Here is a 55,520-nt window from a genome sequence, read left to right on the forward strand (position 1 = left end):
CTTGGGATACATGCGCTGCAGTTCGCGCGCCTGGCACCAGTGCGTTGTGGCGCGGCGGCCATCGAGCAAGCCCGCCTGGGCCAGCAGGAAGGCGCCGGTGCAGATGCTGGCGGTGCGCCGGGACAGCGCGCTGGCGGCGCGCAGGAAATCGACAAAGCCGGGCGGGGACACGATAGCCTCCATCGCGCCCGCGACCATCACGGTATCGAAACTGTGGCCGCCGAAGGGCCGCGTCACGACCGGCACGCCGGAGGAACTATGCACCGTCCCGCCCTGTTCGGACAGCAGTTCGACTTCATAGCAGGCGCCGCCCTTGAGTTCATTGGCCACCTCGAACACCGTGATGGCGGCCAGATCCAGCACCTGGAAGCGAGGGAACAGCAGCAGGCCTATGGTGCGTTTCATGATGTCCCAAAGTGAGGTAAATATGGCATACGGGACTCAATTTAGGCGCCTACACTGTTTCTGTCAACCCAACCTATGAAAGAGCACATCATGAATACGAACATCGCATTGATCACCGGCGCCTCCACCGGCATAGGGGCGCGCTACGCCCAGCGGCTGGCCGAACGCGGCTACGACCTGGTGCTGGTGGCACGCAACCGCGAGCGCCTGCAGGCTGTCGCGGACAAGGTCGCCGCCGGCACGGGCCGACGCGTCGAAATCCTGCCCGCCGACCTGACGCGGGAAGAAGACCTGGCCAAGGTGCAGCAGCGGCTGGCCAGCGACGCCGCCATCACCATGCTGGTGAATAATGCGGGCCTGGGCGCCACCGCGCCGCTGGTGGACTCGAAGCAGGAAGACCTGGATCGCATGATCTTCCTCAACGTGAACGCGCTGACGCGCTTGACCCGCGCCGTGGCGCCGGGCTTCGCCGCGCGCGGCCATGGCACCATCATCAACATTGCGTCCATCGTGGCGGTGGCGCCGGAAGTCCTGAACGGCACTTACGGCGGCAGCAAGGCCTATGTGCTGGCGTTCACGCAATCGCTGCAGCATGAATTGGGCGCGAAGGGTGTGCGCGTGCAGGCGGTTCTGCCCGGCGCCATCGAGACGGAATTCTGGGACCACGCCGGCGTGCCGGTGGCGCACCTCCCCAGCGAGATCGTGATGAGCGTGGACGACCTGGTGGACGCGGCGCTGGCGGGCCTGGACCTGGGCGAAGTGATCACGATTCCTTCGCTGCCCGAGCGCGCCGACTGGGACAAGTTCGAAGCCGCGCGCCTGGCGATGGGACCGAACCTGTCGCGCACCAGGCCGGCCGCGCGCTATACCGCCTGATCACCGCTGCAGAAGCGCCTTCACGGCGGCCAGATACCGTTCGCTGACTGAAACGGTGTCTCCGCAGCGCAGCGCTGCCTGGTAGCTGCCGTCGCCGTTCGCCGCCAGGCTGGCGATCTGGGTGGCGCGTACGATGGCGCTACGGTGCACGCGCACGTAGCAGGCCGGGTCCAGGTGCTGCTGCAGGCGGCTTAGCGTCACACGGTGCAGCACGCGGCGCGTGGCCAGCCGCAGTTCGACGTAGTTGCCCGCCGCCTCCATCCAGAGAACGTCCTCGAGCTGCACAGATTCGATGCGGCCCACCGAACGCACGCTGAGCTGCCGCCAGTAGTCCGGCTGCGGCAGCGCGTAGGCGCGCAACGCGGCGCCGTAGCCGGCCCGCTGGCGCTGCGCCAGCATGGCTCGTGCGCGCTCCAGCGTCTGCGCAAAACGCTGGTCGTCGAAGGGCTTGAGCAGATAGTCCAGCGCGTGTACTTCGAAGGCTTCCACCGCATGGGCGTCGTAGGCGGTGACGAAAATGATGAGCGGAGGTTCCTCCCGCTGCGCCAGCTCGCGCGCCAGCGCCAGCCCGGATTCCTGCGGCATCTGGATATCAAGGAACACCACCGCTATCCCATGCCCGTCCGGCGCAGCCAGGGCGGCGCGCGCCGCAGCGGCACTGGCGCATTCAACCGCCACCTCCCACGCCGCATGCTCGGCCAGCGCGTAGCGCAGGTTGATGCGGCCCGGTTCCTCGTCGTCGACGATCAGTGCGCGGATGGCCGTCATGCGGCGTGCTCCATCGGCATGCGCACTTCGGCCACGAAGCGGCCGCCGTCCTGGCGCGTACGCAAGGTGGCGGCGTTGCCCGCGGCCATCTGCAGGCGCGCCCGCGTGCTGGCCAGGCCCAGGCCGAGACCGGGATTCGGCGATGTGCAGGCCTCCCCCGATGACGATACCAGCGCCGGCAGCGGATTGCTGATGCGTATCACGAGTTGCCCGTCCTCGCAGGAGAGCCGCAGATGGATGTCGCTGGAGCCGTCGTGGCAATCGAGGTCGTGGCGCAGCGCGTTCTCAACCAGCGGCTGCAGCAGCAGCGGCGGGCAGTCCGCACCCAGCACCGCGCCGTGGTCGCCCTCCACGCTGAACCGCAGCCGGTCGCCATAGCGCAGCCCCTGCAGCGCCAGATAGTCGCGCACGAACTGCAACTCGTCCGCCATGCTGACCCAGTCGCGCGTGCTGGCGGAGAGCGCATAGCGCAGCAGGTCGCTCAAGCGGCTGATGCCCGACAGCGCCACGCGCTTGTCGTCCGAGCGCACCAGCGCGCTGATGGCGTTCAGGGCGTTGAAGAGGAAATGCGGCTCGAGCTGGCTGCGCAGCGCCAGCAAGCGCTGCTGCTCCAGTTCCAGGCGCAGGGTCAGGTTGTCGGTCTGCGCCTGGCGCCAAGCCTGCTCGCGCGTGCGGCCTTGATGCCAGGTGCGCACCGCCACGACCGCGATGTAGGTGAAGGTAGTCCACGCCATCTCCATGAACCAGTCGAATTTATGCATGCGGTGCAGTTCCTGCCATGCGGCCTGCAACGACCGCTCGGCGCCCGCGCGAACGGCAAAGACCCCGGCCACATAGATCAACTCCAGCGGCAGGAACAACAGCAGCACCGCCATGTACACGGCGGCGATGCGGCGCGCATGGCCCAGCAGCGCCGGACGGTGGGACAGCAGCAAATACACGCCGGAGCTGAACAGCATCATCAGCGCATGCGTACTCCACCAGTTCCAGAGGGGAACGGCGTAGGGCCGGTCCATGCCCTGGCGCAGGCCGTCGCTATAGGTGCCGAGCGCGCCGACCGCGCACATGGCGGTCCACAGCGCGATGTTGATGGCCAATATTCTGGCGGCGTGGAGATAGGGGTTCATTGCCGCAAAGTATACAGGCAGGCCTGTACGCGGCAGCAGCATCAATGGCAGAATTCGTCCCGCGCATGGGCTGCTTCGTCACAAGGCGGCAGCGCGGCGGCAGCGGCACCACTACACTCGCGGCCTTCGATCACGCACTTTACCGCCGTACATGAAAAATCCGCATTGCTTGCACCTGTTTGCCTTGGCGGGCGCCCTTCACGCCAGTGCCGCCGCCGCCGATGGCGTCGTGCGCGTTGAAGTGGCAGGCCCCGGCTCGGAGACGCTGCGCCGCAATGACACGGCCGGTAAGCTCGTCGTGGGCCGCGACGAACTGCTGCAGTATGGCGACAGCACCTTGTCCGGCGTGCTGAAACGCCTGCCCGGTCTGTCCCTGTCCGGCAGCGAAGTGCGCATGCGCGGCCTGGGCGCCGGCTACACGCAGATCCTGATCAACGGCGATCCAGCGCCGCCGGGCTTCGGCATTGACACGCTGGCGCCGGAGCTGATCGAGCGCATCGAGATCATGCGCGCGGCGTCGGCAGAGTTCAGCGCGCAGGCGGTGGCGGGCAGCATCAACATCGTGCTGCGCAAGGGCACCAGCCGCTTGCTGCGCGACCTGAAGCTGCAGATCGAACATGACCAGCGCTGGAACCCCAGCGCCACGCTGCAGCTGGCCGACCGCGACGGCGGCTATTCGTACTCGGTGGCCGGCACGCTGTCGCGCACCGGCTACTTCAGCGAGCCGCTGGTGGCCGAAACGGTCACCGGTGCGGCGGACGCGGTCCAGGCACGACGCGTGTTCCATGAACGCTACAGCGCCGACTTCAAGAAGGCCAGCCTGGCGCCGCGGCTTAACTGGACACTGGACAACGGCGACACCGTGTCCTGGCAAAGCCTCATCGACATCACGCGCTCCACCAACGCGGGCGACGCGCGCGAGAGCACGCTGCAAGGGGGCGCCACGCGCTCGCCGAACACCGACTGGCACGCCGGCGTCCACAACGGCGCGCTGCGCAGCGACATCAGCTGGGCGCGCAAAATGGGCGCAGACGGCAAGCTCACCGTCAAAGCAGGTGTCAACGCCAACCGGCGCGGGATCGACTACCGCTTCCATGGCGCGGACGCGAGCCGCGTACCGTGGCTGGTGCGCGCCGTGACCTCCAGCGCCAGCGACAACAGCGCCACCAGCAGCGGCAAATACCTGACACCCTTGTGGCAAGGCCACAATTTCGGCGCGGGCTGGGACGGCAGCACTACGCGGCGCCGCGAAACCCGGCTGCAGCGCGACACCACGCCGCAGGGCGCGCCGCTGTACACGCTGGATCAGGACTATACGGCCGACGTCAAACGCCTGGCCTGGTACGCGCAGGACGAATGGGAGATCGCGCCTGGCCTGCAGGCTTATCTCGGTCTGCGCCGGGAAGGCCTGGACACCGGCACCGTGGGCCGCAACATGGCCGGTGTGCACAGCCGTTCCAGCGTGTGGAGCCCGGTGCTGCAGACGCTGTGGAAGCTGCCCGGACGCGGACACGACCAGTTGCGCCTCGCCCTGTCGCGCACCTACAAGGCGCCGTTGACGCGCAACCTGGTGCCGCGCCGCTACACCATCAACAACGGCAACGGCCCCACCAATCCTGATGTCGAAGGCAATCCGAAGCTGCGGCCCGAACTGGCCTGGGGCGTGGACGCCGGTTACGAGAAGTACTTCGCCAAGAGCGGCGCGGCGAGCGTGTCCGCCTATGCGCGCCGGATCAACGACGTCACGGTGCAGCGCCTGTTCCAGGACGGCGCCACCTGGGTCAGCAGCCTGGCCAACGGCGGCACGGCCACCGCGCACGGCATCGAGTTCGACGCCAAACTGCCGCTGGCCGCGCTGTACGCGGCCGCACCGGCCATCGACCTGCGCGCCAACGCGAGCCGCAACTGGTCGCGCCTGGACAGCGTGCCGGGTCCGCACAACCGTCTCGCCGAGCAAACGCCGCTGACCGCCAACCTCGGCCTGGACTACCGCGCCTCGGCCGCGTGGAGCACCGGCTTCAATTTCAGCTACCTGCGCGCCGGCCCGGCGCGCCTCACCGCCACGCTGAGCAGCGACAGCAGCGCCACGCGCACGCTGGACATGTACGCGCTGTGGCAAACCGGCAGGAAAAGCCAGTTGCGCCTGTCCGTCGCCAACGCGCTGCACCAGGACCGCAGCAGCACCCAGTACTACGCCGACGCCCTCGGCGGCACGGCGCGCGGCACCGTCACACCCGGCACCACGGGCGTCCGCCTGCAGTACGAGCGGCCGCTCTAGCGGACGGGAAGCCTCCGAATACCGCCAGATCCCGCCAGATTCAGGCACGGCGACGGCCGCCCCATCCATGCGGTAGAATCATGGATAGACCATCAGGAGCCCCCATGCAGAACCGCCTTGTTTCCCTGCCGCCGCTGGACGCGCTGCGCGGCTTCGTCGCGGCGGCGCGGCGCATGAGCATCACAGCCGCGGCGGACGATTTGTGCTTGACGCAATCGGCCGTCAGCCGCCAGATCCAGGCGCTGGAGGAGCGGCTGGGCGTGCCCCTGTTCATACGCAGCAACCGCAGCATCGTGCTGACGGAGGCAGGCGAGCAACTGTTCCAGCTGGCGTCGCCCTGGATGGAGCGGTTGCTGGACCTGGCGGAGTCGCTGCGGCAGGACGGGCGGCTGCGCCCTGTGACGGTGTCGGCCAGCATAGGCGTGGCGTCGCTATGGCTGTTGCCCAAACTGGGCGCGTTCCAGGCCGCGCATCCGCACATCGACGTGCGCCTGGCGACCAGCAACCGGGTGATGGACCTGGAGCGCGACGGCATCGACCTGGCCATCCGCTACAGCCCCGCCACGCCGGCGACCGAAGGCGGCTTGCGGCTGTTCGACGAAGCGGTGGCGCCGGTTGCCAGCCCGGCGGTGGCGGCCGGCGCTTTCGGCCCGCCCGGCCCGCTGGCGGACCCGCTGCTGGAGCATGTGCTGCTCGATTTCGACGACCGTGGCCGGCCCTGGCTGCACTGGGACTACTGGCTGAAGGCGCAGGGCCTGGAGCAGCGCAAGCCGAAGGGCTATCTGCACTTCAACCAGTATGACCAGGTGATCCAGGCCGCCGTCGAGGGCCACGGCGTGGCGCTCGGGCGCCTGGCACTGCTGCAGCCTATGCTGAAGGACGGCCGCCTGGTGGCGCGCATGGACCAGCGCCTGCAGGTGGAGGACAACGGCTACTGGCTGATGCAGGCCCCCGGCGCGGCGCGCGCGGAAGTGGCAATATTCCGCGACTGGCTGCTGGCGCAGGCGGCGCTGACTGCACAGGCGCTGACCACGCTGGAGCCGGCCTGACAGGAGCTGACGTAACGGAAGGGTAGCGCGAAATATCGTTCCCGCCCCCATGCCTCGCAAGCTCGGAGGCGTAGCATGAGTTCCATGCCAGCGCGGCGGTCCGCCGATGCCGAACGACAAATTGGTGGCAATTCGAGGCACCCGGAAGCTGACCTGGCAGGAGCTAACGTCATGAAAGCCGGCGCAGCCAGGCGGTAAAGCCGGAGGAACGGCGCCACCCCGCGGCAAGGCCCCGGTCCGGGACGGACGCCAGGCCAGCCCGGACAAGCCAGCCGCGCAGGCCAGGCGGAATGATGCCCGCCTTCTTGCCGGCCCGGATCCCGCCGGCCCGCACGCGGACGCTGGCGCCGGCACCGCTCACTTCAAACGACACCGGCTCGTTGCGCCCCACGCTGGACAGGTACTGGCACTGCGACGCGGACAGCTCCGCGCTGTCGCCGGCCGCCAGCAGGCGGTCCCTGCTGTCGCGCTGGTTGGTGATCCACAGCACGCCCGCCAGGCAGCGTATCCGCAGCGCGTCGCCCGGCGCCAGCGTGGCGCCTTCCCGGGGCTGTAAAGTGATTTGCATGGCATTCTCCTTCGCTTCATGGTGCCTGCATTGTGGCCCGGCGGCGCATCCGCGACAAACGCTATCGCGGCATGCCATCCATGCGCACAGCGCATGCGTCGCATGCCGATTTACCGTTCGCGCGCGCGCCGGCCTGCTGGCTATCCTTGCTGTATCGGACAAGGAGAAGGCGATGAAATTCCTGAAAACACCTTTAGCGGCGGTGCTGTGCGGCGGCATCATCATGGGGCTGGCGCTGGGCATGCGCCACGTGCAGGGCCTGTTCATGCTGCCGATGACGTCGGCGCGCGGCTGGGGCCGCGAAGAGTTCGCGCTGGCCATCGCGCTGCAAAACCTGGTCTGGGGCGTCGCCCAGCCTTTCACCGGCATGATCGCCGACCGCTACGGCTCGCGCCGCGTGCTGGCCGGCGCCTGCCTGCTGTACGCGGCCGGCCTCTACCTGATGGCCCATGCGGCCACCAGCGTGGAGCTGGCGCTGACCGGGGGCTTGCTGATCGGCATGGCGCTGTCCGGCACCGCCTTCGGCACCGTGTATGGCGCGCTCAGCCGCATCGTGTCGCCGCAACGGCGCAGCTGGGCGCTGGGCCTGGCGGGCGCGGTCGGCGGCGTCGGCCAGTTCGCCATGGTGCCCGCGGCGCAAGGATTGATCGGCAGCCTGGGCTGGATGGCGGCGCTGGCCGTCATTGCCGCCGCGCTGGCGCTGGCCACGCCGCTGGCAGTGACCATGGACGACAGCGCCGCCGCCAGCGCCCCGCGCGCCGGCCAGTCGATGCGGCAGGCCATCCGCGAGGCCTTGTCGCACAGGGGTTTCTGGCTGCTGAACCTGGGCTTCTTCGCCTGCGGTTTCCAGCTGGCCTTCATCGCCGGCCACTTCCCGGCCTTTCTGCTGGACCGGGGCTTTTCCGCCAACACCGGCGTGATGGCGTTGGCCATCGTGGCGCTGGCCAACGTGGCCGGCACCTATTTGTGCGGCAAGCTGGGCGGCGTCTACCGGCGCAAGCGCCTGCTGGCCTATCTGTACTGCGTGCGTTCGGCGGCCATGCTGCTGTTCATCGCCATGCCAATCAGCACGGCCAGCATCTACCTGTTTTCTTTCGCGATGGGGCTGACCTGGCTGGGCACTGTGCCGCTGACCAGCGGCCTGGTGTCGCAGCTGTTCGGCGTGCAGTACATCTCCACGCTGTTCGGGCTGGTGTTCGTCGGCCACCAGCTGGGCGGCTTCCTCGGCGTGTGGCTGGGCGGCGCGGTGTTCGACGCCACCCATTCCTACGGCCTGGTGTGGGGCGCCTCGGTCGCCCTCGGCCTGGCGGCGGCCGCCCTGCACTGGCCGATCGACGACCGCGCAGTGGCCGGGCTGCAGCCAGCATGAGGCCGCTCGCCAACCTCGTGCTGTGGGGCGTGCTGGCCGCCATTTGCGGCTGGGCCTGGCTGGCCATGCTGCGGCCGGAGCAGGTGCTGGGCCTGGCCAGCCTGCTAGCGCTGTGCTGACGCCTCCATGGCCGGCGGATAGCAGACCTTGAACTGCCCGCAGCCGCTGCAGCCCGGCGGCTTCAGGCGCGGATTGCCTTGCAGCGCACCCAGCTCCAGGAACAGAAAGCGTTTCCACTTCACGTCGGTGGTGTTGCGCTGGTACAGGGGCTGGAAATACAGGCGGATCAGCGCGGTCAGCTCATGCCGCCCGGCCAGGCCCAGGTCCTGCCACAGGAAGCGCGTGCCGAGCGCGGCGGCCGCAATGGCGCGCGCCAGCCAATCGGCGTGGCGCGGATCGGCTTCGGGCGTGCGGCGCTCGGCCAGCATCGCCGCCACGTCGCTGAACAGGCGCGGCACTGTGCCGACGATGGCGGCGTACTTCGATTCCGGGATCGGCGCCTGCGCGTCGCCGCGCGGGTGGCAAGTGGAAAGCAGCGCCAGCAGCTCGGGTTGCGGCAGGCCCAGGGTGCGGGCGAAAGGCGGCAACGCGCCTTGGCGGGCATGCTGCAAGGCGCCCGTCACGGCTTTAACCAGCAGTTCGTAACCGGAGCGCAAGGGCGCCAGTTCGGCCGCCGGCCATAGGGGAAAAGCGTGCATCGTTTGTGTCTCCTCAGGTATGCGCTTTGGCATTATTGTTTTGATATGATTATTAATTCTACAGCTGTATTGCCCATAGCGGCAGAGCCATATCAACTATCAAAGCAACATACTGTTCGCCCTAAGCCAGACACAGTTCCCAATAAGCGACATCGACCCAGCGGCCGAACTTCATGCCGACCTGCTTGAAGTGGGCGACCTTCTCGAAGCCCATCGCCTCGTGCAGCGCGACGCTGGCCTCGTTGGGCTGGGCGATACCGCCTATCACCATGTGCAGGCCGCGCGCGCGCAGTTCGTCGAGCAGGGCGCGGTACAGGCGCGAGCCTATGCCCATGCGCGGGTGGCCATGCGACACGTAGACGCTGCTTTCCACGGAAAAACGGTAGGCGCTGCGCACCCGCCACGGCGTGGCGTAGGCATAGCCCAGAACGGCGCCGTCCTGCTCGAACACCAGCCACGGCAGCGTGGCCGTGACGCCGGCGATGCGGCCTGCCATGTCGGCGGCGGCGACCGGCTGCTCTTCGAAGGAGATGGTGGTGGTGGCGATGTAGTGGTTGTAGATGGCGGCAATGGCGCCGGCGTCGTCGGCAGTGGCGGGTCTGATCATGGTTACATAGCCTGTCGGAAAACTTTACAGTTGAGAGATGTTTAATACTGAAAAATATACCAATTCATGCTAAGTGTTTGATATTTCTACCATGGAACAAAAGTTGCTTACATTAGGAAACTTTTATTTACCAAGAGACATACATGAAACTGGGCAACAAAATCGCACTGGCAACCGCCGCCTTCGTGACCTGCGCCGCCGCGCACGCCAGCACCCTGAGCTACGCCTTCAACGGCCCGGCCTTCACCGACTACAGCGGTGCCTTCACGGCCACCGACCGCATCACCGGCCTGGTATCGTTCGACTCCAGCCTGCTGGCCGCCAACGGCACCGGCTCCTTCACGACCAGCTCGAGCGGCATCAATCCGCTGGTCACCTGGTCCTTCCAGGACGGCCACAACACGTTCAACAACGTGGTGACGACCAACAACTTCACCATCTCGATGAGCTTCAACGCCTACAATCCGACCGGCTGGAACATCGACGCCACCCACGGCTTCACCAGCCAGGACATCTGGATCAACAGCGGCGGCGCCTATATGTCCATCTTCCAGGGCTTCGCCGCGAGCAGCGACACCCCGTTCACCGCCGCCAACATCAGCCGCGTACCGGAACCGGGCAGCCTGGCGCTGGCCGGCATCGGCCTGCTGGGCCTGATGGCCGCGCGCCGCAAGAAGCAAGCGAATCAATAAGCGTCAGATCTTCCCGAGCTGGCGGTCGATGGCCTTGACCGCCCGCTCGTTGCGCTCGCTGTAGCGGTCGGTCAGGTAGTCCGTGCGGCCGCGCAGCAGCAGCGTCATCTTGAACAACTCCTCCATCACGTCCACCACCCGCTCGTAGTAAGCGGAGGGGCGCATGCGGCCCGCGTCGTCGAACTCCTTGTAGGCCATCGGCACCGAAGACTGGTTGGGGATGGTGAACATGCGCATCCAGCGCCCCAGCAGGCGCAAGGTGTTGACCACGTTGAACGACTGCGAACCGCCGCATACCTGCATCACCGCCAGGGTGCGTCCCTGGCTCGGCCGCAGCGCGCCCTGTTCCAGCGGTATCCAGTCGATCTGGTTCTTCATCACGGCCGTCACGGCGCCATGGCGCTCCGGGCTGCACCAGACTTGCCCCTCGGACCACAAGCTCAGTTCGCGCAGCTCGACCACCTTGGGATGGGTTTCCGGCACGCTGCCCGCCATCGGCAACTCCATCGGATCGAAGATTTTCACCTCGGCGCCGAAATGCTCGAGGATGCGGGCCGCCTCGTACACCAGGAAACGGCTGAAGGAACGCTCGCGCAGCGAACCGTACAGCAGCAGGATGCGCGGCGGATGGGCCAGGCTGCCCACCGGCGCCAGCTTGGCAACGGTGGGGATATCGAGCAGCTCGGGCTTGATGTTGGGCAGGTCGGGAATGGACAAGGGAGTCTCCTAGCAGCAAATCGGCAAGGGCGGGGGCGGGCTGGGTACGCACGGGACGCCGCCGCAGCAGTTGTCGGCGAGGAAGGCCAGCAGGCCGTTCATGGTGGAAAAGTTGGCGCTGTAGATCAGGTAGCGCCCGTCCTGCCGCGCCGCGATCAGCCCGGCGTGCGACAGCTCCTTCAGGTGGAAGGACAGCGAGGAGGGCGCGATGTCGAGGTGTTCGGCGATCTTGCTGGCCGCCATGCCGTCCGGCCCGACCTGCACCAGCAGCCGGAACGCCGCCAGCCGGGATTCCTGCGCCAGCGCCGCCAGGGCGGCCAATACGTCTTTGGTTTCCATATTATTCCATTCAATACTTCAACGATTATCGAACTTTACTACAAGCCGGCCAAAATTGCTTACACTAGGCGGCATGAACAGACGCCAACTTCTCGCTTTCGCCGCCGCGCTCGGCATTGCCCCCTACTCGCAAGCCGGGGTCGCCGCGCGCATGCGCATCGTGACGGCCCATTTGCCGCCCTTCGTGCTGGATGTGCGGGAAAAAGGCGGGACCGGCAAGCCGGGCGCACTGATGGAGCTGGTCAACGAGCTGTGCAAGCGCGTGCAGCTGTCGCCGAAGACGGAATTCGTACCCTGGCGGCGCGCTATCTTCCTGGCCACCAGCATGCCGGCGACGGCGATTTTCCCGCTGACGCGCCTGCCTGCCCGGGAAGCGCAGTTCCGCTGGCTGGCACCGCTGTTCGACGAGCACTACATTTTCCTCGCGCCGCGCAAGGGGCGCTTCGACATGCGCCATCCGGAACAGCTGAAGGCCAGCCGCATCGCCATCCTGCGCGGCGCCGGCCAGGCCGCCATGCTGCATGAACTGGGCTACCGGAACGTGGTCGAGTCGGCCTCCATCGACGAGGTGCACCGCTTCCTGCTCGCCGGCATCGCCGACGCCTCCTTCGGCGAACGCAATATCGTGCGCGCCTCGCTGCGCATGCGGGGCGAGCAGCAGGATTTCGATGTCAGCGAACCGGTGCGCAGCACCACCGCCTGGCTGGCCGGCTCGCTCGACTTCGGCGAGGATGACGCCGAACTGTTCCAGCGCGCCATGGCCGCCATGCAAGCCGACGGCAGCAGCCGCCGCATCCTGGCCCAATACGGGCTGGATTAACCCAGGACACCATGAAACCCGACCTCCTCGTCTTCGCGCAAAGCCCCTCCCCCTCCGTCATGCAGCAGCTCGACGCGCACTTCCAGTGCCACCACCTGTGGTCCATACCAAAAGCCGAGCAGGATGCGTACATCGACAGCGTGGCCGCCAAAGTGCGCGCAGTGCTGACCACCGGCATGATGGGCTTCAGCGCGGCCATGGCCGGCCGTCTGCCGAAGCTGGAAATCGTCAGCCTGAACAGCGTCGGCCACGACCAGGTCGATTTCGCCGCGCTGCGTGCGCGCGGCATCCCGGTGACCAACACCCCGGGCGTACTGACCGACGACGTGGCCGACCTGGCAGTGCTGCTGCTGATGTCGGCCGCGCGCCGCCTGCCGGCCATGGACCGCTACGTGCGCGACGGCAGCTGGGGCGCGCGCAAGCCCCTGGCGCCCTCGCGCAGCCTGCGCGGAAAAGTGGCCGGGATCTTCGGCTACGGCCGCATCGGCCAGGCCATCGCAGCCCGGCTGGCGGCGCTGGGCATGGAAACCAAGTATTTCCAGCCGCGCGCCGTGCCAGGGGTCGATACGCCCCGCACCGAATCGCTGCTGGCGCTGGCGCACGAAAGCGACTACCTGGTGCTGTGCGCCCCGGCCACGCCCGCCACCAGGCACGCGGTCGATGCCGCCGTTATGACCGCGCTCGGGCCGCAGGGCACGCTGGTCAACATCGCGCGCGGCTCGCTGGTGGACGAAGCGGAACTGGCCGACGCGCTGCTGCACGGCCGCCTGGGCGCAGCCGCGCTGGACGTGTTCGAGAACGAGCCGGAGGTGCCGGCCGCGCTGCGCGCGCTCGACAACGTGGTGCTGACGCCCCACATCGCCAGCCTGACGGTGGAGACCCGGCACGCCATGGGCCAGTTGGCGGTGGACAACTTGCTGGCGCATTTTTCCGGGCTATCATTGTTGACGCCATGCTAACAATGGATGCGCGCTGCCGCACAGACCGCTAGTTATCCGGCGCGTACTCTTCTTCGTAACAGCGGAGGCAATGGCTTCCCTGAACCGGAGAGAACATCATGAACAAGATCATCAAAACGACACTCGCCGCCTGCATCATGACAGTCGGCGGGCAAGCGATGGCGCAAATCACACTGTATCAAGGCGAAGGCTGGCGCGGCCGCGCGGTCACCATTTCCCAGTCCACGGACGACATGCGCCGTGCCGGCTTCAACGACCGCGCCTCCTCGGTCGTGGTCGAAAAAGGCCGCTGGGAGGTGTGCGACGACGCCGGCTTCCGCGGCCAGTGCCGTATCCTGAAGCGCGGCAGCTACGAATCGCTGGCCGGCATGGGGATGGACAACAGCATCTCCTCGGTGCGCGCCGTGCCGCGCAACCGGCAGTACCGAGAGGAATACGAAGCGCCGCCTCCGCTGCCGCAAGCGAGCTATGAATACCGCCAGCGTCCGCAGGAACGCCTGTACGAGGCGCGCGTGACCGGCGTGCGGGCAGTCGTGGGCCCACCCGAGGAACGCTGCTGGGTTGAGCGTCAGCAAGTTGCGCAGCAGAGCAGCGGCATCAACGCCGGCGGCGCGCTGGCGGGCGCCCTGCTGGGCGGCGTGCTCGGCCACCAGGTCGGCGGCGGCTCGGGGCGCGACATCGCCACGGTCGGCGGCGCGCTGGCGGGCGGGGCGGTGGGCGCCAACGTCGGACGCAACAACAACGCGAATACCTACGGCCAGGACGTGCGCCGCTGCGAAAATACCCCCAGCACCAAGCCGCAATACTGGGACGTGACGTACGAATATCACGGCACCGAGCACCGCACCCAGCTGGCCAGCGAACCCGGCCGGACTATCCAGGTGAACCGCGACGGCGTGCCGCGCATGTAATCGGGGCGGGCAAGCAGGTTCACGCCACCGGCGGCAAGCGTTCGAGCAGCTTGTCCAGCGTGACCGGGTACTCGCGTACGCGTATGCCGGTGGCGTTGTAGACCGCGTTTGCGACGGCGGCGGCCACGCCGCAGATCCCCAGCTCCGCCACGCCCTTGGCTTTCATCGGCGACGACATGGGATCGGTCTCGTCCAGGAAAATCACATCCTGGTGCGGGATGTCGGCGTGCACGGGCACTTCGTAGCCGGCCAGGTCGTGGTTGACGAAGTAGCCCAGGCGCGTATCCACCGCCAGTTCCTCCATCAGCGCCGCCCCCACGCCCATGGTCATCGCGCCGATGACCTGGCTGCGCGCCGTCTTGGGGTTGAGGATGCGCCCCGCCGCGCACACCGCCAGCATGCGCCGCACGCGCGTCTCGCCCGTCGCGGCGTCGACCGCGACTTCCACGAAATGCGCGCCGAAGGTCGATTGCTGGAAGCGCTTGTCCAGGTCGCCGTATTCGATCTTGTCCTCGGCCACCAGGCCGCCTTCACCGGCGGCCTCGGCCAGCGGCATGGCGCGCGCGCCGGAGCGCACCTGGCCGTCCGCGAAGACGGCGTCGGCCGCGTTGAAGCCGGCCTTTTGCGCGACCGCCCCGCGCAGCTTCATGCAGGCCGCGTACACGCCCGCCGTCGCGTTGTTGCCGCCCCACTGGCCGCCCGAGCCGCATGACTGCGGAAAGCTGGAATCGCCCAGCCGCACCACCACCTTGTCGAGCGGCACGCCCATCATCTCGGCCGCGGTCTGGGCGATGATGGTGTAGCTGCCGGTGCCGATGTCGGTCATGTCGGTTTCGACGGTGACGACGCCGCGCCGGTCCAGGCGCACGCGGGCCGCCGACTTCATCAGCAGGTTGTCGCGGAAGGCGGCGGCCACGCCCATGCCCACCAGCCAGCCGCCGTCGCGCACGCGGCCCGGCTGCGCGCTGCGCTTGTCCCAGCCGAAGCGCCTGGCGCCGACCCGGAAACACTCGGCCAGCTGGCGCTGCGAGAACGGCGGATGCGGATCCGGCTTCTCCTTGGGCGCCTTGGACTGTGGATCGTTCGAGGCCGGTTTGCCGGGGAAGTCCGGCACCACCTGCGTGTCGTTGAGGATGCGGAATGCGACCGGATCCATGCCCAGCTTCTCGGCCATCTCGTCCATCGCGATTTCCAGCGCCGCCAGGCCGGGCGCCTCGTTCGGCGCGCGCATCGCGTTTCCTTCCGGCAGGTCCAGCACGGCGACCCGGTTCGACGTCATGCGGTGCGCGCCGGCGTACAGCGCGCGGGTCTGGATCGCGCCCGCTTCCGGGCCGCCGTCGGGCAGGTTGCCGGACCAGCTCTCGTGGCCGATGGCGTTGATCCTGCCATCCCTGGCCGCGCCGATGCGGACACGCTGCAAGGTCGCGGCGCGGTGCGTCGTGTTGTTGGGGATCAGCGCGCGCTGCAGCGCCACCTTGACCGGGCGGCGCGCGGCGCGGGCGCCCAGCGCGGCCATCAGCGCGTCCGAACGCAGGAACAGCTTGGAGCCGAAGCCGCCGCCGATATAGGGCGACAGGCTGCGGATCTTGTCCTTGGGTATGCCCAAGGTTCTGGCCATCTCGTCCACGCTCCAGCCTATCATCTGGTTCGAAGTCCAGAAAGTGAGGCGGTCGCCGTCCCAGGCGGCAATGGTGGCGTGCGGCTCCATCATCGAGTGCGACTCGTTGGCCGTGTGATAGCTGGCGTCGAGCTGTACCGGGGAGGCTGCAAAGGCGCCGGCGAAATTGCCGACCGCCGTCTCGGGCGGGGCGCCGTTGCTTTCCGCCGGCCTGGCCTGGTTCTTGACGGCAGCCAGGTCGTAGCTGCCCTTGGCGCGCGCGTATTCGACGCGCACCAGCTGGGCCGCCGCGCGCGCCTGCTCGAAGGTCTCGGCCACCACCACCGCGATGGCCTGGTGGTAGTGCGCGATCTGCGGTCCGCCCAGCAGCGGCGCGGTGTTCATCTTGCCCTTGCCCAGCTTGCCCGCGTTCTGCGCGGTGACGATGGCGATCACGCCGGGCGCCGCCCTGGCTGCGGCCAGGTCCATGGAGACGATGCGCCCCTTGGCGATGGCCGCGCCGACGACGTAGCCATAAGCCTGGTTGGCCACCACGTCGTGCCGGTCATGCGCGTAGGGCGCGGTGCCGGTGGTTTTCAGCGGACCGTCGATGCGGTCCACCGGCTTGCCGACAACCTTGAGCTGGTCGATGGGATTGGTGGTGGCGGGCGTGTCGAATTTCATGGCTCTCAACCTTTCGCTTCGGACAGAACGGAGGCGAGCGTGCGCTCCACCAGCGGCACTTTGAAGGCGTTGCCGGGCGTGGTGCGCGCGCCCGCCAGCAGCGCGGCGGCGGCCGGCCTGGCTCCGCGCGGCAGTTCGTGCTCGGCCGCCTCCAGCCGCCACGGTTTGTGCGCCACGCCGCCCAGGGCCACGCGGCCGCTGCCGTCGCGCTGCACGATGGCGGCCACCGAGACCAGCGCGAAGGCGTACGAGGCGCGGTCTCGCACCTTGCGGTAGAGGTGCACCCCGCCGGCGGGCTTGGGCAGCGTCACGGCGACGATGAGCTCACCCGGTTCCAGCGCGTTTTCGATGTGCGGCGTGTTGCCCGGCAGCTTGTGGAAATCGGCGATCGGGATGACGCGCGCGGCGCCGCCGGGGCGCACGGTCTCGACCGCCGCGTCGAGCACGCGCATGGCCACCGCCATGTCGCTCGGATGGGTGGCGATGCAGGCCTCGCTGGCGCCGACGATGGCATGGTGGCGGGTGACGCCGCCTATGGCCGAGCAGCCGCTGCCGGGACGGCGCTTGTTGCAGGGCTGGTTGGTGTCGTAGAAGTAGGGGCAGCGCGTGCGCTGCAAGAGGTTGCCCGCCGTGGTCGCCGCGTTGCGCAGTTGGCCCGAGGCGCCCGCCAGCAAGGCGCGCGACAGCACGGCGTAGTCGCGCCGCACGCGCGCATCGGCCGCGAGGTCGGTGTTGCGCACCAGCGCGCCGATGCGCAGGCCGCCGTCGGCGGTGGGTTCGATCTTGGCTAGCGCCAGGCCGTTGACGTCGATCAGGTGGGGCGGCGTCTCGATCTGCAGCTTCATCAGATCCAGCAGATTGGTGCCGCCGGCGATGAAACGGGCGCCCGGAGTGCGCGCGGCTGCCGATGCCGCTTCGGCGGGCGAGTGCGCCCTTTCGTAAGTAAACGGCTTCATCGCTGCACTCCCGCGACTTCGGCTATCGCTTCCTGGATGTTGGAGTAGGCGCCGCAGCGGCACAGGTTGCCGCTCATGCGCTCGCGGAATTCGGCATTGCCGGCTTCGGGTTTCCGGTTCAGGTCGGCGGTGACGTGGCTGGGGATGCCTGCCCTCACTTCTTCCAGCATGGCCACGGCAGAACAGATCTGGCCGGGCGTACAGAAGCCGCACTGGAAACCGTCGTGCTTGACGAAGGCGGCCTGCATGGGATGCAGGTTCTTCGGCGTGCCGAGGCCTTCGATGGTGGTGATGTCGTGGCCTTCCTGCATCACGGCCAGGGTCAGGCAGGAGAGGATGCGGCGGCCGTCGACGATGACGGTGCAAGCGCCGCACTGGCCCTGGTCGCAGCCCTTCTTGCTGCCCGTCAGGTGCAGCCGCTCGCGCAGCGCATCGAGCAAAGTGGTGCGCGGGTCCAGCATCAGCTGATGGTCGGTGCCGTTGACGCGCAGCAGCACATTGACGGTGGCGGGCTGCGTTGCCTGGGCCGGGGCGGCGGAAGTTGCGGCGCCGGCCTCAGTGGCTGGCCGGGTTGCGACCACGGCGCTGCTGGCTGCGGCTGCAGATACCTTGAGCAACTGCCGTCTGGTGAGATCGAATTCGGTCATCGTCGGCCTCCTCGGATAGAGGGAGCCAGCGTAGCCAGTTCTCCGCCTGAGCGGCGCAGCCTTGCCTGCCAGCAGGGAAACGCCGATACGAGCGGATCAGAAGCAGTGTTCCGGCGACGGGAAGGAGCGCTCTTTCACCGCCTTGATGTAGGCTTGAATCGCGCCTTCGATGCTAGCCTCTCCCTCCATGAAATTGCGCACGAAGCGGGCCTTCTTGCCGGGAAATACGTTCAGCATGTCGTGCATGACGAGCACTTGCCCCGAGCAATCCGGGCCCGCGCCTATGCCGATGGTCGGAATGGCCAGCAGGTCTGTGACTTCCTTTCCCAGCGCTGCGGGGATGGCTTCCAGCAGCATCAGCGATGCGCCCGCCTCCTGCAGCGCCAGCGCGTCCGCTTTCAAGCGTTCCGCGCTTTCCACGGTTTTCCCCTGCACCTTGAAGCCGCCCAGTTGGTGCACGGACTGCGGCGTCAAGCCAAGGTGGGCGAATACCGGTATGCCGCGCTCGGCGAGGAAGCGCACCGTGCCGGCCAGCCAGCTGCCGCCCTCCAGTTTGACCATCTGCGCGCCCGCCTGCATCAGCGTCACCGCGTTCTCGAAGGCCGACTGCGGCGTCGCATAGGTGCCGAAAGGCATGTCCGCCGCCAGCAGCGCAGTCCGGTTGCCGCGCGCGACGCACGCCGTGTGATAGGCGATGTCGGCCAACGTCACCGGCAATGTCGTGCCCAGTCCTTGCACCACATTGCCGAGCGAATCGCCCACTAAAATAACGTCAAGGCCGCAGTGGTTCATCAGTAATGAAAAGCTGGCGTCGTAGCACGTCAGCACGGCGATTTTTTCGCCCGCATCGCACATGCTCAGCAGAGACGGACCGGTGACGGTCTTATGGCGCGCAGTTGCCGCGCCTTGTTGCAGATATCCCGACATACCACTCCCAGGTTCTAGCCCTTTTCGGACTTTCCGTGCATGACCATAATCGTTTGTTGCATCAGCGCGCACAGCGTTTCCCGTCCGTCTTGCACGGCGAGCACTTCCGCCTGGGTGACGATCAACGTACGGCCGGGCCGGATGACGCGACCGCGCGCCAGCAAGTGCTCGCCGCCAGCCGGGGCAAGCAAGTTCATCTTGTACTCCACCGTCAGCACCGATGCGCTTGCCGGCACCATAGTCATCGCGGCATAGCCGGCAGCGGAGTCGGCAATCATCCCGACCACGCCACCGTGCACGAAGCCGTGTTGCTGTTCGACTCCAGACCAGTGCGGCAAATGGATGGCAACGTGGCCGTGTTCAACTGTGGACAAAGTTGCCTTGATCAGGTCCATCGCGCTCTGGAGAGCGAAACTGGCCCGGACGCGCTCGGCGAAATCGGGGTCGGGAGTATGGGACATGAGTGCTCCTTATGCCTGTGCGGCTTTACGTTTCAATATTGCCAGGGAGACCGGGACGCTGACCAGCACGATGCCGCCCAGCACCAGCCCGGCACCGACCATGAAGCTGAGCGCGATACGCTCGTTCAACAGCCACGCACCCAGCAGCACGCCAAACAGCGGCGTCATGAAGGAGAATATGCCCAGGCGCGATGCCAGGTAGCGGCGCAGCAAATGGAACCACGCGAGAAAACTGGCGAACGACACGATGAGCGTCTGAAACACGAGGTTGCCAAGCGCCAGCGGCGTCGGATTGAAGGACAGCTGGTCCAGCAGCGTGGCCGCGACCAGCAACAGCACGCAGCCGGCAGTCAATTGATACAGCAAGGTCTGCGCCGCTGGCGCGGTGGACAAGCTGGAGCAGCGGATCACCAGCGTGGTGGCGCCCCAGGCGGCCCCGGCGGCAAGGCCGAGAAAATCGCCCAGCAGCGCGCTGGTGCTACCCGTCCCGCGCAACGAGGCGCCAGGGATGAAGGCGATGCCGATACCGGTGAAAGCCAGGGCCACGCCCAGCCACTGTACCGGCCCCAGCCGCTCGCTTGGCAGCTTCATGTGCAAGCCGAGCGCAGCGAACAGGGGCCCCGTGTAGAGGAACACCACGGCGTGGGCGGAACTGGTCAAGCGCAGTCCGGCGCCGAGCAGCACGTATTCCAGCGCAAACAGACCGCCGGCGGCCAGCCCGGGCCGCCAGGCTGCTGCGGCATGCGCCATGTTTTCCTTGCGCACGAAAAGCAACAGGCCGACCAGCATGGCCGCCACGCCCGAGCGCAGCGCGATCTGGAGGATGGGGGCGACATCTTGCGCAGTGGCCTTGAGCCCGACTTGCTGCATGCTCCACACCAGGCACAGCACCGTCATGACGGCCGCCGCTTGCCCATCCATTGCTTTACGCGTGTCCACGGTTCCATCCTTCATCGCCGCTAGTGATGAGTGATTATGGACTCGTCAGATTTTGTTGATATAGTGAGAAACAGACAGTGTATTTCTTTATCCAGCCATCATGCAGACCAAAGCCAAGCATTTGCTGACCGCACCGTTCACCAGCAAGCTACCGGCGCAACTGTATTTCCGCAGCGCCGAGATGCCAGCGGACGCAAGCTATCCCTGGCACAGCCATTCCTGGGGTGAGTTCGTGTATTCCTTCCGAGGCGTGGTGGAGGTGCTCGTGGCGGACCGCCACTACCTGGTGCCGCCGCAATACGGGATCTGGCTGCCGCCCAATATCGCCCACGTGGGCCAGAACCGGCATGCCGCGTGCCACAGTTCGCTTTACGTCACCGAAGCGCTGTGCGGCACCTTGCCTGCCGGACCCAGTGCGCTGGCGGTCACGCCGCTGGTGCGGGCAATGCTGGAACATCTGCGCCAGCAGCCGCCCGGGCTGCCTCAGGCGGCGCATGAAGAACGCCTGCTGCACGTGCTGCTGGACCAGCTTGGCGGCGCGAAGCGAGTAGGGAGTTACTTGCCCGCTTCCGAAGATCCTGTGCTGTCGAAAGTGCTGGACCTGCTCGATGCGAACCCCGGCGACAGCCGCACGCTGCCGGAACTGGCCCGCGCCGCAAACACGACGGAACGAACGCTGATGCGGCGCTGCCAGCGCGACCTGGGCATGACGTTCGCGGAGTGGCGGCAACGGCTGCGCGCCGTGAAAGCCATGGCCATGCTGGAACAGGGAATCACGGTGGAGACCATCGCTTTCGATCTGGGCTACGCCAGCTCGTCTGCCTTCATCACGATGTTCCGCCGCTTGACCGGGGAAACGCCGGACGAATATCGCAAACGCAGCACTATGGTACTAAATTAGCAGATAGCACGGAAATAGCATTAAAGTAGTATTTACTATAATCTCTTCAAGTATTAAAGTAGTGGAATACATATTTATACTATTTTAATGCCATGAAAACGCATTCGGAAATCTCCGCAGCTCTGCGTACAGCGATGAACCGACGCGGCATGTCCCAAGCCGTATTGCGGGAAGAGGCAGGAATCGCCCAACGCACTTTGACAAATGTCCTGAGTGGGCAGGAAGACTTTAAGGTAAGCACTCTTTTTGCCTTAGCTGATCGGCTAGGTCTGGAATTGCTGTTGGTGCCTAAGGACGCCGTCAAGGCAGTCTCTTCATCGCAGGTGACCGCTCCAGTGGTACAGACCAAAATCGGCCAACTCATTGCCAAAATGAAGGCATCTGAATGAACATCAAAGCCCTCGGCATCCATGTCGGCAAGGTACGGGCAGGCGTGCTGTTCCAATACTCGCCCACCGACGAGATGAACCGCGAAGACAGGCCGGTCGTCACGCGCTTCGTCGCGGACGAGGCATACGCGGGAGACACTCGGGCGCCGATAGTCTCCATATCCTACCTGGCAGCGACACCAGCTGAGCAAGGTATTTTGTGGCGCGACGTAACGGCCACTACGTTCAATGGCCGCTACTCGAACAAGAACGGATGGCTACTGCCCGCATTCTTCCAAAATCTGTTGCCTGAAGGCGTATTCCGGGACCACGTCGCGGCTGCACGCGCGTGCAGCCCCACCGATCACTTCGAGATGCTGGCAGCCTGCGGCAAAGACCTGCCTGGCAATATCTATGCGCTGCCCGTGACGCTCTCGCACGATGAACTGGCTCGGTACGTCACCCAGCACCAGGATGCACTTGAGATGACTGTCACCGCAGACCCAATGGAAGAGGGGGTCTCGCTTTCAGGTGTCCAGCCAAAAATCGGCGTCATCGAAGAACAGGGACGGTACGTCGGCCGCACCAAGGATCACGACACCCACATTATTGCCAAACTTCCCGTTGTGGGAAGTCCAAAGCTCCCGGAGCTTGAACACCTGTCCTTAAGCCTGGCAGCAGCAGCTGGCGTCAATGTATGTGCAACCTATCTGGAGCCGCTGGCCAAGCTGGCGGTTCAACATGGTTACGATCTGGGCGATGACGACGCCGGCAGCAACTTCCTCGCCGTGGTGCGCTATGACCGTGCCCGTGGATCGCGTGTCCACTGCGAGGACTTCGCGCAAATTCTCGGCGAAATGCCCGAGGACAAGTATGGAGGCCTGATGCGCGGCACCGCTCCGCAGACCTATCTCAACATCGCCTCGGTGCTGATGGGATTTGAATCGCTAGGGGAAGCGGCGGTGCACGAACTGCTGCGCCGCCTGGCCGTCAATGAATTGCTCGGCAACCCGGATATGCATTTGAAGAACATCGGCTTGCGCTACCCCGACGGACGAACACCCGAGCTCCCGCCAGCGTACGATATCGTCGCCTACTCAGCGTTCAACCAGAATACGGGCCATGCCCTGCAGATAATCCCACCCGGGATGGCGCCACACGCTGGCAAGAAAGCTGAGCCAGGCAAACCGAAGCCAAAGCAAGCGCTTTCGCCAGCGTTGATCCGCACCTTTTGCGCCGCGCTGCAAATCCCCGAGAAACCGGCGGCGAAAGCCATTTCGGATTGCGTCAGACGGGCGTACGAGACTTGGCCGGCCATGATAGCCGCCTCCTGGATCACGCAGCAGCAAAAGCAGCGTCTCCTTCAGCATTTCAAGGCGCATCCTCTCGTCGCGTCCTTGGCGAAACGGGCACGGAACAAGTAACGGCGCTCGCCGGCCAGTTATCCTTAAGCCACGATCTGCGCCGCGAAGTCGCGGTAGCTGCGCAGCGGGCGGCCCAGCAGCGCGGTGAGGCGCTCGATATCGCCGGCGTCGGGCACCATGCCCTCGGTGAGGAAACGCTCGCACATCAAACGCATGTCGAAGGCCATCCAGCCCGGCGCGAACTGCCGCAGGTTCTTCTCGAACCCGGCGGTGTCGTCGCCTGGATAGGCGATCGGCCGCCCCAGCACTTCCGTCCAGATTGCGGCGACATCCGCGCCGGTCAGCGTGTCTGGGCCGACGAGGTTGATACGGTCGAGTGGAAGCGGGGTCGCAGCCTGTTCGCGGCGGATGAGTTCGATGGCCGCGACTTCGGCGAGGTCGCGCGTATCGACCATCGCGAGGCCCTTGCTGCCGATCGGCATGGGATAGATGCCGTATCCGGTCACCACGTCCTTGACCGTGACGTCGTTATCCATAAAGTAGGCGGGACGCAGGATGGTGGCGTTGAGCCCCATCTGCTCGATCATCCGCTCAACGCCGTATTTGCCCGCAAAGTGCGGCACGTTCACATAGCGGTCGCTGTGCATCACGGACAGGTAGACGATGCGCTCGATGCCGGCCTCGCGGGCAATGTTCAGCGCGATCAGCGCTTGCGTGTATTCGTCGGGCACGACGCCGTTGAGCAGGAACAGCGTGGAGACGCCGGAGAAGGCGCTGCGCAGCGAATCGACGTCGAGCATGTCACCCTGGACAACGCCGACGCCCGCCGGGAAATCGGCCTTCGATGGATCGCGCACGAGAGCGCGCACATCGGCGCCGCGTTTGACGAGTTGTTCAACGACCTGGCGGCCGACTGTGCCGGTAGATCCGGTAACGAGTATGGTCATGATGAAGTTCCTTGAGGTTTAGCTTGCGAGGACTTAACAATAAGGTGTTTCATAGTGAAATCAAAGACGCTAAAATATGGACATACCGTATCAAAATTGAGACGCCATGGATCTGAATGCCCTCGAAGACTTTCAACTGGTAGCCGCCCACGGCGGTTTTGGAAAGGCCAGCCGCGCCAGCGGCCGGTCCAAGGCGACCCTGTCGCGGCGCGTCGCCGATCTCGAAGAAGCGCTGGGCATCCGGCTTATCGAGCGGGGTAGCCAGCGCATGGAGTTGACTGAAGCCGGCCAGCTGTTGTTGAGCAGGACGGAAGGGCCGATGCACGAGGTTGCCGAAGCGGTAGCGGCGGCGCGGGACAGCCTGGCGACGCCGCGAGGCCGTCTGCGTGTCGCGGCACCGATATTGTTTTCGCAGGTGGCGCTCGGGCGGATTGCCGCGCAGTTTTTGAAGAACTATCCGGAAGTGCAGATCGAAGCCGTGGCGGAGGACCGTTTCGTCGATCTCGTGGACGAGCGTTTTGACGTCACCATCCGTATCAACCCCGATAAGGACAGCGCACTGGTCGGCAGATGTTTTGCCAAAGACAGGCTGGTGCTGGCCGCCGCGCCATCCGTTCAGATGCCGGCCGGACGCGGCGACAAGCCTTTCCGGGTGCCCGCAGTCGTCACGTCTGCCTACCGCGACGGAGATGTCTGGACCGTCCGCGACGGCCAGTTCACCATCGCGCCACAGCCCGTACTACGCCTGTCTTCGCTGCTGATGGTGCGCGATGCCATCGCCGCCGGCGCAGGGGCGGCAATGCTGCCGCAATCCATCATCGGGAGTCTGCTGGAAAAGGGCGAACTGGTGTCGTGGGGCATCGCAGGCGACGAAGTCGAGATGTGGGTCCTGCACACGTCTCGGCGTCTGCAGAGCCCCAAGGTCCGCGCCTTCGTGGAATTCATGTGCCAGCAGTATCCTGGGGGATCTTTCACCATCCCGGGCCAATAACATGAGCCGATAACACGAGCCGGCGGCATTCCGCAATTACTGCCGTGCAGACCGCCTGTCCTTGAAGAAGGCCCATGCTTCTTCGGCTGTTTCGACATCGGCGTTCTGGGCGCCGGGGAATTTCGCAAACAGGCCGGGGTAGTGCTTCGTCATGCTGGGTTCGGCATGGCCGCCTTGATCTATCCGGATAAGGCTGACTTGTAGCCCGAGCGGGTCGGCGCCCCAGGTGTAACGGGTTGCGCGCGTAGTGCCGCTGGCCTGGCGGCGCGGTATATCGGTGACGACCGGTTCCATGGCCAGCCCGGCCAGTTCGCGCCAGACGGCGACCGATTCCTCCACGCTCGTCATCGGGGCGGCGAGCGAAGAAAAAACGGGAAACTGGTACAGCCACTTGCGGCCGGAATAAGGGATGAAAGGATCGGCGGTGCCGGCGATGAACAGGGCGGGCAGCGCGGTCTTGGGCGCGCCGCAATTGCTGCTGACAGGCATGGCCGCCAGCACGGCCGAGAACGCAGCCAAGCGGGGCGCGATTTCGGTGGCGACGCGGTAGGCCATCATGCCGCCCTTGGATACGCCCATCAGGTAGACCCGCGCCGGATCGACATCGTCGTCGGCAATTGCCTGGTCGATGAGGGCGCCGATGAAGGCCGTGTCGTCGGTCTTGGGGTTGGCGGTCACCCCGGCGTAGCTGTCGTTCCAGGCGCGCTCTCCGCGACGCTTGCTGCCGTCGGGCGCGATGACCACCAGTTGCTCACGCTCGGCGATCTCCAGCCACACCGACAAGGGCGAGGGCGGAAAAGCCAGCCCGAGCACCTGCGCGGCCGACGAGCCTGCGCCGTGCAGGATGATGACCAGGGGGCGCTTGCGGTTTGATATGCCATCTGGTGCATCGCTCGGTAGCGCCTTCAAATACTGGCGCTTTCCTTCCGGACGGGGAAGCGTACACGGCACGATGCGCGCCTTTGCGGCAGTGCTGCTGTCACTCCCCCTGAAAAAGTGGCCACAGCGAGCCAAGATAATTGAATACAAGAACGCGAAGCCCTTCCTTTAGCGAAAACGTTGTGCCAGTTCGGCAATGACTCGGTCCAGCGGAGTCGTTCCTGCCCATTTTACCGTGCCCGGATCGCTTTTGATGTCGATATGCAAGCAATTGAGGCCATGGGTCATTTCAGTGAAACCGGCAAGTGCAGCCTTCGAGAATTGCGCATCCACCAGCGCTTTGGGCCAGTCCGCTTCCGGTATGACTGCCGCATCGACTGGTTTCTCGAGCGTGGCTGAAACGATGGCGGCGACATCGTTCGGGGCGTAGTCTTTTGGACCCGAAAGAGTGACGATGCGGGAGCCCGTCCAGCCTTCCGGCCGACCTTATTCGCTCTAGCTGTTCGCTGACAATAAAGTCTGAGACATTCAGCTCTATAGAAATGCCAATACGATTTGGGGAGCGATGTGTGAGACAAATCGAAATTCAAACAACCGCTGATCCACTGCCTTGCAGCAAAGTCTGAGACAGACCTACTTTGTGCGGAATTCGCTCCCAAGTATGCGGTGATGAAGACGATGGGACTCGAATAGCGCCCTATGACGTCCTCGTTCTCGCAGCAAAGGTCGAAGACGTTCAGATGGGGAAAACAGCGGAGCGGTTATCAAACCATGTCGACTGTTCATGATTCGAAACTAAGGCTACAAGGATGCCCTGCTTCCTGCACTAATACGGCGGCAATGTCTTTGTCAGGTTTGCCGCTAACCATCAAAAACGCCGGTGAGGTTATGATAATGAGCATGTCTACGCTTCCTAATTTGTTTTGCCTGAGTGCACACCTTGCTGATATTTTGCAACTAATGGCTGCTAACTAGTTCAGAGACGGCGGGTGTAGCCAGCACATATCAGCATTTTTGAGATAGACCTCCTCATTCTCCTGGCGCTGCGTACAGCCACACCCAGAAGTAATTTTGTTGCCAAAAAATACTTGCTAGCTTCGCTGTTCCAGGTAGAGCAACGCTTCTTTTGCCAAATTTTGCTTAGCGAGACCGTATTCGATCGAATACGAAAACTTGACAACATGTATTCGATCGAATACAATTGTTGTAAGCGTTGAGCAGGATCGCGAGGCAAATCTTAATAACAATTGAAGGATGGCAATGAAAATTGTGAAAGATCACAAGTTCATCGAGTTCTTCGAAGGAATCAAGGATGAGAAGACGAAAGGTGTGATCGCAGCACGGATTGCACGACTTTCGTTGGGAGCATTTGGAAATTCCGAATCAGTCGGCGAGGGTGTGCAGGAGCTGAAAATCGATTTTGGACCAGGATGGCGGGTGTATTACATCAAGGTTGCGGAAACGATGATCGTCCTTCTCGGCGGCGGATCGAAGAACGGGCAGCAGAAAGATATTGACGCTGCCAAAGATCGAGTTAGAACACTCAAGAAGAAGTAAAAGCAGTGGCCGGGGTGGGAACCCCGGCTACTTATACGCCCAAGTGGGCATTAGCAGCAGAACAGGTCAACTATAAGAGCCTTGCTTGCTATAAAATTATGTTAGGTAAAAACGAGGTAATCATGAGCACAGCAAACGAAATCATCGCAACGGATAGCGAGTTTGATCTTGATGCGATTAATTCTCTGCCCGAGTTTGATGCGGCAGACTATATTAAGACCGAAGAGACATTCCTAGCTTTCGTTAATGACTTTTTTGCTGAGGGTGATCCTGCAATGATTGCAGAGGCTCTTGGCATTGCAGCTAGAGCTAAAGGAATGACAGAAATTGCAAATAGAACGGGAATAAATAGAGAGTCTTTATATAAAGCTCTACGTGGAAATAGTCAGCCACGACTAGACACAATAATGAAAGTTCTAAATGCTTTTGGGTTAAAGCTAGTAGCCCAGCCAATCTTAGAAAGAACAGATAATCAACTAAATTTATAGTTCTCTTTGTTATATTTGTTTCGAACTGCTCAACGTATACTTGGATTTGGTGTGATTGCCTAATCTAAGTTATGTTTATATTTGGCCCCCATTTTCATGGGGGCTTTTTTTACTAATTTTGGTGCCTAATTGTGAGTTGTTGGCATCTTCTGTTAGTACGGCGAACAAAAATACAGTGATTCGCAACTCTTCTTTATGCTCGCATTCCCTGTGAAATTTACCGGAAATTTTGGAAAAAATGGCCAGTGTTTAAGCGGCCCCTGGGTGAGGTCTCCTGTGCCTGCAATAGAAAGAGACAACTAGCGTGTCACTCTGCGCTCTGCACATTAGAAAGTTCCCATTCTGTCTAGCAATCCCACCTATGGGCTACCTTTTCTTAGAGCGAAAAAAAGAGCCACAAGCCTAAGCATGTAACTCTTTGATTTCGTTGCATATTCTTGGTGGATCGGGGCGGAATCGGCCCGCTGACACAAGGATTTTCAATCCTCAATTCTAAAAACTCGTGCTTTACACGACCTTTGTCCCTAACTTTATTGCCATGTCTCAGAGCTTAATGTCATGTCTCAGACATTATTGGCAGAGAACAACACGGGCGCGTCGTTGATTTAAGCCTTACTCGACCGTCACCGACTTGGCCAGGTTGCGCGGCTTGTCGACGTCGGTGCCGCGCGCCAGGGCGGAGTGGTAGGCCAGCAGCTGCAGCGAGACCACGTGCAGTATCGGCGACAGCTGGCCGTAGTGCTCGGGCATGCGGATCACGTGCACGCCGTCGCCGGAGGTGATGCGCGAATCGACGTCGGCGAACACGAACAGCTGGCCGCCGCGCGCGCGCACTTCCTGCATGTTCGATTTCAGCTTTTCAATCAGCGTGTCGTTCGGCGCGATCGTGACGACCGGCATTTCCTCGGTCACCAGCGCCAGCGGGCCGTGCTTCAGCTCGCCCGCCGGATAGGCTTCGGCGTGGATGTAGGAAATCTCCTTGAGCTTGAGCGCGCCTTCCAGCGCGATCGGGTAGTGCATGCCACGGCCCAGGAACAGGGCGTTTTCCTTGCGCGCGAATTCGTCCGCCCAGGCCATGATTTGCGGCTCCAGCGCCAGCACGGCGGTGATGGCCGACGGCAGGTGGCGCATCGCTTTCAGGTGGGTGCTTTCTTCCTCTTCCGTCAGGCGGCCGTTCACTTGCGCCAGGGTCAGGGTCAGCAGGAACAGCGCGGCCAGCTGGGTGGTGAAAGCCTTGGTCGAGGCCACGCCCACTTCCACGCCGGCGCGGGTGATGTAGGCCAGTTTGCACTCGCGCACCATGGCGCTGGTGGAGACGTTGCAGATGGTTAAAGTGTGCTCCATGCCCAGCGCGCGCGCGTGCTTCAGCGCGGCCAGGGTGTCGGCCGTCTCGCCGCTCTGCGAGATGGTGACGACCAGCGTTTTCGGATGGGGCACGGAGTCGCGGTAGCGGTATTCGCTGGCGATCTCGACGTTGACCGGCACCTTGGCGATCGATTCGATCCAGTACTTGGCGGTCAGGCCGGCGTAGTAGCTGGTGCCGCAAGCCAGGATCAGCACGCGGTCGATGTCCTTGAACACCTTGTAGGCGCCGTCGCCGAACAGCTCGGGCATGACGCCGGTGATGCCTTCCAGCGTGTCGCCGATGACGCGCGGCTGCTCGAAGATTTCCTTTTGCATGTAGTGGCGGTAGGGGCCCAGCTCGGCCGCGCCGGTGTGCGCGTGCACGGTCTTCACTTCGCGCTCGACCGGCTTGCCGTTGACGTCGGCGATCCAGACGCGGCCCAGTTGCAGGTCGACCACGTCGCCTTCTTCCAGGTAGATGATCTGGTCGCTGGTGCCGGCCAGCGCCATGGCGTCGGAGGCAACGAAGTTCTCGCCCTGGCCGATGCCGACGATGAGCGGCGAACCCTGGCGCGCGGCGACCACGCGGTGCGGCTCTTCGCGCGAGAATACGGCGATGGCGTAGGCGCCGTGCAGGCGCTTGACGGCGTGTTGCACGGTGTCGAACAGGTCGCCGTTGTACATGTGCTCGACCAGGTGGGCGATCACTTCGGTGTCGGTCTGGCTCTGGAACACGTAGCCGAGCGCGGTCAGTTCGGCGCGCAGTTCGTCGTGGTTTTCGATGATGCCGTTGTGGACAAGCGCGATGCGCGCATTGTCCGAGCTGGGCGAGAAGTGCGGGTGGGCATTGTGCGAGGCGGGCGCGCCGTGCGTGGCCCAGCGGGTGTGGGCGATGCCGGTAAAGCCGCGCAGGCCGGTTTCTTCGACCTGCTTTTCCAGGTCGGCCACGCGCGAGGTGCTGCGCGAGCGCTGCAATTGGCCATCCACGTGCAGGGCGACACCACAGGAGTCGTAGCCGCGGTATTCCAGGCGCTTCAGGCCTTCGAGCAGGATGGGGGTGATGTTACGCTGCGCTACCGCGCCGACGATGCCGCACATGAAAGCCTCTTTGCTGAGTGAATGGTTGAGAATTCATACTAGAGCAGAGGTGTTGAAATATGCTTTCTAATTTCAATCGTGCATGAAATATTCTTTCACTCGCGTATGATGATGAAATATTATTTCATACGAACGAAAACTCTTTATGAATATTCCACAAATCGAACTGGACGAGGTGGACAGGCGCATCCTCAACATCCTGCAAAACAACGCCGCCCTGAACAATGCCGAGCTGGCGCAGGCGGTGCACGTCTCGCCGCCGACCTGCTTGCGGCGGGTGAAGCGCTTGTCGGAAAGCGGCATCATCGCGCGGCAGGTCGCCATCGTATCACCGGAGATGGTGGGCGCGCGTTTGACTGCCATCGTGGAGATCACGCTGGATGTGCAGGCGGCGGAGCGCATGGAGGAGTTCGAGGCGCACGTGGCGGGCGACGAGGCGGTGCTGCAGTGCTACCGGGTGTCGCCGGGGCCGGACTTCGTGCTGGTGGTGCAGGTGGCCGACATGCCCGCCTACAACACCCTGGCGCACCGCCTGTTCGCCACCAGGACCAATGTGCGCAATGTGAAAACCTATTTCTCCACCCTGCGCAGCAAATTCGAGACCCGCATCGCGGTGTAGCCCGGCGTCGCCATCCAGCGAGTTATACCGGGTTTTCCTCAGCTTGTTCACTTCTTATACCCGGCCTTATACCCGGGTTATCCGGGACTTTTCCAGCACAAATACACAGGCTTATACACAGCCGTCCGCCGCGCCAGTCCGGCCGGGGCGGACAGGCTTTGCCTGGGCCTGCTTATTCCCGGCCAACTCACAGCTTTCCCACAACGTTATGCACAGGCCGGTAAACTTGTCCTCGGTTATCCCCGACTTATCCCGACCTTGTTCAGGCGGATACTCACAAAGTTATGCACATTTTTTAGCACTACTGTTTGTATACACAGTGCTCCGGTTGCGGGGTGATGCGTGGCTGCTATCTCTTTGAATACACTAGGTTTATTCGAAACTTATCCGGTCGTTGCCCAAAGCTTGTCAGACGGTTTTCCTCAGGCTTGCCCACACTTTTATCCACAGGCTGCGGACATAAAAAAACGGCGCCTCGCGGCGCCGTCGTAGAAAGATGAGGCAGTTTACTTCTTGACCTTGACCGGGCGTTTCCAGCCAGGAACCGTCATCTGCTTGGGCCGCGAAATGGTCAGCTGCTCGGGCGGCGCGTCCTTGGTCAGCGTGGTGCCCGCGCCTATCGTGGCGCCACGGCCGACGGTCACCGGGGCCACCAGCTGGCTGTCGCTGCCGATGAAGGCGTCGTCCTCGATCACGGTGCGGAACTTGTTGGCGCCGTCGTAATTGCAGGTGATGACGCCGGCACCGACGTTCACGCGCGAACCGATGGTGGCGTCGCCCACATAGGCCAGATGGTTGGCCTTGCTGTGCGCGGCGATCTGGCTGTTCTTGATTTCCACGAAGTTGCCGATGTGGACGTCTTCGGCCAGGTCGGTGCCCGGGCGCAGGCGCGCGTACGGGCCGATGATGGACTTGGCGCCCACCACGGCGTCTTCGATGTGGCAGAAGGGCTTGATCTGCGCGCCGGCGGCAATGCGGGCGTTGACCAGTACGCTATGCGCACCCACGGTCACGCCGTCGGCCAGCTCGACCCTGCCTTCGAACACGCAGCCAACGTCGATGGTGACGTCGCGCCCGCAGACCAGCTCGCCGCGCACGTCGATGCGGGACGGGTCCATCAAGGTCACGCCGCGCTCCAGCAGCGCCTTGGCGATGTTGAGCTGGTGGATGCGTTCGAGCTGGGCCAGCTGCACCTTGGAGTTGACGCCGGCCACTTCCCATTCGCCCGAAGGCTGGGCCGAGACCACCGGCACGCCGTCCGCCACGGCCTGGGCCACGATGTCGGTCAGGTAGTACTCGCCCTGGGCGTTATTGTTCTGCAAGGCGGCCAGCCACTTCTTCAGGTGCACGGTCGGCGCGACGATGATGCCGCTGTTGATTTCCTTGATGGCGCGCTCGTCGGCGCTGGCGTCCTTCTCCTCGACGATGCGCACGATCTGCTCGTCCTCGCGCACGATGCGGCCCAGGCCGAAGGGATCGTCCTGCACCACGGTGAGGATGCCCAGCTTGTCTTGTCCGGCCGCGTCCACCAGGCGCTGCAGCGAGGCCGCCGTGGTCAGCGGCACGTCGCCGTACAGGATCAGAGTGGGGTAAGCCTCGTCCAGCGCTGGCAGCGCCTGCATGACCGCGTGGCCGGTGCCCAGCTGCGGTTCCTGCAGCGCGGCGGAGATATCGGTGCCCGGCACCTTCTTCTCCAGCTCTAATTGTTCCAGCACAGCAGCGCCGCCGTGGCCGTAAATAACGCATAATCGGGCCGGGGACAGGCCGCGCGCCGTATCGATGACGTGCGACAACAAGGGTTGGCCGGCCAGCGGGTGCAGCACTTTGGGCAGAGCGGACTGCATGCGTTTGCCCATGCCGGCGGCGAGGATGACTACATTCATAGGGCTACTCTAAAGAGTTGAAATTATGGAAAAGTTTAACATGCAGGGCACGCGCTTCCGGGGCGCACGCTACATTTTCCTGATCGCTTTGCTGGCGCTGCTGGGCGCCTGCAGTTCCCTAAGACTGGCCTACAACAACGGCGACACCTTGCTGTTCTGGTGGCTGGACGCCTACGTCGACCTGGACTCGGCGCAAAAGCCCGGTGTGAAGTCCGATATCGGCGATTTTTTCCGCTGGCACCGCAAAACCCAGCTGCAAGACTATGCGCAAGTGCTGAGGCACGCACAGCAGCAATTGCAGGCCAACCCGACCTTGGCCGACCTGCAGGCCGACTACAAGGACATCCGCGCCCGCACCGAGGCGGCCATGCTGAAAGGCGCGCCCGACATCGCCGAGCTGGCGCTGGCGCTCAAGCCGGAGCAGCTGGCGCAGATGGAGAAGAAATTCGCCAAGAACAATAGCGAGTTCCGCAAAAAGAACATGAAGGGCGGGCGCGACGAGCAGCTCAAGTTCCGCTACAAGAAATCGATGGACCAGTTCGAACTGTGGTTCGGCAATTTCAGCCGCGAGCAGGAGGAGATCATCCGCAAGGCGTCCGACGCGCGGCCGCTGGACAATGAACTGTGGCTGGACGAGCGCATCCGGCGCCAGAAGGGCATCCTCGCCGTGGCGCGCAAGATCCAGCAGGAGAGGCCGGCGCCGGCGGCTGCCGAGGCCATGGTGCGCCAGCTGATCGAGGACAACTTCGACCGCACCGAGAAGCCGTCCGACCGCAAGGCCTTCTTCGACGCCTACCAGACCGGCACCATGGAACTGGTGCTGACGGTAATCCGCATCGCCACGCCGGAGCAGAAGGCGCACGCGCACAAGCGCATGCAAGGCTGGATCGAGGATTTGAACGCGCTGGCGGCGCAGGCGCATTAGGCCGGGTGACGCCCATGTTATAGTGCCGCCATGCAAAAGAAAGCCTCCAACAAACCCGCCAGAGTGCCCGTCCACGGGCCTAAACACAGCAACCAGGTCCGCATTATCGGCGGCGCCTGGAAGCGTACGCCGCTGCCCGTGCTCGAAGCGCTGGGCCTGCGTCCGACGCCGGACCGCGTGCGCGAAACCGCCTTCAACTGGATCAGCCACCTGCGCGACGGCGAATGGGCCGGCACCCATGTGCTCGACCTGTTCGCCGGCAGCGGCGCGCTCGGTTTCGAGGCGGCCAGCCGCGGCGCCGAGCGCGTCGTCATGGCCGACAGCAACACCGCCGTGGTGCGCCAGCTGGACGCCGTCAAAGCCAAGCTGAACGCCGCCAATGTGCAGCTGCTGCGCAGCGACGCGCTGGCCACCGCGCAGTCGCTGGCCGTGCGCGGCCAGACGTTCGACCTGATCTTCCTCGATCCCCCCTATCAGCAGGAATTCCTGGAGCGCGCTTTGCCGCTATGCAGCAAACTGCTCAAGGAAAACGGCCTGGTGTACGCCGAATCCGGCCTGCCGCTGACCTTCGAAGAAGGCGAGTCGCCGGAGTGGATGGCGGGCTGGGAAGTGGTCCGGGCCGACAAGGCCGGGATGGTGTTCTATCATCTGCTGCAGTACCGGGGCTAGGCAGGGACCAGGCGGAGGCCGGGCTAAGACCAGCAAAAGCGAGACGGCCGGGAAGCCCCGGTTTTAAGGCCCGCCTGCTTTTCAGGCATAATGCGACATCTAAATGGTGCATCGCAAGGGAGCCGCAATGGTTGTAGCTGTTTATCCGGGAACGTTCGATCCGCTCACGCGCGGGCATGAAGATTTGGTGCGCCGCGCGTCCGGCCTGTTCGACACGCTGGTGGTCGGCGTCGCCGACAGCCAGAACAAGCATCCCTTCTTCTCGCTCGAAGAGCGCCTGGAGATCGCCAACGAGGTGCTGGGCCACTATCCGAACGTGAAAGTGCAGAGCTTCTCCGGTCTGCTGAAAGACTTCGTGCGCCAGCACGACGCGCGCGTCATCGTGCGCGGCCTGCGCGCCGTGTCCGATTTCGAATACGAGTTCCAGATGGCGGGCATGAACCGCTACCTGCTGCCGGACGTCGAAACGCTGTTCCTGACCCCGTCCGACCAGTACCAGTTCATTTCCGGCACCATCGTGCGCGAAATCGCCGTGCTGGGCGGCGACGTCTCCAAGTTCGTCTTCCCGTCCGTCGACCGCTGGCTGCAAAAGAAGATCGCAGCGATGAAGAGCGCGAAGGCCGAAGGTTAAGGACACATCATGGCTTTACTGATTACCGACGAGTGCATCAACTGCGACGTGTGCGAGCCCGAGTGCCCGAACGACGCCATCTACATGGGGACCGAGATCTACGAGATCGACCCCAACAAATGCACCGAGTGCGTCGGCCACTTCGACGAGCCGCAGTGCGTGCAGATCTGCCCGGTCGAATGCATCCCCTTCAATCCGGCCTGGCGTGAAACCCAGGAAGAGTTGATGGCGAAGTACCACCGCCTGACCGACGGCAAGACGGACAAGAAGGCCGAGTAAGGCGAGAAGTCATCATTCCCTGGTGCCGGTGGTATATTCACCGCATACAACACCTAGGAGACAGCATGACTTCACCGCGCCAACATCGCTGCCGCACCCGCCGCCGCACCCTCCTGAAAAGCGCCGCCGCAGCCGTGCTGCTGGCGCTGGCCGGCTTGCCGGTCATTCCAGCCTGTGCCGCCGAAGTGGCCGGTATCAAATTCGACGAGGCCATCACCGTCAACGGCGCGCCGCTCAAGCTGAACGGCGCCGGCGTGCGGACCAAAGTCATCTTCAAGGTCTATGCGCTGGGCCTGTACCTGACCGAGAAGAAATCCACCGTGGCCGACATCCTCGCCGCCGAGACGCCGAGCCGTATCCGGATCGTGTCGCTGCGCGAACTGACATCGGAAGAGTTCGGCCGTGCCTTCATGGCCGGCCTGAATGACAATACCGACCAGGCAGAACGCAACAAGATCGTTCAGCAAACCAGGCAATTCGGTGAAATGTTCGCCGCTATCCCCGCCTTCAAAAAAGGCGACGTGCTGACGGTGGACTGGATGCCCGGTTCGGGCACGCAAGTGATGATGAACGGCAAGAACGTGGGCGGCGTGCTGCCGGACCATGCCTTCTTCAATGCGATCTTGCGGATCTGGCTGGGCGACAAGCCCGTGGACAGCGGGCTGAAACCTCAGCTGCTGGGTGAAAAATAAAGATGTTGCGGCGCGGCAGAGAACCTGCCGCGCGGTACCGGCCAGCGTGCGGCCGTAACCCGGTTACAGCGGCCCGCTCAGGCGCGGGCGGCCATGGCGCGCAATTCGGCGGCGTGGCTGGGCGCGCCGTCCATCGCATTGAGCATGCGGTTCAGCATCATGGCATCCTTCATCAGGCGGCGCTGCAGGCGTTGCTCCTTGTTCAGCTTGGGACGCACGACCAGCAGCAACGCACGGGCGATACCGCGCAGCAGCGGCTTGAACAGCAGCAGCAGGGACAAGGCCAGGACGGCGCCCAGCAGGATTTGAATGGCATCCATAATCGAAAGATCGAGGGTCAGGGCTTGTACAGCAGAAATGAAGGTGGACATTGAAGTTGAGGTGCAATTACAATCAAGTGTCACTATAGTGCGCTGCAACATATAAATCCAATTTCGTTTCCCGATATCATCTATACGGAACGTGAATAAGAGTCAAAACCATAACGCCGGGCAACCATGAGCTTTCTGACGCTGGACTTGAACCTGCTGCGAGTTTTCGACGCGGTGATGACCGAGCAAAACCTGACCCGCGCCGCCGGCCATCTGGCCATGACGCAGCCGGCCGTATCGAACGCCATCAAGCGCCTGCGCGAGAGCCTGGGCGACGAATTGCTGATCCGCACGGCCTACGGCGTGAAGCCGACCCCGCGCGCCGAGGCGCTGTGGCCGTCGGTGCGGGGCGCGCTGGCCAGCCTGGAGGCGGCAGTCACGCCGGAGACCTTCGACGTCTCCAAGGCGCACGCCACCTTCCGCCTGGCCATGGCGGACGCCACCGCCGCCTTCTGGCTGCCCTCGCTGATGCGTTCGATCGAACGCGAGGCGCCGGGCGTCAACGTGCGCATGGTGCCGCTGACCACGCGCGAACCGCGCCCCATGCTGCTGCGCGGCGACGTCGACCTGGCGGTGGGCTTCTTCCCCGGCGTGGCGGCCCAGCTGTCGAGCGACACCAGTTCGCCGATCCGGCATGAGCGCCTGTATTCCGGGCACTATGTGTGCGTGATGCGGCGCGACCATCCGCTGGCCAAGGTGGATTTGACGCTGGAGAACTACTGCGCGGCGAACCATTTGCTGGTGAGCTTCTCCGGCCGCGCGCACGGCCTGGTGGACGAGGCGCTGGCGCAGATCCAGCGCGAGCGCCGCATCCTGCTGACGGTGAACCAGTTCTTCACGGCGGGGCGGGTGGTGGCCAATTCGGACTTGATCACGGTGCTGCCCAAGCATTTGATCGCCTCGACCGGCATGACGGACGCGCTGATCCACAAGGAGCTGCCGTTCACGCTGCCGGCGGTGCACCTGGACATGCTGTGGCACGAGCGCGACGCCCGCAGCCCGGCGCACAAATGGCTGCGCGCCAACCTCGAAGGCATGAACAACGTGGCCCAGCGCACCGCCCCGGGCACCAGCCCGCGCAGCGATACTTACTAAGCCAGCGGTGTGATGGCGGGTTACGCGCCCAGGCGCTAACCCTCCCTACAAGCAGCGGCGGTCCGTAGGGCAATGTCGGACCTCACCCCGATTTTCGCCCGCAGGTTACGGCGGTCCGTAGGGGCGGATTAGCACGCAGTGGCTCGGCCCCCCCGCATAACCCACCATCAATGCGCGGCGGAACGGTAGCCGATGCGGAAGCCGCCCCAGTGCTGTCCGTTCACAAAGATCGGCGCCGACAAGTCGTGCATCACCTCGCCGGTGTCGCGCTTGTACGTTTGCAGCAGGAAGGGTTTGGTGTTCGAGCCGCAGCGTTTGCCGGTTCGGTCGCTGAAGATCCGCTTGGTCCGGTTGTTGACGATGTCGACGTCGTAGTCGCCCGTCAGCGGCTGCGAGAACTTCTTGTTGTGGGTGGGGAAATAGCCATTGTTATCCACAGCGCCCGCGTAAGCCAGGTGCGGCAGGCGCGTCAGCAAGCCTTCCTGCAGCTCCGGCAGTGCGCGGTCGGTGAAACTGTCGAACTTGGTGCTGTGCTTGGGCGGATCGGTGTTCGGGATAGGCGTGTACTGGCGGTCGAACAGCGCCGCGTGCGAAATCCTGCCGCCGGCGATGGCCGCTTCGAACAGCTTGCCGACTTCCCCGGCCGCAGCCTGTGCCGCCATGCGAATCTCGTCGTGCGCGGTGGCCACGTCCGACATGCCCAGCGCCGCCGCGATCACCTCGGCCCGCTCGGCCAGCGCCATGGCCGAACCGGTGGCGCGCGGCAGCTCGGCGTCGGTGGAGAGCATGCTGTCGCGGATCTGCGTGATGGCGTCGGCGATCACGCGCGTGGTGTCGACATGCTCGCGGGAGGCGCGCGCAATCTGGCCGATGGCCTTCTCCGACACGCCGGACGAGGCCTCGATGCTGGTCAGCAGCCCGTGCACGGTTTCCACATTGCCGGCCGCCTCGCTGACCATGCCCGACAGTGAATCCATGCCGGCCGTGGCCGACGCGGCCTGTTCGTTGATGGCGCGCACCATGGCGCTGATCTCGTCGGTCGCTTCCTTGGTGCGCTGCGCCAGCTGGCGCACTTCGCCGGCGACGACCGCGAAACCGCGCCCCTGTTCGCCCGCGCGCGCCGCCTCGATGGCGGCGTTCAGCGCCAGCAGGTTGGTGCGGGCGGAGATTTCGGTGATGGCTTCGGTGAAGCCGTAAATGCTGCGCGCCTTTTCCTGCAGGCTGGCCATGGTGGCGGCAGCCTGCTGGGCGTCGTTGCGGGCGCGGCTGATGCGCGCCAGGCCCTGGTCCGCCTCGGCGCGGCCGGCTTCGGTTTCCGCCCGTACCTGCGCCGCCACCGCGGCAGCGCGCTCGGCGTGGGCCGCGATCTGCTCGGTGGCGCGCGCGTTCTGGCCGGAGCTGGTGGCGATCTCGCTGGCCGTGCGCACATCGCTTTCAATCTTCTTTTTGACCGAGTCGACGAAATAGGAAGTCTCCGCCGCGCCTATCATGATGGCGTCGATCTCCTCACCCACCACGTGGGCGAAGCGGCGCGTGCCGTCGTCGCCGCTGCCGTCGCCGACCGACTGGGCCAGCTGCGCCGTGATCGCCGCCGCCAGGCCGCCCAGGATGGCCTGCCATGGCGAACCGGCGCCAGCCACCTGGGCCAACCATGCTGTGCAAGCGCCTGCCGCGGTGGCGCCGAGTATCCGCAAAATTTGTCGCACCTGCTTGTGCTGCAACTTCATTCGACCTCCATCATTACATTGCGGCGTCCGGCGCATCGCCCCGGGCGTATGTCACTATTTGATCGGCAACTTGCTCGTGTTCTTGACTTCTTCCATCACAGCATAAGTATGGGTTTCACGCACGCCCTTTTGCAGCAGAGTCTTGCCAAGGAATTCGCGGTAGGCCGCCATGTCTTTCACGCGTGCCTTCACCAGGTAGTCGAAACCGCCCGCCACCATGTGGCACTCGAGCACTTCCGGTATTACCTGGACGCTATGTTTGAACGCATCGAAGACTTCCGGCGTGGTACGATCGAGCACCACTTCAATGAACACCAGCAGCGACACATCCAGCAATTGCGGGTTGAGCTGGGCGGTGTAGCCCATGATATAGCCGGACTCGTGCAGCTTGCGCACCCGCTCCAGGCACGCCGCCGGCGACAGATTGACGCGCGCCGCCAGCTCGACATTGCTGATGCGGCCGTCGCTTTGAAGCTCCATCAGGATCTTCTTACTGATCTTGTCCAGCATGTGTTTATCCCCCTCAAATTATATTTGGTTAAATTCTCTCACCAAAAACAATGTATTGCTAGTCCTAAGTAATACCAGAATTAATCCAGAAGAATTCCCCCTACAATCGAATCATTAGCAGCACGCCCCGATTCCGGTCGATGACGCTCGCCCCGCCTGGTGCCGGACGGGCGTTTTTACTGTGCTCGTCTCAACGATTCCCATTGTAGAAAGCCTTTCCATGCAAGCAGTCGCCACGCCGTTTTCCACCCTGCAAGCCGAGATCCTGCGCGACCCGAGCCCGCTGCGCGCCGCCATCACCGCCGCCTACCGCCGCGACGAGGCCGGCGCCGTGCAGTGGCTGCTCGGCGAGGTGCGCGAAGGCGGTACTGCCGACGCGCAAGCGCTGGCGCACCGGCTGGTGTCGGCCGTGCGCAAGGAGCGCACCCGCGCCTCCGGCGTCGACGCGCTGATGCATGAGTTCTCGCTGTCGTCGGAGGAAGGCGTGGCGCTGATGTGCCTGGCCGAAGCACTGTTGCGCATCCCCGACAGCGCCACCGCCGACCGCCTGATCGCCGGCAAGATCAGCAAGGGCGACTGGCGCAAGCACCTGGGCGAATCGCCGTCGATGTTCGTCAACGCGGCCACCTGGGGCCTGCTGGTGACCGGCAAGCTGGTCAGTTCGAGCAGCGAGCAGGGCCTGGGCTCGGCCATCACCCGTTTGATCGCCAAGGGCGGCGAACCGCTGATACGCAAGGGCGTGGACCTGGCCATGCGCATGCTGGGCAACCAGTTCGTGACCGGCCAGACCATAGACGAAGCGATCAAGAACGGCCAGCCCAATGAAGCGCGCGGCTACCGCTATTCCTACGACATGCTGGGCGAGGCGGCGCTGACCGAGGCGGACGCGGCCCGCTACTACGCCGCCTACGAGACGGCCATCCACGCCATCGGCCGCGCGTCGAACGGACGCGGCATCAAGGACGGCCCCGGCATTTCGGTAAAACTGTCGGCGCTGCACCCGCGCTACTCGCGCGCGCAGCACGCCCGCGTGATGAACGAACTGCTGCCGCGCCTGACCGCGCTGGTGCTGCTGGCCAAGCAATACAACATCGGCCTGAACATCGACGCGGAAGAGGCCGACCGGCTGGAACTGTCGCTGGACCTGATGGAAGCCATGGCGTTCAATCCCGCCTTGGCCGGCTTCGACGGCATCGGCTTCGTGGTGCAGGCTTACCAGAAACGCTGCCCCTTCGTGATCGACTACCTGGTCGACCTGGCCAAGCGCAGCGGCCGCAAGTTCATGGTGCGCCTGGTCAAGGGCGCCTACTGGGACGCCGAGATCAAGCGTGCCCAGGTGGACGGCATGCCCGGCTACCCGGTCTACACGCGCAAGGTCTACACCGACGTCTCCTATCTGGTGTGCGCGCAGAAGCTGCTGGCCGCGACCGAGCTCATCTTCGCGCAATTCGCCACCCACAACGCGCAAACCCTGGCCACCATCCACACGTGGGCCAAGGCGGGCGGGGTGTCCAACTACGAATTCCAGTGCCTGCACGGCATGGGTGAATCGCTGTACGACCAGGTGGTGGGCAAGGACAACCTGGACAAGGCCTGCCGCATCTACGCCCCGGTCGGCTCGCACGAAACGCTGCTGGCCTACCTGGTGCGCCGCCTGCTGGAAAACGGCGCCAACTCCTCCTTCGTCAACCAGATCGTCGACGAGGCGATCCCGGTCGAAGCGCTGATCAAGAACCCGGTCGACGCCGCGCGCGAGCAGGGCGGGCAGCCGCACGCCGCGATTCCGCTGCCGGTGGACATGTTCGGCGCCGAACGCCGCAACTCCGCCGGCCTGGACCTGGCCAACGAGGACATGCTGCGCCATATATCGGCCGCGCTGGCCCAGCCGCGCAGCTGGAACGCGGGCCCCTTGCTGGCCGGCGCCGTCACCATCGGCCAGGTCTCGCAGCCGGTGATCAACCCCGCCCAGCGCGCCGACGTGGTCGGTTCCGTCAGCGAAGCGAGCGCTGCCGATGTCGACGGCGCGCTGGCCAGCGCCAGCGCCTTTGCCATGGACTGGCAAACCACCGAACCGTCGCTGCGCGCCGCCGCCCTGAACCGCGCCGCCGACCTGTTCGAGCACAACATGCTGGAACTGATGGCCCTGGCCATCCGCGAGGCCGGCAAGTCGCTGCCAAACGCCATCGCCGAGATCCGCGAGGCGGTCGATTTCCTGCGCTACTACGCGGCGCAGGCCGGCGGCGCGCCCAACACCCTGGCGCTCGGTCCGGTCGCATGCATCAGCCCGTGGAACTTCCCGCTGGCCATCTTCACCGGCCAGGCCGCCGCCGCGCTGGCGGCCGGCAACGTGGTGCTGGCCAAGCCGGCCGAGCAGACGCCGCTGATTGCCCACCGCGCGGTGGAACTGATGCACGAAGCCGGCGTGCCGCGCGCCGCGCTGCAATTCCTGCCGGGGCGCGGCGACGTGGTCGGCGCCGGACTGTGCAATGACGCGCGCGTGAAAGGCGTCATCTTCACCGGCTCCACCGAAGTGGCGCAGCTGATCAACCGCACCCTGGCCAGGCGCGCGGTCGCCGAAGGCGCCGACATCCCGCTGATCGCCGAGACCGGCGGCCAGAACGCCATGATCGTCGACTCCTCCGCGTTGCCGGAGCAAGTGGTGCAGGACGCGATCTCGTCCGCCTTCGACAGCGCCGGCCAACGCTGCTCCGCGCTGCGCGTGCTGTTCCTGCAGGAAGACATTGCCGACAAGACCATCAAAATGCTGCAAGGCGCGATGGGCGAGCTCAACATTGGCAGCCCCGACCGTTTGATCACCGACATCGGCCCCGTGATCGACAGAGAAGCGCAGCAAAACCTGCTCGGCCACATCGAAAAGATGAAGAAATCGGCGCTGAACCACTACTCCTTGCCCCTGCCGGCGGCTTCGGCCGGCACTTTCGTGCCGCCGACCGTGCTGGAAATCCGCTCGCTGGACGAGCTGAGCAAGGAAGTGTTCGGCCCCGTGATGCACGTGATCCGCTACAAGCGCGCCGACCTGGGCAAGATCGTCGAGCAGATCAACGCCAGCGGCTACGGGCTGACGCTGGGCGTGCACTCCCGCATCGATGAAACCATCGACTTCATCACCGCCCGCGCGCACGTCGGCAACATCTACGTCAACCGCAATATCGTGGGCGCCGTGGTCGGCGTGCAACCCTTCGGCGGCGAAGGCAAATCGGGCACCGGCCCGAAAGCGGGCGGTCCGCTGTACCTGAAGCGCTTGCAGCGCGGTGCGCTCGCGCCGGCCCAGCACGCCCGCCTGGCCACGCCGGCGCTGGATGCGCTGGAAGTCTGGGCCAAGGGCAAGAACGAGCGTGTCGTCTCGCTGGCGGACCAGTACGCGCACAGCACGCCCCTGGGCAAGACCATGGAATTGCCGGGCCCGACGGGCGAGCGCAACACCTTGAGCTTCGTCCCGCGCGGCGCGGTGGTGTGCATTGCGGAGACGGCCGAAGTGCTGCTGAACCAGATCGCGGCGGTGCTGGCGACCGGCAACCAGGCGGTGGTGGTGTCGAAAGTGCTGCCGGAAGACCTGCCGGCGGAGGTAAAGGACCAGGTCAAGCTCGTCAACAGCCTGGCCAGCGTCTCCTGCGGGTTCCAGGTGGCCTTGGTTGAGTCCGCCCTGTCCCATGGGGTACGCGAGCAGCTGGCGGCCCGTGAAGGGGCCCTGGTGGCCGTCATAGACACTGTCGCAGGCGAGGCCATCCCCCTTTGGCGTCTCGTCGCTGAGCGCGCCCTGTGCGTCAACACGACGGCGGCGGGCGGCAACGCCAGTCTGATGACCCTCGGCGCCTAAGTTCCCCGCTCCCCCCTCAAAGCCAGGCAGTCCGCCTGGCTTTTTTCATTTCAGCAAGCCTGTGGATAAATCCGACCTTCTCCACAAGGCCGCGAACCGACGAAAAGGGGCCAGGGTCAAATCGTAAAAGGGGCCAGGGTTAATTAATTGCCGTTTTAAGCAATTCCTTGCGTCACCGCAATCTCTATTTCCTCTAGGTCGTTACGCTGGATGTATGCCAAGACCTCCTCGCATCCAGCTCGCAGGCGTTCCCATACACATCGTGCAAAGGGGGCACAATCGTTCACCTTGCTTTTTCGAAGCGGAAGACTTCGAATTCTATTTGCACTGGCTGGGCGTTGCACTGCAGGAAAATGAATGCGCGCTGCACTCCTACGTACTGATGGACAACCATGTTCATCTCTTGCTGACCCAGGCCGAGCTGGGCAACTGCGCACGGCTCTTCATGTCGCTAGGGAGACGATTTGTTCATTTCGTCAACACAAAGTACAAGCGCTCAGGCACCTTGTGGGAAAGCAGATATCGCTCGTCGCTCGTCCAGGCGGAAAGCTATCTGATGCGCTGTCACCACTACATCGAGTACAACCCGGTTCGGGCCAACATGGTGCACGATCCCGCATCCTATCGATGGAGCAGCTACCGAGCCAATGCGCTGGGCCAGCGCAATCCGCTGATAACGCCACATGCCCTCTACACGGGTTTGGCCAGCCTCCCTGATGCACGCCACCTGGCATATCGTGATCTATGCGCGCAGTTGCTTGGAGAACCTGAGATTTTGACCATCAGGCGAGCCCTTAACCATGGGAAACCGCTGGGCAATGATAGTTTCCGGGCATCCGTTGAAGAACTTATCACCGAAAACTGCGAAATTCGGGATCGAGGACGTCCTCGAAAGGACGAAAAATAACCCTGGCCCTTTTTACGATTTGACCCTGGCCCCTTTTCGCGGGGGGCTGCGGGTGCGTTGTGGATAACTGTGGATTTGTGCACAGGGGGGCGATTGCAGGTGCGGGGCTAGCGGTTCTGGCAGAAGGATTTGAGGATGCCGTAGGCATAGCGGCTGGCGACAGTCTGGACGAAGTGCATGAAGTCGATTGCGGCGTCTTCATTGGCGTTGTCGGAGATGGTGCGGATCACGCCAAACGGGATGCCTAACTCGAAACATACTTGCGCAACCGCTGCGCCTTCCATCTCCACCGCGAGCAATTCGGGCAATGCATCCTTCAAAGCGGACAACTGCGCGCGTTTGTTGATGAATTGGTCGCCGCTGGCGATCAATCCGCGGTGCGTTTGCGGATTGCCGGATTCGTTTTCCAGGAATTCCTTGGCGGCAGCGGCCAACTGGCGCGTCAAATCGCGGTCGCTTGCAATCCGCGAAAGACCGGTTAACGGGATCTCGAACCTCGGGAACAATGGACTGGCGTCCATATCGTGCTGAACCAGGCTGTCTGCTATTACAACATCGCCAACCCTTACTCCCAGATCCCCGCTTCCGGCGACTCCCGTGAAGACGATGTGGGTAACTCCGAACTTTTCCACAAGGATGCTCGCAGTCATGGCGGCCGCTACCTTGCCTATACGCGACAGGACGCATACCGCATCGATGTGCCAGAGCTTGCCTTCAGTGTACTCACGCATGCCATGGGTGACCTTGTGCTGGCTTTCCATGGCTTCTATCAGCCCGTTTTGCTCTTCAGCGAGTGCACTGATGATGCCTAGACGCATTTTTTCTCCGTTTTTCAGGTTCGCGTTTTCTTTTATAGGTTTACAACAAAGATATATATAAAAAATAGTAGTAGATAGTAAACGCGCGTTTTTTTGTGGATAAGCCTGTTAACAAGCCAAAAATCAAGGGTTTACGACGTTTACAACCTGCTGCACAAGCATTGTATCTACGAAGAACGACTTCTGGACAAGATTTTCCGTGTGCAGAACTTCGGGCTTTGCCCACAAGTCATCCTGTGGATATGCATGACCTTATCCACAATCCCTGTTTTGCATGCATTTTTGAGCTCTGTTCCATTCGCTTCGAAATCCGCGTCTTCCTTAGTTTGTTAACTAATGTTTTATATACAGATGATAGTAGTAGTAAACGTCGTTCTTCCTGTGGATAACCACGTAAACATCAGTGAAATCATGGATTTGCGGAAAAGATAAGCGGCAGGACAATCGCTGTACTAGCGCAGGGGCAAAACTTGGATAAAAATTGGGTGGTGGACAATTCACTTCCTTACCCACATGTCATCCTGTGGATATCCATGGACTTATCAACAGCCACGTGCAGTTCTTCCGAATCTCCCTTGGTACGGGTTTGGAAACCAGGACGTCTTGGCCGGGAACATCCGCCGGTTCGCCGGTCCTGGCGCCAGACTTCCCCTTCCCAACCTAAACCGTCATTGCTGAGCAAGGGAGGCCTCAAATAAACGGTTTGGCCGGCCAGGGCGGTGTGCAGCTGCGGTTTAGACAGCGTGTAGACGGCCAGACCTGTCATTTCTTCCACTTTGCGTCCCACGGCGCTTTGAGGAGCTCGTTTGACGACGTACTCGAAGCGCCGACTGGTGAAGGTGCAGCGGTCGACGTAGGTGATGATGACGGGCAAATAGCCGGCGATCAGGCCCAGCCGTTCCAGAAGTCGTGGGTGAAAGTACTGCTACGTGAGCAGAGCAGGGCGCGCAGATTGGCCAGCAGACGTCCGTGATAGCCAAGATAGCCTTTGGGGTGGGCTGGTCTGTTGTTTTTCGCTCTGCCGCCATGCTTGCTCCGTCTCTACTGCCAGGTGAACTCTGCCAATCCAGTCTGGGAGAAGACCAGCTTCAGCGGCAGAAGAGCTTGCAGGAATGCAGGGTTTGCAGGGTTTTTGGCCTTTGCGGGGGAAAGCAGGAAGCTTTGGTTTACTTTAAAGAGGTATGTATACAAAATAATAGTAGTTGTTAACGTAGTCACTTTTCTGTGGATAACCGGGTTAACTGGATTAGAATCAACCGTTTGCGGCCTGTACAACACGGCGCGTAAACGGTGTACGGCTGAAGGACTGTATCTGGACAAAATTTGACGTCCCGGTTTACCTTTTGCTTACTCACAAACCATGCCTGTGGATATCCATATAGTTATCAACAGGCACCAGGAGGCTGTCATGGAGCTGCTGTCCCTGTTTCCCCATCCCATCATCCAGGGCCCGACGAATGGCGGCGGCAACACGCCGGAGCAGATCGCGGCTGTTTGCAATGCCGGCGCGCTCGGTTCGCTGGCCGGTTCGCTGCTGGGGCCCGACGCGCTGCGCGCCCAGGTGGCCGCCATCCGTGCGCTGACCGACAAGCCGTTTTTGATCAATTTCTTCGTCCAGGGCATGCCTTCGCCCACTGTGGCCGAGCTGGAACGCGCGGCCGAGCTGTTGAAGCCGGTGTGGTCCGAGCTGGGCTGGCAGGAGTTGCCGATGCCGGCCAAGTGGTGTGAAGATTTCTCCGCCCAGTTTGAAACGCTGCTGGAGTTGCGGCCCGCTGTGGCGAGTTTCACCTTCGACATTCTGAATCCGGATCAGGTTGCCCGGCTGCACGCGGCCGGCATTGCGGTGATCGGGACTGTGACCACCATTGCCGAGGCCTTGGCCTGGCAGGCAGCCGGTGCCGATGCGGTGGTGGCATCCGGCGTGGAGGCGGGCGGCCACCGCGGCACTTTCATCGGCGCCCAGAAGGATGCGACGCTGACCACTTTCGAGCTGCTGCCGGCGGTGGTGGCGGCGGTGCGCATACCGGTGATTGCCGCCGGCGGCATCATGGACGGCAAGGATATCAAACGCGCGCTGGCGGCTGGCGCCAAGGCGGTGCAGATGGGCACGGCTTTCCTGGTGACGAATGAATCGGGCATTCATCCGGCTTACAAGCAGTGCCTGTTGTCGGCGGGCGACCGTCCCACCCGTCAGACGCGGGCCTTTTCCGGCCGCTATGCGCGCGGGCTGGAAAACCGCTTCATGCGCGTGATGGGGGAGGTGGAGCTGCAAGTGCCGGCGTATCCGGTGCAGAACGCGCTGACCGGCAGCATACGTGCCGAGGCGGCCAGGCGCGGCGATACGGAATGGATGTCGCTGTGGTGCGGCAGCGGCGTCGGCCGCGCGCGGGGCATGCCGGCGGCCAAGCTGGTGGAAACCTTGCTCAAGGAAATGCAAGCAGGCTGACACGTTTTTAATATCCGGAAGGAGTGGTCTTTGGAATCTGCTGGACAGTTCGACTACATCATCATCGGCGCCGGCACTGCCGGCTGCGTACTTGCCAACCGGCTCACCCGCGACAAGAACGCCAACGTCCTGCTGATCGAGGCGGGCGGCAAGGACGACTATCTGTGGATACATATCCCGGTCGGTTACCTGCATTGCATCAACAATCCCCGCACCGACTGGCTGTACCGCACCGAAGCCGACCCCGGCCTGGGCGGACGCAGCCTGATCTATCCGCGCGGCAAAGTGCTGGGTGGCAGTTCTTCCATCAACGGCATGATTTACATGCGCGGCCAGGCCGGCGATTACGACCGCTGGGCCGAGGCCTGCGGCGACGACAGCTGGCGCTGGCAGTCGGTGCTGCCGCTGTTCCGCCAGAGCGAGGATTACCATGGCGGCGCCGGTGATTTCCACGGCGCGGGCGGCGAATGGCGGGTCGAAAAGCAGCGCCTGTCGTGGCAGATCCTGGACGCTTTCCGCGATGCGGCCGAGCAGACCGGCATACCGAAAGTGGACGATTTCAACCAGGGCGACAACCTTGGTTGCGCCTATTTCGAGGTGAACCAGAAGCGCGGCATACGCTGGAACACGGCCAAGGCATTTCTCAAAGTGGCGGCTGGCCGCCCCAACCTCACCATCATGACCGGCTGCCACGTGGAAAAGCTGCTGGTGGAGCAGGGCGCGGATGGCAGCCATGGCCCGGTCTGCAAGGGCGTAGTGTTTAGCGGCGGCGGCACGCAGTGGCGGGCCGACAGCGCGCGCGAAACCATATTGGCGGCCGGATCTGTCGGCTCGCCGCAGCTGCTGCAGCTGTCGGGCATCGGCCCGGCTGGCATGCTGAACGAGCTGGGTATCGTGCCGGTGGCGGATCTGCCCGGTGTCGGCGGCAACCTGCAGGACCATTTGCAGCTGCGCATGGTGTTCAAGGTGAGCGGCGTCAAGACACTGAACGTGCTGGCCAGCAACTGGTTCGGCAAGATGCGCATCGGCCTGGAGTACGCGATGTTCCAGAGCGGGCCGATGTCGATGGCGCCGTCGCAGCTGGGGGCGTTCGCCCGCTCGGACCCGGGCCAGGCGGCGCCCAACCTGCAATACCATGTGCAGCCGCTGTCGCTGGAGAAGTTCGGCGACCCGTTGCACGCCTTCCCTGCCTTCACGGCCAGCGTGTGCAATCTGCGGCCGACTTCGCGCGGCCATATACGCATCGCCAGCGCCGATTCCTACGCTCCGCCCAAGATCACGCCGATGTACCTGAACACGCCGGAAGACCGGCAAGTGGCGGCCGACGCACTCAGGTTGACGCGCCGCATCGCCGCCGCGCCCGCGCTGGCGCAATACCTGCCGGAAGAGTACAAGCCCGGACCCGCGTTCCAGACCGACGAGGAACTGGCGGCGGCGGCCGGCGCCATCGGCACCACCATCTTCCACCCGGTCGGCACGTGTCGGATGGGGCGGGAAAACGACACTTTGGCCGTCGTCGACAGCCAGTTGCGTGTGCGTGGTGTAGCTGGACTACGGGTGGTCGACGCCTCCGTCATGCCCTTTATCACCTCCGGAAACACCAATTCCCCGACCATCATGATTGCCGAGAAAGCCGCGCAGATGATTCATTCCAGCTGGAAATAAATTGGTTTTCACACCACTTTTTGACCTGGGTCAATGTGCGCCGTTTTGTAGTCAAACTTACTAGTTTGATGGTATTTATACTGTATTGTTCATCATTTTTTTTGTGTGTATGATCGACTCAAAATTTGGCAGTTTATAAAGAATAACCAGGAGACACGATGTCAAACTTCATCTTGGAAACAAGAAATTTGACCAAGGAATTCAAGGGTTTCACTGCTGTAAACGACGTGAACTTGCAGGTCCAGCGCGGCCACATACACGCGTTGATCGGTCCCAACGGGGCCGGAAAAACCACCTGCTTCAATTTGTTGACCAAGTTCCTGGTGCCCACCTCGGGCCAGATCCTGTTCAACGGCAACGACATCACCGCTGCCCAGCCTGCCCAGATCGCGCGCATGGGCGTGATCCGCTCTTTCCAGATTTCCGCCGTCTTCCCCCACCTGACCGTGCTGCAGAATGTACGCATCGGCCTGCAGCGCCAGCTGGGCACCACCTTCCATTTCTGGAAAAGCGAGCGCTCGCTGTCGCAGCTGAACGCGCGCGCCATGGAACTGCTGGCCGAGGTGGACCTGACCGAGTTCGCCGACACTGTCACCGTCGACATGCCCTATGGCCGCAAGCGCGCGCTCGAGATCGCCACCACGCTGGCCATGGAGCCCGAGCTGATGCTGCTCGACGAGCCGACCCAGGGTATGGGCCACGAGGACGTGCACCGGGTTACCGAGCTGATCAAGAAGGTCTCTGCCGGCCGCACCATTTTGATGGTGGAACACAATATGAACGTGGTCTCCGGTATTTGCGACCGGATTTCGGTGCTGCAGCGCGGCGCCATGCTGGCCGAGGGCAATTATGCCGAGGTGTCGAAGAACCCCCAGGTAATGGAAGCGTATATGGGCACGGAAGCAAGCGAACTGGCGGGAGCGCACTGATGGCGGCGGCACTGGAGATCAGCAATCTGCAAGCCTGGTATGGCGAATCGCACATCCTGCACAACGTCAATATCTCAGTGCAGGCGGGCGAGGTCGTGACTTTGCTGGGCCGTAACGGCGCCGGCCGCACCACCACCTTGCGCGCAATCATGGGCCTGACCGGCACCCGCAAAGGTTCGATCAAGGTCAACGGCGTGGAAGCGATCGATTTGCCCACGCACAAGATCGCCCACCTCGGCATCGGCTATTGCCCGGAAGAGCGCGGCATCTTCTCCTCGCTGTCGACCGAGGAAAACCTGCTGTTGCCGCCGCAGCTGGCCACAGGCGAGAAGGGCATGGGGATCGACGAAATCTACGCCATGTTCCCCAACCTGGAGGAACGCAGGAACAGCCAGGGCACGCGGCTGTCCGGCGGCGAGCAGCAGATGCTGGCGGTGGCGCGCATCCTGCGCACCGGCGCCCGCCTGCTGCTGCTCGACGAGATTTCCGAAGGCCTGGCGCCGGTCATCGTGCAGGGCCTGGCCCGCATGATTCTGGCGCTGAAGGCCAAGGGCTACACCATCGTCATGGTGGAACAGAATTTCCGCTTCGCCGCTCCGTTGGCGGATCGGTTTTACGTGATGGAGCATGGTCAGATCGTCGAGACTTTCGCTGCATCGGAGTTGAGCGCCAAGATGTCGGTGTTGACCGAGCTGCTCGGCGTGTAAGTGCTTTTACCGTACCACTACAAAACCTTTCAGGACGGAGACAAAAAATGAAACTAAACGCTATCGCCACCGCCACCGCGGCAATTTGCGCCATGGGCCTTTCCTTCGCCGCGCAGGCACAGGTGTCCGGCGACACCATCAAGATCGGCTTCATCACCGACATGTCCGGCCTGTATTCCGATATCGACGGCCTGGGCGGTGCGGAAGCGATGAAGATGGCGATCGCCGACGCCGGCGTCGTCATCGCCGGCAAAAAAGTTGAATTCATTTCCGCCGACCACCAGAACAAGGCCGACATCGCCGCCTCCAAGGCGCGCGAATGGTTCGACCAGCAGGGCGTCGACCTGCTGATCGGCGGCACCAACTCGGGCGCCAACCTGGCCATGGCCAAGGTGGCGGGCGAGAAGAAGAAGGTCTTCATCTCGATCGGCGCCGGCTCGGCCCGCCTGACCAACGAAGAGTGCACCCCGTACACCGTGCACTACGCCTACGACACCGTGGCGCTGGCGCGCGGCACGGGCGGCGCGATCACCAAGCAGGGCGGCAAGAACTGGTACTTCATGACCGCCGACTACGCCTTCGGCCAGTCGCTGGAAAAAGACACGGCCGAGGTGGTGAAAGCGGCCGGCGGCAAAGTGCTGGGCAGCGTCAAGCATCCGCTGTCGGCGTCCGACTTCTCGTCCTTCCTGCTGCAGGCGCAATCGTCCGGCGCGCAGATCCTGGGCCTGGCCAACGCCGGCGGCGACGCGATCAACTCGATCAAGGCGGCCAACGAATTCGGCATCACCAAGAAGATGAAGCTGGCCGGCCTGCTGATCTTCATCAACGACGTGCACTCGCTGGGCCTCAACACCACCCAGGGCATGTACCTGACCGACGGCTGGTACTGGGACCTGAACCCGGACACGCGCGCCTGGTCCAAGCGCTACTTCGAGAAGATGAAGAAGGAGCCGTCGATGCTGCAGGCGGCCGACTACTCGGCCGTGTCGAACTACCTGAAGGCCGTGAAAGCGGTCGGCACCGACGACTCCGACAAGGTGATGGCGCACTTGAAGAAAACGCCGATCAACGACATGTTCGCCAAGGGCGGGGTGATCCGCCAGGACGGCCGCATGGTGCACGACATGTATCTGATGGAAGTGAAGAAGCCGTCCGAGTCGAAATACCCTTGGGATTACTACAAGGTCGTCGCCACCATCCCGGGCGACCAGGCTTATGTGACCAAGGCCGAAACCAAGTGCGCGCTCTGGAAGTAAGTTAGCCTCAACCGCGTCGTTCCCGCGCAGGCGGGAACCCCTGGGCTGCGGGCTTCGGCCGGCGCAGCATGGGTTCCCGCTTTCGCGGGAACGACAAGTTATCTACTCCGTCACCGTCCGGTGATTTTTTATATCGCGAGCCATGGATATAACCAGCATTCCCCTGTCCGCGTGGATGAGCCAGCTGTTGCTGGGTCTCGTCAACGGTTCCTTCTACGCCATGCTGTCGCTCGGCCTGGCCGTGATCTTCGGCCTGCTCAATGTGATCAACTTTTCGCACGGCGCGCTGTACATGATGGGCGCGTTCCTGGCGTGGATAGGCATGACCTACCTGGGCATGAACTACTGGGCCGTGCTGCTGCTCGCTCCGCTGGTGGTGGGGCTGTTCGGCATCGCCATCGAAAAAACCATGCTGCGCTGGCTCTACAAGCTGGACCACCTGTACGGCCTGCTGCTGACCTTCGGCATCACGCTGGTGGTCGAGGGCGTGTTCCGTTCCTTCTACGGCGTGTCGGGCCAGCCTTTCGAAACCCCGGCGCTGCTGCAGGGCGCCACCGACCTCGGCTTCATGTTCCTGCCAAACTACCGTGCCTTCGTGGTGGTCGCCTCGCTGCTGGTCTGCCTGGCCACCTGGTACGTGATCGAGAAAACCAAGCTTGGCTCCTACCTGCGCGCCGGCACCGAGAACCCGAAACTGGTGGAGGCCTTCGGCGTCAACGTGCCGCTGATGGTCACCCTGACCTACGGCTTCGGCGTGGCGCTGGCGGGCTTCGCCGGCGTGCTGGCCGCGCCCATCATCCAGGTGTCGCCGCTGATGGGTTCCAACCTCATCATCGTAGTGTTCGCCGTGGTGGTAATCGGCGGCATGGGTTCCATCATGGGTTCCATCCTGACCGGCCTGGCGCTGGGCGTGATCGAGGGCCTGACCCGCGTGATCTACCCCGAGGGCTCGGCCGTCGTGGTGTTCGTGGTGATGGTGATCGTGCTGCTGCTGCGTCCCGCCGGCCTGTTCGGTAAAGAGAAATAAGGAAGCGACCGTGAATAAAAACATAGGCTATGCCATTGCCTTGGCCATCGCGCTTGCCGCGCCTTTCGTCGGCTACCCGGTGTTCCTGATGAAGCTGCTGTGCTTCTCGCTGTTCGCCTGCGCCTTCAACCTGCTGATCGGCTACACCGGCCTGCTGTCCTTCGGCCATGCGGCCTTCTTCGGCGGCGCCGGCTACTGCGCCGGCCATGCATTGAAAGTGCTGGGCTGGCCGTTCGAGCTGGGCCTGCTGGCCGGCGTCGCCGGGGCGGCGCTGATCGGTCTGGTGATGGGCAGCCTGGCGATCCGCCGCCAGGGCATCTACTTCTCGATGATCACGCTGGCGCTGGCGCAGATGGTGTACTTCGGCGCGTTGCGCGCGCCGCTGACCGGCGGCGAGGACGGCCTGCAAGGCGTTCCACGTGGAAAACTGCTGGGCGTCATCGACCTGGCCAACGACACCACCTTGTACTTCGTGGTGCTGGCCATCTGCGTGGCCGGCTTCGCGCTGATCGTGCGCACCGTGCATTCGCCCTTCGGCCAGGTGCTCAAGGCCATCAAGGAAAACGAGCCGCGCGCCGTCTCGCTGGGCTACGACGTCGACAAATACAAGCTGATGGCCTTCGTGCTGTCGGCCGCGCTGGCCGGCTTGGCCGGCGCCACCAAGACCGTGGTGCTGGGCTTCGAAACGCTGACCGACGTGCACTGGACCATGTCCGGCCTGGTGATCCTGATGACGCTGGTGGGCGGCATGGGCACGCTGGCCGGTCCGATGCTGGGGGCCATCATCATCATCCTGCTGGAAAACAAGCTGGGCGATATCGGCACCTTCCTGGCCGCCAACACCGGCGTGGAATGGTTCAGCACCCTGGGCGAGGCCGTCAGCATGGTGACCGGCTTGATCTTCGTCGCCTGCGTGCTGTTGTTCCGGCGCGGCATAGTAGGGGAGATCGTGGCGCGCTTCGATACCAGGAAGCCTGCCTGACCTGAGCAAGCAAAAACGCCGGCACAGTCCGGCGTTTTTTTTCGACTTTTTAATTGCAAGCATGGAGGAGACATGAATACGATCCGTATCGCCAAGCTAACCATCCTGGCTGCGGCGGCCGCCGCCGTCGCCGCAGGCGTGAGCGCCTGCGGCGACAGCAGCAATGAACCCGAGGTACTGAACGTGCTGCCGTCCTACCTGGGCGCGGTGACCAGTACCAGCTACGACGGCAGTTCGGACGACCTGCTGACCGCCGGCCTGGGCAAGACCGGTCTGGCCGCCGCCACGCCGCCGGCCTATGCCGACCCGCTGAAACCGACGGCCGCCGAGTTGCGGCGCAACGCCATCTATGCCAACTACCGGGCCGTGCTCGACATCGCAGCCAACAGCGGCTACGGCACGCTGTACGGTCCCAACGTCAACGCGGCCGGCGTGGCCGGCACGGGCGAGGGCAAGGTGGCCGGCACTGAATACGTGGCCTACGCCGACGACGGCACCGGCAAGCAGAACGTGACGCTGCTGGTGCAGGTGCCGGCCTCGTTCGACCCGGTCAACCCCTGCATCGTCACCGGCACTTCGAGCGGCTCGCGCGGCATCTACGGTGCGGTGGGCAGCGCGGGTGAATGGGGCCTGAAGAACAACTGCGCCGTGGCCTACGCCGACAAGGGCACGGGCAATGGCTTGTACACTTTTGACGACGACAGCGTGAACCTGCAGAACGGCGTGCGCGCGACCCGCACGGCGGCCGGCAAGAACGCCATCTTCGCTCCGGCCATGACGGACGCCGAGCGCGCCGCCTACCTGGCCGCCTATCCCGGCCGTGTCGCCTTCAAGCATGCGCACTCGCAGCAGAACCCCGAGAAGGACTGGGGCAAGATCACGCTGCAGGCGGTCGAGTTCGCCTACTACGTGCTGAACGAGCGATACGGCCAGCTGGCGTCCGACGGCAAGAGCCACCTGGTGCGTTTGACGCCGAAAAACTCGGTCGCCATCGCTTCCAGCATCTCGAACGGCGCCGGGTCAGCGTTGCTTGCCGCAGAGCAGGACACCAAGGGCCTTATCAGCGCCGTGGCGGCCACCGAGCCGCAAATCCAGCCCAGGGTAGCCACCGGCTACGCGGTGCGCCAGGGAGGCGCTGCCGTGGCCGCGCAAGCCAAGCCGCTGTTCGACTACTCGACCTATGCCGCGCTATACCAGCCCTGCGTGGCCGGCG

Annotated in this window: 55 protein-coding genes (2 of these 55 running past the window's edge); 32 read left to right on the plus strand and 23 right to left on the minus strand. The window is 63.6% G+C overall.

Translation table 11 applies throughout. The features are described from left to right. On the minus strand, positions 1-405 hold the 5' end (the start) of the coding sequence (locus tag ACSQ8Y_RS24330) for a GlxA family transcriptional regulator (RefSeq protein ID WP_436268977.1). It extends 534 nt beyond the left edge of the window; the window shows 405 of its 939 coding nt (coding positions 1-405); it begins with the start codon at positions 403-405; its stop codon lies beyond the left edge, outside the window. A gap of 90 nt (positions 406-495) precedes the next feature. Between ACSQ8Y_RS24330 and ACSQ8Y_RS24335 the strand changes: the two genes are divergently transcribed. Further along, positions 496-1,281 (plus strand): SDR family NAD(P)-dependent oxidoreductase, encoded by a 786-nt coding sequence (locus ACSQ8Y_RS24335; protein WP_436268978.1) that lies wholly within the window; start codon positions 496-498, stop codon positions 1,279-1,281. On the opposite strand, the gene ACSQ8Y_RS24340 is transcribed toward ACSQ8Y_RS24335, so the two are convergent. Both ACSQ8Y_RS24340 and ACSQ8Y_RS24345 read right to left on the minus strand, forming a co-directional pair. Continuing rightward, the gene (locus ACSQ8Y_RS24340) at positions 1,282-2,049 is read right to left on the minus strand and encodes a LytR/AlgR family response regulator transcription factor (protein ID WP_436268979.1); all 768 of its coding nucleotides are present in this window, start codon (positions 2,047-2,049) and stop codon (positions 1,282-1,284) included. Then, the gene (locus ACSQ8Y_RS24345) at positions 2,046-3,176 is read right to left on the minus strand and encodes a sensor histidine kinase (protein ID WP_436268980.1); all 1,131 of its coding nucleotides are present in this window, start codon (positions 3,174-3,176) and stop codon (positions 2,046-2,048) included. The genes ACSQ8Y_RS24340 and ACSQ8Y_RS24345 overlap by 4 nt, the downstream gene beginning before the upstream one ends. A 151-nt stretch (positions 3,177-3,327) precedes the next feature. Here ACSQ8Y_RS24345 and ACSQ8Y_RS24350 point away from each other — a divergent pair, with 151 nt between their 5' ends. After that, positions 3,328-5,454, plus strand: coding sequence for a TonB-dependent receptor plug domain-containing protein (locus ACSQ8Y_RS24350; protein WP_436268981.1), 2,127 nt, complete (start codon positions 3,328-3,330; stop codon positions 5,452-5,454). Between the two features lie 104 nt (positions 5,455-5,558). Continuing rightward, positions 5,559-6,503 carry a LysR substrate-binding domain-containing protein gene (locus ACSQ8Y_RS24355; RefSeq protein WP_436268982.1) on the plus strand — a complete coding sequence of 315 codons (945 nt, stop codon included), beginning with the start codon at positions 5,559-5,561 and terminating at the stop codon, positions 6,501-6,503. A gap of 169 nt (positions 6,504-6,672) precedes the next feature. Here ACSQ8Y_RS24355 and ACSQ8Y_RS24360 read toward each other — a convergent pair whose 3' ends face one another. Then, entirely contained in the window at positions 6,673-7,071 is a 399-nt protein-coding gene (locus ACSQ8Y_RS24360) for a DUF2917 domain-containing protein (RefSeq protein ID WP_436268983.1), read from the minus strand. A gap of 172 nt (positions 7,072-7,243) precedes the next feature. Between ACSQ8Y_RS24360 and ACSQ8Y_RS24365 the strand changes: the two genes are divergently transcribed. After that, on the plus strand, positions 7,244-8,440 hold the full coding sequence (locus ACSQ8Y_RS24365; RefSeq protein ID WP_436268984.1) for an MFS transporter: 1,197 nt from the start codon (positions 7,244-7,246) through the stop codon (positions 8,438-8,440). Beyond that, the gene (locus tag ACSQ8Y_RS24370; RefSeq protein WP_436268985.1) at positions 8,437-8,559 is read left to right on the plus strand and encodes a hypothetical protein; all 123 of its coding nucleotides are present in this window, start codon (positions 8,437-8,439) and stop codon (positions 8,557-8,559) included. Before ACSQ8Y_RS24365 ends, ACSQ8Y_RS24370 begins: the two co-directional genes overlap by 4 nt. On the opposite strand, the gene ACSQ8Y_RS24375 is transcribed toward ACSQ8Y_RS24370, so the two are convergent. Together ACSQ8Y_RS24375 and ACSQ8Y_RS24380 are read right to left on the minus strand one after the other, a co-directional pair. Then, the gene (locus ACSQ8Y_RS24375; RefSeq protein WP_436268986.1) at positions 8,545-9,138 is read right to left on the minus strand and encodes a nitrogen fixation protein NifQ; all 594 of its coding nucleotides are present in this window, start codon (positions 9,136-9,138) and stop codon (positions 8,545-8,547) included. The two genes, ACSQ8Y_RS24370 and ACSQ8Y_RS24375, sit on opposite strands and share 15 nt — an antisense overlap. A gap of 121 nt (positions 9,139-9,259) precedes the next feature. Beyond that, entirely contained in the window at positions 9,260-9,745 is a 486-nt protein-coding gene (locus tag ACSQ8Y_RS24380) for an arsinothricin resistance N-acetyltransferase ArsN1 family B (protein WP_436268987.1), read from the minus strand. 143 nt (positions 9,746-9,888) lie between these two features. On the opposite strand from ACSQ8Y_RS24380, the gene ACSQ8Y_RS24385 reads away from it, so the two are divergent. Continuing rightward, a complete protein-coding gene (locus ACSQ8Y_RS24385; RefSeq protein WP_436268988.1) occupies positions 9,889-10,437 on the plus strand; it encodes a PEP-CTERM sorting domain-containing protein in 549 nt (182 codons plus the stop codon). Between the two features lie 3 nt (positions 10,438-10,440). Here the strand turns inward: ACSQ8Y_RS24385 and arsH are convergent, their stop codons facing one another. After that, on the minus strand, positions 10,441-11,148 hold the full coding sequence (arsH, locus tag ACSQ8Y_RS24390) for an arsenical resistance protein ArsH (RefSeq protein WP_436269905.1): 708 nt from the start codon (positions 11,146-11,148) through the stop codon (positions 10,441-10,443). A 15-nt stretch (positions 11,149-11,163) separates the two neighbouring features. Then, the gene (locus tag ACSQ8Y_RS24395) at positions 11,164-11,493 is read right to left on the minus strand and encodes an ArsR/SmtB family transcription factor (protein ID WP_436268989.1); all 330 of its coding nucleotides are present in this window, start codon (positions 11,491-11,493) and stop codon (positions 11,164-11,166) included. 73 nt (positions 11,494-11,566) lie between these two features. On the opposite strand from ACSQ8Y_RS24395, the gene ACSQ8Y_RS24400 reads away from it, so the two are divergent. The 3 genes from ACSQ8Y_RS24400 (at position 11,567) to ACSQ8Y_RS24410 (ending at position 14,183) form a co-directional block, all read left to right on the plus strand. Then, a complete protein-coding gene (locus ACSQ8Y_RS24400; protein WP_436268990.1) occupies positions 11,567-12,313 on the plus strand; it encodes a substrate-binding periplasmic protein in 747 nt (248 codons plus the stop codon). An 11-nt stretch (positions 12,314-12,324) separates the two neighbouring features. Next, on the plus strand, positions 12,325-13,272 hold the full coding sequence (locus ACSQ8Y_RS24405; protein WP_436268991.1) for a 2-hydroxyacid dehydrogenase: 948 nt from the start codon (positions 12,325-12,327) through the stop codon (positions 13,270-13,272). A 98-nt stretch (positions 13,273-13,370) separates the two neighbouring features. Then, positions 13,371-14,183 (plus strand): beta/gamma crystallin-related protein, encoded by an 813-nt coding sequence (locus ACSQ8Y_RS24410; protein ID WP_436268992.1) that lies wholly within the window; start codon positions 13,371-13,373, stop codon positions 14,181-14,183. A 19-nt stretch (positions 14,184-14,202) separates the two neighbouring features. Here the strand turns inward: ACSQ8Y_RS24410 and paoC are convergent, their stop codons facing one another. The 6 genes from paoC to ACSQ8Y_RS24440 all read right to left on the minus strand — a co-directional run bounded on the left by paoC (position 14,203) and on the right by ACSQ8Y_RS24440 (position 20,394). Beyond that, complete coding sequence (gene paoC, locus ACSQ8Y_RS24415) at positions 14,203-16,464, minus strand: aldehyde oxidoreductase molybdenum-binding subunit PaoC (protein ID WP_436268993.1); 2,262 nt, start codon at positions 16,462-16,464, stop codon at positions 14,203-14,205. A 5-nt stretch (positions 16,465-16,469) separates the two neighbouring features. Then, positions 16,470-17,420, minus strand: coding sequence for an FAD binding domain-containing protein (locus ACSQ8Y_RS24420; protein WP_436268994.1), 951 nt, complete (start codon positions 17,418-17,420; stop codon positions 16,470-16,472). Continuing rightward, positions 17,417-18,067 carry an aldehyde dehydrogenase iron-sulfur subunit PaoA gene (paoA, locus tag ACSQ8Y_RS24425; protein WP_436268995.1) on the minus strand — a complete coding sequence of 217 codons (651 nt, stop codon included), beginning with the start codon at positions 18,065-18,067 and terminating at the stop codon, positions 17,417-17,419. The genes ACSQ8Y_RS24420 and paoA overlap by 4 nt, the downstream gene beginning before the upstream one ends. A gap of 96 nt (positions 18,068-18,163) precedes the next feature. Then, positions 18,164-18,994: a 3-methyl-2-oxobutanoate hydroxymethyltransferase gene (gene panB / locus ACSQ8Y_RS24430; RefSeq protein ID WP_436268996.1), complete on the minus strand. Its 831-nt coding sequence runs from the start codon at positions 18,992-18,994 to the stop codon at positions 18,164-18,166. A gap of 14 nt (positions 18,995-19,008) precedes the next feature. After that, positions 19,009-19,455: a PaaI family thioesterase gene (locus ACSQ8Y_RS24435; protein WP_436268997.1), complete on the minus strand. Its 447-nt coding sequence runs from the start codon at positions 19,453-19,455 to the stop codon at positions 19,009-19,011. A gap of 9 nt (positions 19,456-19,464) precedes the next feature. Beyond that, entirely contained in the window at positions 19,465-20,394 is a 930-nt protein-coding gene (locus ACSQ8Y_RS24440) for a DMT family transporter (protein ID WP_436268998.1), read from the minus strand. A gap of 100 nt (positions 20,395-20,494) precedes the next feature. Between ACSQ8Y_RS24440 and ACSQ8Y_RS24445 the strand changes: the two genes are divergently transcribed. From ACSQ8Y_RS24445 to ACSQ8Y_RS24455, 3 genes are all read left to right on the plus strand, one after another. Next, on the plus strand, positions 20,495-21,295 hold the full coding sequence (locus tag ACSQ8Y_RS24445) for a helix-turn-helix domain-containing protein (protein ID WP_436268999.1): 801 nt from the start codon (positions 20,495-20,497) through the stop codon (positions 21,293-21,295). Between the two features lie 92 nt (positions 21,296-21,387). Then, entirely contained in the window at positions 21,388-21,684 is a 297-nt protein-coding gene (locus ACSQ8Y_RS24450; protein ID WP_436269000.1) for a helix-turn-helix domain-containing protein, read from the plus strand. Then, on the plus strand, positions 21,681-23,087 hold the full coding sequence (locus ACSQ8Y_RS24455; protein WP_436269001.1) for a type II toxin-antitoxin system HipA family toxin: 1,407 nt from the start codon (positions 21,681-21,683) through the stop codon (positions 23,085-23,087). The genes ACSQ8Y_RS24450 and ACSQ8Y_RS24455 overlap by 4 nt, the downstream gene beginning before the upstream one ends. A gap of 23 nt (positions 23,088-23,110) precedes the next feature. Here the strand turns inward: ACSQ8Y_RS24455 and ACSQ8Y_RS24460 are convergent, their stop codons facing one another. After that, positions 23,111-23,974: an SDR family oxidoreductase gene (locus tag ACSQ8Y_RS24460; protein WP_436269002.1), complete on the minus strand. Its 864-nt coding sequence runs from the start codon at positions 23,972-23,974 to the stop codon at positions 23,111-23,113. Between the two features lie 106 nt (positions 23,975-24,080). Here ACSQ8Y_RS24460 and ACSQ8Y_RS24465 point away from each other — a divergent pair, with 106 nt between their 5' ends. Then, on the plus strand, positions 24,081-24,965 hold the full coding sequence (locus ACSQ8Y_RS24465; RefSeq protein ID WP_436269003.1) for a LysR family transcriptional regulator: 885 nt from the start codon (positions 24,081-24,083) through the stop codon (positions 24,963-24,965). 36 nt (positions 24,966-25,001) lie between these two features. On the opposite strand, the gene ACSQ8Y_RS24470 is transcribed toward ACSQ8Y_RS24465, so the two are convergent. Beyond that, positions 25,002-25,874 carry an alpha/beta hydrolase family esterase gene (locus ACSQ8Y_RS24470; RefSeq protein WP_436269004.1) on the minus strand — a complete coding sequence of 291 codons (873 nt, stop codon included), beginning with the start codon at positions 25,872-25,874 and terminating at the stop codon, positions 25,002-25,004. A 138-nt stretch (positions 25,875-26,012) separates the two neighbouring features. Then, complete coding sequence (locus ACSQ8Y_RS24475) at positions 26,013-26,177, minus strand: hypothetical protein (protein WP_436269005.1); 165 nt, start codon at positions 26,175-26,177, stop codon at positions 26,013-26,015. Positions 26,178-27,104: 927 nt separating this feature from the next. Here ACSQ8Y_RS24475 and ACSQ8Y_RS24480 point away from each other — a divergent pair. Next, the gene (locus ACSQ8Y_RS24480) at positions 27,105-27,401 is read left to right on the plus strand and encodes a type II toxin-antitoxin system RelE/ParE family toxin (protein WP_161043182.1); all 297 of its coding nucleotides are present in this window, start codon (positions 27,105-27,107) and stop codon (positions 27,399-27,401) included. Positions 27,402-27,523: 122 nt separating this feature from the next. Further along, positions 27,524-27,889, plus strand: a complete 366-nt coding sequence (locus ACSQ8Y_RS24485; protein WP_161043183.1) for an addiction module antidote protein — start codon at positions 27,524-27,526, stop codon at positions 27,887-27,889. A 612-nt stretch (positions 27,890-28,501) separates the two neighbouring features. Here ACSQ8Y_RS24485 and glmS read toward each other — a convergent pair. After that, complete coding sequence (gene glmS, locus ACSQ8Y_RS24490; protein ID WP_436269006.1) at positions 28,502-30,331, minus strand: glutamine--fructose-6-phosphate transaminase (isomerizing); 1,830 nt, start codon at positions 30,329-30,331, stop codon at positions 28,502-28,504. Positions 30,332-30,476: 145 nt separating this feature from the next. On the opposite strand from glmS, the gene ACSQ8Y_RS24495 reads away from it, so the two are divergent. Beyond that, on the plus strand, positions 30,477-30,950 hold the full coding sequence (locus ACSQ8Y_RS24495) for an Lrp/AsnC family transcriptional regulator (RefSeq protein WP_436269007.1): 474 nt from the start codon (positions 30,477-30,479) through the stop codon (positions 30,948-30,950). A 506-nt stretch (positions 30,951-31,456) separates the two neighbouring features. Here ACSQ8Y_RS24495 and glmU read toward each other — a convergent pair. Beyond that, positions 31,457-32,833 (minus strand): bifunctional UDP-N-acetylglucosamine diphosphorylase/glucosamine-1-phosphate N-acetyltransferase GlmU, encoded by a 1,377-nt coding sequence (gene glmU / locus ACSQ8Y_RS24500; protein ID WP_436269008.1) that lies wholly within the window; start codon positions 32,831-32,833, stop codon positions 31,457-31,459. Between the two features lie 25 nt (positions 32,834-32,858). On the opposite strand from glmU, the gene ACSQ8Y_RS24505 reads away from it, so the two are divergent. From ACSQ8Y_RS24505 to ACSQ8Y_RS24525, 5 genes are all read left to right on the plus strand, one after another. Continuing rightward, on the plus strand, positions 32,859-33,758 hold the full coding sequence (locus tag ACSQ8Y_RS24505; RefSeq protein WP_436269009.1) for a DUF6279 family lipoprotein: 900 nt from the start codon (positions 32,859-32,861) through the stop codon (positions 33,756-33,758). 30 nt (positions 33,759-33,788) lie between these two features. Further along, entirely contained in the window at positions 33,789-34,427 is a 639-nt protein-coding gene (gene rsmD / locus ACSQ8Y_RS24510) for a 16S rRNA (guanine(966)-N(2))-methyltransferase RsmD (RefSeq protein ID WP_436269010.1), read from the plus strand. A 127-nt stretch (positions 34,428-34,554) separates the two neighbouring features. Further along, positions 34,555-35,058, plus strand: a complete 504-nt coding sequence (gene coaD / locus ACSQ8Y_RS24515) for a pantetheine-phosphate adenylyltransferase (protein WP_436269011.1) — start codon at positions 34,555-34,557, stop codon at positions 35,056-35,058. Between the two features lie 9 nt (positions 35,059-35,067). Then, a complete protein-coding gene (locus tag ACSQ8Y_RS24520; protein ID WP_436269012.1) occupies positions 35,068-35,337 on the plus strand; it encodes a YfhL family 4Fe-4S dicluster ferredoxin in 270 nt (89 codons plus the stop codon). A 65-nt stretch (positions 35,338-35,402) separates the two neighbouring features. After that, positions 35,403-36,029 (plus strand): chalcone isomerase family protein, encoded by a 627-nt coding sequence (locus tag ACSQ8Y_RS24525; RefSeq protein WP_436269013.1) that lies wholly within the window; start codon positions 35,403-35,405, stop codon positions 36,027-36,029. 77 nt (positions 36,030-36,106) lie between these two features. Here ACSQ8Y_RS24525 and ACSQ8Y_RS24530 read toward each other — a convergent pair whose 3' ends face one another. After that, positions 36,107-36,349, minus strand: a complete 243-nt coding sequence (locus ACSQ8Y_RS24530; protein ID WP_436269014.1) for a hypothetical protein — start codon at positions 36,347-36,349, stop codon at positions 36,107-36,109. A 177-nt stretch (positions 36,350-36,526) separates the two neighbouring features. On the opposite strand from ACSQ8Y_RS24530, the gene ACSQ8Y_RS24535 reads away from it, so the two are divergent. After that, positions 36,527-37,495: a LysR family transcriptional regulator gene (locus tag ACSQ8Y_RS24535; protein ID WP_436269015.1), complete on the plus strand. Its 969-nt coding sequence runs from the start codon at positions 36,527-36,529 to the stop codon at positions 37,493-37,495. 167 nt (positions 37,496-37,662) lie between these two features. Here the strand turns inward: ACSQ8Y_RS24535 and ACSQ8Y_RS24540 are convergent, their stop codons facing one another. Together ACSQ8Y_RS24540 and ACSQ8Y_RS24545 are read right to left on the minus strand one after the other, a co-directional pair. Next, a complete protein-coding gene (locus tag ACSQ8Y_RS24540; RefSeq protein WP_436269016.1) occupies positions 37,663-39,222 on the minus strand; it encodes a methyl-accepting chemotaxis protein in 1,560 nt (519 codons plus the stop codon). 54 nt (positions 39,223-39,276) lie between these two features. Next, positions 39,277-39,732 (minus strand): Lrp/AsnC ligand binding domain-containing protein, encoded by a 456-nt coding sequence (locus tag ACSQ8Y_RS24545; RefSeq protein ID WP_028833852.1) that lies wholly within the window; start codon positions 39,730-39,732, stop codon positions 39,277-39,279. Between the two features lie 220 nt (positions 39,733-39,952). Here ACSQ8Y_RS24545 and putA point away from each other — a divergent pair, with 220 nt between their 5' ends. Both putA and ACSQ8Y_RS24555 read left to right on the plus strand, forming a co-directional pair. Next, positions 39,953-43,570, plus strand: coding sequence for a trifunctional transcriptional regulator/proline dehydrogenase/L-glutamate gamma-semialdehyde dehydrogenase (gene putA / locus ACSQ8Y_RS24550; protein WP_436269017.1), 3,618 nt, complete (start codon positions 39,953-39,955; stop codon positions 43,568-43,570). 214 nt (positions 43,571-43,784) lie between these two features. After that, positions 43,785-44,477, plus strand: a complete 693-nt coding sequence (locus ACSQ8Y_RS24555) for a transposase (protein WP_436269018.1) — start codon at positions 43,785-43,787, stop codon at positions 44,475-44,477. 107 nt (positions 44,478-44,584) lie between these two features. Here ACSQ8Y_RS24555 and ACSQ8Y_RS24560 read toward each other — a convergent pair whose 3' ends face one another. Beyond that, positions 44,585-45,295, minus strand: a complete 711-nt coding sequence (locus tag ACSQ8Y_RS24560) for a 5'-methylthioadenosine/adenosylhomocysteine nucleosidase (RefSeq protein ID WP_436269019.1) — start codon at positions 45,293-45,295, stop codon at positions 44,585-44,587. Positions 45,296-46,703: 1,408 nt separating this feature from the next. Between ACSQ8Y_RS24560 and ACSQ8Y_RS24565 the strand changes: the two genes are divergently transcribed. The 8 genes from ACSQ8Y_RS24565 to ACSQ8Y_RS24600 all read left to right on the plus strand — a co-directional run. After that, positions 46,704-47,741, plus strand: coding sequence for an NAD(P)H-dependent flavin oxidoreductase (locus ACSQ8Y_RS24565; RefSeq protein WP_436269020.1), 1,038 nt, complete (start codon positions 46,704-46,706; stop codon positions 47,739-47,741). Positions 47,742-47,771: 30 nt separating this feature from the next. Further along, complete coding sequence (locus ACSQ8Y_RS24570) at positions 47,772-49,406, plus strand: GMC family oxidoreductase (protein WP_436269021.1); 1,635 nt, start codon at positions 47,772-47,774, stop codon at positions 49,404-49,406. A gap of 158 nt (positions 49,407-49,564) precedes the next feature. Beyond that, positions 49,565-50,335, plus strand: a complete 771-nt coding sequence (locus ACSQ8Y_RS24575) for an ABC transporter ATP-binding protein (protein ID WP_436269022.1) — start codon at positions 49,565-49,567, stop codon at positions 50,333-50,335. Then, positions 50,335-51,042 carry an ABC transporter ATP-binding protein gene (locus tag ACSQ8Y_RS24580; protein WP_436269023.1) on the plus strand — a complete coding sequence of 236 codons (708 nt, stop codon included), beginning with the start codon at positions 50,335-50,337 and terminating at the stop codon, positions 51,040-51,042. The genes ACSQ8Y_RS24575 and ACSQ8Y_RS24580 overlap by 1 nt, the downstream gene beginning before the upstream one ends. A 47-nt stretch (positions 51,043-51,089) precedes the next feature. Next, complete coding sequence (locus ACSQ8Y_RS24585) at positions 51,090-52,298, plus strand: ABC transporter substrate-binding protein (protein ID WP_436269024.1); 1,209 nt, start codon at positions 51,090-51,092, stop codon at positions 52,296-52,298. Positions 52,299-52,440: 142 nt separating this feature from the next. Then, positions 52,441-53,325, plus strand: coding sequence for a branched-chain amino acid ABC transporter permease (locus ACSQ8Y_RS24590; RefSeq protein ID WP_436269025.1), 885 nt, complete (start codon positions 52,441-52,443; stop codon positions 53,323-53,325). A 10-nt stretch (positions 53,326-53,335) separates the two neighbouring features. Then, a complete protein-coding gene (locus tag ACSQ8Y_RS24595) occupies positions 53,336-54,307 on the plus strand; it encodes a branched-chain amino acid ABC transporter permease (protein WP_436269026.1) in 972 nt (323 codons plus the stop codon). Between the two features lie 72 nt (positions 54,308-54,379). Further along, positions 54,380-55,520 carry the 5' portion of a 3-hydroxybutyrate oligomer hydrolase family protein gene (locus tag ACSQ8Y_RS24600; protein WP_436269027.1) on the plus strand. It continues 947 nt past the right edge of the window, so the window shows 1,141 of its 2,088 coding nt (coding positions 1-1,141); the start codon lies at positions 54,380-54,382; its stop codon lies beyond the right edge, outside the window.

The organism is Pseudoduganella sp. LjRoot289, from assembly GCF_964252925.1.
Taxonomy (GTDB): Bacteria; Pseudomonadota; Gammaproteobacteria; order Burkholderiales; family Burkholderiaceae_D; genus Rugamonas.

Coding starts and splice junctions, on each gene's coding strand:
- ACSQ8Y_RS24445 (WP_436268999.1), top strand. CDS start 20,495: ATGCAGACCAAAGCCAAGCATTTGCTGACCGCACCGTTCACCAGCAAG.
- ACSQ8Y_RS24365 (WP_436268984.1), top strand. CDS start 7,244: ATGAAATTCCTGAAAACACCTTTAGCGGCGGTGCTGTGCGGCGGCATC.
- ACSQ8Y_RS24530 (WP_436269014.1), bottom strand. CDS start 36,349: ATGGATGCCATTCAAATCCTGCTGGGCGCCGTCCTGGCCTTGTCCCTG.
- putA (WP_436269017.1), top strand. CDS start 39,953: ATGCAAGCAGTCGCCACGCCGTTTTCCACCCTGCAAGCCGAGATCCTG.
- ACSQ8Y_RS24505 (WP_436269009.1), top strand. CDS start 32,859: ATGGAAAAGTTTAACATGCAGGGCACGCGCTTCCGGGGCGCACGCTAC.
- ACSQ8Y_RS24385 (WP_436268988.1), top strand. CDS start 9,889: ATGAAACTGGGCAACAAAATCGCACTGGCAACCGCCGCCTTCGTGACC.
- ACSQ8Y_RS24340 (WP_436268979.1), bottom strand. CDS start 2,049: ATGACGGCCATCCGCGCACTGATCGTCGACGACGAGGAACCGGGCCGC.
- ACSQ8Y_RS24560 (WP_436269019.1), bottom strand. CDS start 45,295: ATGCGTCTAGGCATCATCAGTGCACTCGCTGAAGAGCAAAACGGGCTG.
- ACSQ8Y_RS24485 (WP_161043183.1), top strand. CDS start 27,524: ATGAGCACAGCAAACGAAATCATCGCAACGGATAGCGAGTTTGATCTT.
- ACSQ8Y_RS24395 (WP_436268989.1), bottom strand. CDS start 11,493: ATGGAAACCAAAGACGTATTGGCCGCCCTGGCGGCGCTGGCGCAGGAA.
- panB (WP_436268996.1), bottom strand. CDS start 18,994: ATGTCGGGATATCTGCAACAAGGCGCGGCAACTGCGCGCCATAAGACC.
- coaD (WP_436269011.1), top strand. CDS start 34,555: ATGGTTGTAGCTGTTTATCCGGGAACGTTCGATCCGCTCACGCGCGGG.
- ACSQ8Y_RS24465 (WP_436269003.1), top strand. CDS start 24,081: ATGGATCTGAATGCCCTCGAAGACTTTCAACTGGTAGCCGCCCACGGC.
- ACSQ8Y_RS24555 (WP_436269018.1), top strand. CDS start 43,785: ATGCCAAGACCTCCTCGCATCCAGCTCGCAGGCGTTCCCATACACATC.
- ACSQ8Y_RS24375 (WP_436268986.1), bottom strand. CDS start 9,138: ATGCACGCTTTTCCCCTATGGCCGGCGGCCGAACTGGCGCCCTTGCGC.
- paoA (WP_436268995.1), bottom strand. CDS start 18,067: ATGACCGAATTCGATCTCACCAGACGGCAGTTGCTCAAGGTATCTGCA.
- paoC (WP_436268993.1), bottom strand. CDS start 16,464: ATGAAATTCGACACGCCCGCCACCACCAATCCCATCGACCAGCTCAAG.
- ACSQ8Y_RS24345 (WP_436268980.1), bottom strand. CDS start 3,176: ATGAACCCCTATCTCCACGCCGCCAGAATATTGGCCATCAACATCGCG.
- ACSQ8Y_RS24435 (WP_436268997.1), bottom strand. CDS start 19,455: ATGTCCCATACTCCCGACCCCGATTTCGCCGAGCGCGTCCGGGCCAGT.
- ACSQ8Y_RS24545 (WP_028833852.1), bottom strand. CDS start 39,732: ATGCTGGACAAGATCAGTAAGAAGATCCTGATGGAGCTTCAAAGCGAC.
- ACSQ8Y_RS24350 (WP_436268981.1), top strand. CDS start 3,328: ATGAAAAATCCGCATTGCTTGCACCTGTTTGCCTTGGCGGGCGCCCTT.
- ACSQ8Y_RS24535 (WP_436269015.1), top strand. CDS start 36,527: ATGAGCTTTCTGACGCTGGACTTGAACCTGCTGCGAGTTTTCGACGCG.
- ACSQ8Y_RS24370 (WP_436268985.1), top strand. CDS start 8,437: ATGAGGCCGCTCGCCAACCTCGTGCTGTGGGGCGTGCTGGCCGCCATT.
- ACSQ8Y_RS24455 (WP_436269001.1), top strand. CDS start 21,681: ATGAACATCAAAGCCCTCGGCATCCATGTCGGCAAGGTACGGGCAGGC.
- ACSQ8Y_RS24585 (WP_436269024.1), top strand. CDS start 51,090: ATGAAACTAAACGCTATCGCCACCGCCACCGCGGCAATTTGCGCCATG.
- ACSQ8Y_RS24495 (WP_436269007.1), top strand. CDS start 30,477: ATGAATATTCCACAAATCGAACTGGACGAGGTGGACAGGCGCATCCTC.
- ACSQ8Y_RS24405 (WP_436268991.1), top strand. CDS start 12,325: ATGAAACCCGACCTCCTCGTCTTCGCGCAAAGCCCCTCCCCCTCCGTC.
- ACSQ8Y_RS24520 (WP_436269012.1), top strand. CDS start 35,068: ATGGCTTTACTGATTACCGACGAGTGCATCAACTGCGACGTGTGCGAG.
- ACSQ8Y_RS24540 (WP_436269016.1), bottom strand. CDS start 39,222: ATGAAGTTGCAGCACAAGCAGGTGCGACAAATTTTGCGGATACTCGGC.
- ACSQ8Y_RS24420 (WP_436268994.1), bottom strand. CDS start 17,420: ATGAAGCCGTTTACTTACGAAAGGGCGCACTCGCCCGCCGAAGCGGCA.
- ACSQ8Y_RS24580 (WP_436269023.1), top strand. CDS start 50,335: ATGGCGGCGGCACTGGAGATCAGCAATCTGCAAGCCTGGTATGGCGAA.
- ACSQ8Y_RS24335 (WP_436268978.1), top strand. CDS start 496: ATGAATACGAACATCGCATTGATCACCGGCGCCTCCACCGGCATAGGG.
- ACSQ8Y_RS24400 (WP_436268990.1), top strand. CDS start 11,567: ATGAACAGACGCCAACTTCTCGCTTTCGCCGCCGCGCTCGGCATTGCC.
- ACSQ8Y_RS24355 (WP_436268982.1), top strand. CDS start 5,559: ATGCAGAACCGCCTTGTTTCCCTGCCGCCGCTGGACGCGCTGCGCGGC.
- ACSQ8Y_RS24380 (WP_436268987.1), bottom strand. CDS start 9,745: ATGATCAGACCCGCCACTGCCGACGACGCCGGCGCCATTGCCGCCATC.
- ACSQ8Y_RS24410 (WP_436268992.1), top strand. CDS start 13,371: ATGAACAAGATCATCAAAACGACACTCGCCGCCTGCATCATGACAGTC.
- ACSQ8Y_RS24575 (WP_436269022.1), top strand. CDS start 49,565: ATGTCAAACTTCATCTTGGAAACAAGAAATTTGACCAAGGAATTCAAG.
- ACSQ8Y_RS24360 (WP_436268983.1), bottom strand. CDS start 7,071: ATGCAAATCACTTTACAGCCCCGGGAAGGCGCCACGCTGGCGCCGGGC.
- glmS (WP_436269006.1), bottom strand. CDS start 30,331: ATGTGCGGCATCGTCGGCGCGGTAGCGCAGCGTAACATCACCCCCATC.
- rsmD (WP_436269010.1), top strand. CDS start 33,789: ATGCAAAAGAAAGCCTCCAACAAACCCGCCAGAGTGCCCGTCCACGGG.
- ACSQ8Y_RS24590 (WP_436269025.1), top strand. CDS start 52,441: ATGGATATAACCAGCATTCCCCTGTCCGCGTGGATGAGCCAGCTGTTG.
- ACSQ8Y_RS24525 (WP_436269013.1), top strand. CDS start 35,403: ATGACTTCACCGCGCCAACATCGCTGCCGCACCCGCCGCCGCACCCTC.
- glmU (WP_436269008.1), bottom strand. CDS start 32,833: ATGAATGTAGTCATCCTCGCCGCCGGCATGGGCAAACGCATGCAGTCC.
- ACSQ8Y_RS24450 (WP_436269000.1), top strand. CDS start 21,388: ATGAAAACGCATTCGGAAATCTCCGCAGCTCTGCGTACAGCGATGAAC.
- ACSQ8Y_RS24565 (WP_436269020.1), top strand. CDS start 46,704: ATGGAGCTGCTGTCCCTGTTTCCCCATCCCATCATCCAGGGCCCGACG.
- ACSQ8Y_RS24480 (WP_161043182.1), top strand. CDS start 27,105: ATGAAAATTGTGAAAGATCACAAGTTCATCGAGTTCTTCGAAGGAATC.
- ACSQ8Y_RS24460 (WP_436269002.1), bottom strand. CDS start 23,974: ATGACCATACTCGTTACCGGATCTACCGGCACAGTCGGCCGCCAGGTC.